General features: G+C 72.1%; 53 protein-coding genes (2 of these 53 running past the window's edge). 31 read left to right on the plus strand and 22 right to left on the minus strand.

All coding sequences use genetic code 11. From position 1 onward, the window contains the following. From uvrB to AWH51_RS09270, 11 genes are all read left to right on the plus strand, one after another. A protein-coding gene (uvrB, locus tag AWH51_RS09220) for an excinuclease ABC subunit UvrB (RefSeq protein ID WP_063071782.1) crosses the window boundary here: on the plus strand, positions 1-433 show its final stretch. The gene continues 1634 nt to the left of window position 1, outside the view; the window shows 433 of its 2067 coding nt (coding positions 1635-2067); the start codon falls outside the window, past its left edge; its stop codon occupies positions 431-433. A gap of 80 nt (positions 434-513) precedes the next feature. Next, the gene (gene uvrA, locus AWH51_RS09225; protein WP_063071783.1) at positions 514-3435 is read left to right on the plus strand and encodes an excinuclease ABC subunit UvrA; all 2922 of its coding nucleotides are present in this window, start codon (positions 514-516) and stop codon (positions 3433-3435) included. Beyond that, positions 3435-5363: an excinuclease ABC subunit UvrC gene (uvrC, locus tag AWH51_RS09230; protein ID WP_063071784.1), complete on the plus strand. Its 1929-nt coding sequence runs from the start codon at positions 3435-3437 to the stop codon at positions 5361-5363. The genes uvrA and uvrC overlap by 1 nt, the downstream gene beginning before the upstream one ends. Positions 5364-5437: 74 nt before the next feature. Continuing rightward, positions 5438-6313, plus strand: coding sequence for an RNase adapter RapZ (gene rapZ / locus AWH51_RS09235; RefSeq protein ID WP_063071785.1), 876 nt, complete (start codon positions 5438-5440; stop codon positions 6311-6313). 29 nt (positions 6314-6342) lie between these two features. Next, on the plus strand, positions 6343-7323 hold the full coding sequence (gene whiA / locus AWH51_RS09240; protein ID WP_063071786.1) for a DNA-binding protein WhiA: 981 nt from the start codon (positions 6343-6345) through the stop codon (positions 7321-7323). A gap of 188 nt (positions 7324-7511) precedes the next feature. Beyond that, positions 7512-8138, plus strand: coding sequence for a superoxide dismutase (locus AWH51_RS09245; protein WP_063071787.1), 627 nt, complete (start codon positions 7512-7514; stop codon positions 8136-8138). 124 nt (positions 8139-8262) lie between these two features. Continuing rightward, complete coding sequence (gap, locus tag AWH51_RS09250) at positions 8263-9270, plus strand: type I glyceraldehyde-3-phosphate dehydrogenase (protein WP_063071788.1); 1008 nt, start codon at positions 8263-8265, stop codon at positions 9268-9270. Positions 9271-9276: 6 nt separating this feature from the next. Further along, a complete protein-coding gene (locus AWH51_RS09255; protein ID WP_063071789.1) occupies positions 9277-10491 on the plus strand; it encodes a phosphoglycerate kinase in 1215 nt (404 codons plus the stop codon). Continuing rightward, positions 10482-11285, plus strand: a complete 804-nt coding sequence (tpiA, locus tag AWH51_RS09260) for a triose-phosphate isomerase (protein ID WP_063071790.1) — start codon at positions 10482-10484, stop codon at positions 11283-11285. The genes AWH51_RS09255 and tpiA overlap by 10 nt, the downstream gene beginning before the upstream one ends. A 139-nt stretch (positions 11286-11424) precedes the next feature. Then, complete coding sequence (secG, locus tag AWH51_RS09265; protein ID WP_012038429.1) at positions 11425-11676, plus strand: preprotein translocase subunit SecG; 252 nt, start codon at positions 11425-11427, stop codon at positions 11674-11676. An 11-nt stretch (positions 11677-11687) separates the two neighbouring features. Then, positions 11688-12056, plus strand: coding sequence for an RNA polymerase-binding protein RbpA (locus tag AWH51_RS09270; RefSeq protein WP_053774592.1), 369 nt, complete (start codon positions 11688-11690; stop codon positions 12054-12056). A 159-nt stretch (positions 12057-12215) separates the two neighbouring features. On the opposite strand, the gene pgl is transcribed toward AWH51_RS09270, so the two are convergent. From pgl to tkt, 6 genes are all read right to left on the minus strand, one after another. Further along, entirely contained in the window at positions 12216-12986 is a 771-nt protein-coding gene (gene pgl, locus AWH51_RS09275) for a 6-phosphogluconolactonase (protein WP_063071791.1), read from the minus strand. Next, a complete protein-coding gene (locus AWH51_RS09280; protein WP_063071792.1) occupies positions 12983-13981 on the minus strand; it encodes a glucose-6-phosphate dehydrogenase assembly protein OpcA in 999 nt (332 codons plus the stop codon). The genes pgl and AWH51_RS09280 overlap by 4 nt, the downstream gene beginning before the upstream one ends. Continuing rightward, the gene (gene zwf, locus AWH51_RS09285; protein WP_063071793.1) at positions 13978-15519 is read right to left on the minus strand and encodes a glucose-6-phosphate dehydrogenase; all 1542 of its coding nucleotides are present in this window, start codon (positions 15517-15519) and stop codon (positions 13978-13980) included. Before zwf ends, AWH51_RS09280 begins: the two co-directional genes overlap by 4 nt. A 38-nt stretch (positions 15520-15557) precedes the next feature. After that, entirely contained in the window at positions 15558-17153 is a 1596-nt protein-coding gene (locus AWH51_RS09290) for a hypothetical protein (protein ID WP_063071794.1), read from the minus strand. After that, complete coding sequence (tal, locus tag AWH51_RS09295) at positions 17150-18265, minus strand: transaldolase (protein WP_063071795.1); 1116 nt, start codon at positions 18263-18265, stop codon at positions 17150-17152. Before tal ends, AWH51_RS09290 begins: the two co-directional genes overlap by 4 nt. A gap of 152 nt (positions 18266-18417) precedes the next feature. Next, a complete protein-coding gene (gene tkt, locus AWH51_RS09300; protein ID WP_063071796.1) occupies positions 18418-20508 on the minus strand; it encodes a transketolase in 2091 nt (696 codons plus the stop codon). Between the two features lie 173 nt (positions 20509-20681). Between tkt and AWH51_RS09305 the strand changes: the two genes are divergently transcribed. Continuing rightward, a complete protein-coding gene (locus AWH51_RS09305; RefSeq protein ID WP_063071797.1) occupies positions 20682-21602 on the plus strand; it encodes a heme o synthase in 921 nt (306 codons plus the stop codon). A gap of 404 nt (positions 21603-22006) precedes the next feature. Here AWH51_RS09305 and AWH51_RS09310 read toward each other — a convergent pair whose 3' ends face one another. Continuing rightward, complete coding sequence (locus AWH51_RS09310) at positions 22007-23017, minus strand: COX15/CtaA family protein (RefSeq protein WP_063071798.1); 1011 nt, start codon at positions 23015-23017, stop codon at positions 22007-22009. Positions 23018-23281: 264 nt separating this feature from the next. Here AWH51_RS09310 and sufB point away from each other — a divergent pair, with 264 nt between their 5' ends. The 6 genes from sufB to AWH51_RS09340 all read left to right on the plus strand — a co-directional run bounded on the left by sufB (position 23282) and on the right by AWH51_RS09340 (position 29177). Beyond that, complete coding sequence (sufB, locus tag AWH51_RS09315) at positions 23282-24700, plus strand: Fe-S cluster assembly protein SufB (protein WP_012038419.1); 1419 nt, start codon at positions 23282-23284, stop codon at positions 24698-24700. Continuing rightward, a complete protein-coding gene (gene sufD, locus AWH51_RS09320; protein WP_175345501.1) occupies positions 24701-25912 on the plus strand; it encodes a Fe-S cluster assembly protein SufD in 1212 nt (403 codons plus the stop codon). Then, complete coding sequence (locus tag AWH51_RS09325) at positions 25909-26229, plus strand: non-heme iron oxygenase ferredoxin subunit (RefSeq protein ID WP_015490400.1); 321 nt, start codon at positions 25909-25911, stop codon at positions 26227-26229. The genes sufD and AWH51_RS09325 overlap by 4 nt, the downstream gene beginning before the upstream one ends. 13 nt (positions 26230-26242) lie before the next feature. Beyond that, positions 26243-27013: a Fe-S cluster assembly ATPase SufC gene (sufC, locus tag AWH51_RS09330; RefSeq protein ID WP_063071799.1), complete on the plus strand. Its 771-nt coding sequence runs from the start codon at positions 26243-26245 to the stop codon at positions 27011-27013. Then, on the plus strand, positions 27010-27345 hold the full coding sequence (locus tag AWH51_RS09335) for a metal-sulfur cluster assembly factor (RefSeq protein WP_043669540.1): 336 nt from the start codon (positions 27010-27012) through the stop codon (positions 27343-27345). Before sufC ends, AWH51_RS09335 begins: the two co-directional genes overlap by 4 nt. Before the next feature lie 233 nt (positions 27346-27578). Continuing rightward, entirely contained in the window at positions 27579-29177 is a 1599-nt protein-coding gene (locus AWH51_RS09340; protein ID WP_063071800.1) for an ABC-F family ATP-binding cassette domain-containing protein, read from the plus strand. Positions 29178-29231: 54 nt separating this feature from the next. Here AWH51_RS09340 and AWH51_RS09345 read toward each other — a convergent pair whose 3' ends face one another. Genes AWH51_RS09345 through AWH51_RS09355 form a run of 3 tightly spaced genes read right to left on the minus strand, consistent with a single transcriptional unit; the run spans position 29232 to position 30813 of the window. After that, positions 29232-30077, minus strand: coding sequence for an SURF1 family protein (locus tag AWH51_RS09345; protein WP_063071801.1), 846 nt, complete (start codon positions 30075-30077; stop codon positions 29232-29234). Continuing rightward, positions 30074-30328, minus strand: coding sequence for a hypothetical protein (locus tag AWH51_RS09350; protein WP_063071802.1), 255 nt, complete (start codon positions 30326-30328; stop codon positions 30074-30076). Before AWH51_RS09350 ends, AWH51_RS09345 begins: the two co-directional genes overlap by 4 nt. Next, positions 30325-30813 (minus strand): DUF3099 domain-containing protein, encoded by a 489-nt coding sequence (locus AWH51_RS09355; protein ID WP_063071803.1) that lies wholly within the window; start codon positions 30811-30813, stop codon positions 30325-30327. The genes AWH51_RS09350 and AWH51_RS09355 overlap by 4 nt, the downstream gene beginning before the upstream one ends. A 119-nt stretch (positions 30814-30932) precedes the next feature. Here AWH51_RS09355 and fabG point away from each other — a divergent pair, with 119 nt between their 5' ends. Both fabG and AWH51_RS09365 read left to right on the plus strand, forming a co-directional pair. After that, positions 30933-31643 carry a 3-oxoacyl-ACP reductase FabG gene (fabG, locus tag AWH51_RS09360; protein WP_063071804.1) on the plus strand — a complete coding sequence of 237 codons (711 nt, stop codon included), beginning with the start codon at positions 30933-30935 and terminating at the stop codon, positions 31641-31643. Between the two features lie 23 nt (positions 31644-31666). Further along, entirely contained in the window at positions 31667-32623 is a 957-nt protein-coding gene (locus tag AWH51_RS09365) for a phosphotransferase enzyme family protein (RefSeq protein WP_063071805.1), read from the plus strand. Between the two features lie 18 nt (positions 32624-32641). Here the strand turns inward: AWH51_RS09365 and serB are convergent, their stop codons facing one another. After that, the gene (gene serB / locus AWH51_RS09370) at positions 32642-33340 is read right to left on the minus strand and encodes a phosphoserine phosphatase SerB (RefSeq protein WP_414146352.1); all 699 of its coding nucleotides are present in this window, start codon (positions 33338-33340) and stop codon (positions 32642-32644) included. Continuing rightward, positions 33337-34578, minus strand: a complete 1242-nt coding sequence (locus tag AWH51_RS09375; RefSeq protein ID WP_063071806.1) for a glucose-1-phosphate adenylyltransferase — start codon at positions 34576-34578, stop codon at positions 33337-33339. The genes serB and AWH51_RS09375 overlap by 4 nt, the downstream gene beginning before the upstream one ends. A 46-nt stretch (positions 34579-34624) precedes the next feature. Between AWH51_RS09375 and glgA the strand changes: the two genes are divergently transcribed. The 3 genes from glgA (at position 34625) to AWH51_RS09390 (ending at position 37051) form a co-directional block, all read left to right on the plus strand. Beyond that, complete coding sequence (gene glgA / locus AWH51_RS09380) at positions 34625-35809, plus strand: glycogen synthase (protein WP_063071807.1); 1185 nt, start codon at positions 34625-34627, stop codon at positions 35807-35809. Positions 35810-35872: 63 nt separating this feature from the next. Next, positions 35873-36661, plus strand: a complete 789-nt coding sequence (locus AWH51_RS09385; RefSeq protein ID WP_063071808.1) for an ABC transporter ATP-binding protein — start codon at positions 35873-35875, stop codon at positions 36659-36661. Between the two features lie 132 nt (positions 36662-36793). After that, positions 36794-37051: a type B 50S ribosomal protein L31 gene (locus AWH51_RS09390; protein ID WP_063071809.1), complete on the plus strand. Its 258-nt coding sequence runs from the start codon at positions 36794-36796 to the stop codon at positions 37049-37051. Positions 37052-37157: 106 nt separating this feature from the next. On the opposite strand, the gene AWH51_RS09395 is transcribed toward AWH51_RS09390, so the two are convergent. Both AWH51_RS09395 and treS read right to left on the minus strand, forming a co-directional pair. Then, positions 37158-37859, minus strand: coding sequence for a 3'-5' exonuclease (locus tag AWH51_RS09395; RefSeq protein ID WP_063071810.1), 702 nt, complete (start codon positions 37857-37859; stop codon positions 37158-37160). Between the two features lie 10 nt (positions 37860-37869). After that, positions 37870-39591: a maltose alpha-D-glucosyltransferase gene (treS, locus tag AWH51_RS09400; RefSeq protein ID WP_012038402.1), complete on the minus strand. Its 1722-nt coding sequence runs from the start codon at positions 39589-39591 to the stop codon at positions 37870-37872. Positions 39592-39729: 138 nt separating this feature from the next. Between treS and AWH51_RS09405 the strand changes: the two genes are divergently transcribed. Both AWH51_RS09405 and AWH51_RS09410 read left to right on the plus strand, forming a co-directional pair. Next, positions 39730-40626, plus strand: a complete 897-nt coding sequence (locus tag AWH51_RS09405; protein ID WP_063071811.1) for an alpha/beta fold hydrolase — start codon at positions 39730-39732, stop codon at positions 40624-40626. After that, the gene (locus AWH51_RS09410; RefSeq protein ID WP_063071812.1) at positions 40623-41717 is read left to right on the plus strand and encodes a glycosyltransferase family 4 protein; all 1095 of its coding nucleotides are present in this window, start codon (positions 40623-40625) and stop codon (positions 41715-41717) included. Before AWH51_RS09405 ends, AWH51_RS09410 begins: the two co-directional genes overlap by 4 nt. A 22-nt stretch (positions 41718-41739) precedes the next feature. Here AWH51_RS09410 and AWH51_RS09415 read toward each other — a convergent pair whose 3' ends face one another. After that, complete coding sequence (locus tag AWH51_RS09415; protein WP_063071813.1) at positions 41740-42375, minus strand: histidine phosphatase family protein; 636 nt, start codon at positions 42373-42375, stop codon at positions 41740-41742. Further along, positions 42372-43226, minus strand: a complete 855-nt coding sequence (locus tag AWH51_RS09420; protein WP_063071814.1) for a Sir2 family NAD-dependent protein deacetylase — start codon at positions 43224-43226, stop codon at positions 42372-42374. Before AWH51_RS09420 ends, AWH51_RS09415 begins: the two co-directional genes overlap by 4 nt. 149 nt (positions 43227-43375) lie before the next feature. Between AWH51_RS09420 and AWH51_RS09425 the strand changes: the two genes are divergently transcribed. After that, on the plus strand, positions 43376-44185 hold the full coding sequence (locus tag AWH51_RS09425) for a TrmH family RNA methyltransferase (RefSeq protein ID WP_063071815.1): 810 nt from the start codon (positions 43376-43378) through the stop codon (positions 44183-44185). Further along, a complete protein-coding gene (locus tag AWH51_RS09430) occupies positions 44182-45396 on the plus strand; it encodes a D-alanyl-D-alanine carboxypeptidase family protein (protein WP_063071816.1) in 1215 nt (404 codons plus the stop codon). Before AWH51_RS09425 ends, AWH51_RS09430 begins: the two co-directional genes overlap by 4 nt. A gap of 60 nt (positions 45397-45456) precedes the next feature. Here AWH51_RS09430 and AWH51_RS09435 read toward each other — a convergent pair whose 3' ends face one another. Continuing rightward, a complete protein-coding gene (locus tag AWH51_RS09435) occupies positions 45457-46248 on the minus strand; it encodes an SGNH/GDSL hydrolase family protein (RefSeq protein WP_063071817.1) in 792 nt (263 codons plus the stop codon). Positions 46249-46389: 141 nt separating this feature from the next. On the opposite strand from AWH51_RS09435, the gene AWH51_RS09440 reads away from it, so the two are divergent. From AWH51_RS09440 to AWH51_RS09450, 3 genes are all read left to right on the plus strand, one after another. Continuing rightward, positions 46390-47241, plus strand: coding sequence for a VOC family protein (locus AWH51_RS09440; RefSeq protein ID WP_063071818.1), 852 nt, complete (start codon positions 46390-46392; stop codon positions 47239-47241). 52 nt (positions 47242-47293) lie between these two features. Further along, positions 47294-48475 (plus strand): acyl-CoA dehydrogenase family protein, encoded by a 1182-nt coding sequence (locus tag AWH51_RS09445; RefSeq protein WP_063071819.1) that lies wholly within the window; start codon positions 47294-47296, stop codon positions 48473-48475. A 199-nt stretch (positions 48476-48674) separates the two neighbouring features. After that, positions 48675-50483 carry a DEAD/DEAH box helicase gene (locus AWH51_RS09450; RefSeq protein ID WP_063071820.1) on the plus strand — a complete coding sequence of 603 codons (1809 nt, stop codon included), beginning with the start codon at positions 48675-48677 and terminating at the stop codon, positions 50481-50483. A gap of 181 nt (positions 50484-50664) precedes the next feature. Here the strand turns inward: AWH51_RS09450 and AWH51_RS09455 are convergent, their stop codons facing one another. The 4 genes from AWH51_RS09455 to AWH51_RS09470 are packed head-to-tail and all read right to left on the minus strand — an operon-like array spanning position 50665 to position 54356. Beyond that, positions 50665-51672 (minus strand): glycine betaine ABC transporter substrate-binding protein, encoded by a 1008-nt coding sequence (locus AWH51_RS09455; RefSeq protein WP_063071821.1) that lies wholly within the window; start codon positions 51670-51672, stop codon positions 50665-50667. A 2-nt stretch (positions 51673-51674) separates the two neighbouring features. After that, positions 51675-52439, minus strand: a complete 765-nt coding sequence (locus AWH51_RS09460) for an ABC transporter permease (RefSeq protein ID WP_063071822.1) — start codon at positions 52437-52439, stop codon at positions 51675-51677. Beyond that, positions 52436-53722 carry an ABC transporter ATP-binding protein gene (locus tag AWH51_RS09465; RefSeq protein ID WP_063071823.1) on the minus strand — a complete coding sequence of 429 codons (1287 nt, stop codon included), beginning with the start codon at positions 53720-53722 and terminating at the stop codon, positions 52436-52438. Before AWH51_RS09465 ends, AWH51_RS09460 begins: the two co-directional genes overlap by 4 nt. Further along, positions 53715-54356, minus strand: a complete 642-nt coding sequence (locus AWH51_RS09470) for an ABC transporter permease (RefSeq protein ID WP_063071824.1) — start codon at positions 54354-54356, stop codon at positions 53715-53717. Before AWH51_RS09470 ends, AWH51_RS09465 begins: the two co-directional genes overlap by 8 nt. A 247-nt stretch (positions 54357-54603) precedes the next feature. Between AWH51_RS09470 and AWH51_RS09475 the strand changes: the two genes are divergently transcribed. Then, positions 54604-55947 carry a J domain-containing protein gene (locus AWH51_RS09475; protein ID WP_063071825.1) on the plus strand — a complete coding sequence of 448 codons (1344 nt, stop codon included), beginning with the start codon at positions 54604-54606 and terminating at the stop codon, positions 55945-55947. A 54-nt stretch (positions 55948-56001) separates the two neighbouring features. On the opposite strand, the gene AWH51_RS09480 is transcribed toward AWH51_RS09475, so the two are convergent. Next, positions 56002-56835, minus strand: the 3' portion of a protein-coding gene (locus AWH51_RS09480) for an NAD-dependent epimerase/dehydratase family protein (protein ID WP_063071826.1). The gene runs 132 nt beyond the window's last position; 834 of the gene's 966 nt are visible here — the last part of the coding sequence; its start codon lies beyond the right edge, outside the window; its stop codon occupies positions 56002-56004.

The raw sequence follows: 56835 nt of genomic DNA on the forward strand, positions 1-56835 counted from the left end.
GGCGCGCAACGTCTCCGGCGAGGTGCACATGTACGCCGACGTCCTCACCGACAGCATGAAGCGCGCCATCGAGGAGACCGACCGGCGTCGCGAGAGGCAGGTCGCGTACAACACCGAGCACGGCATCGACCCCACCCCGCTGCGCAAGCGCATCGCCGACATCACGGAGATCCTGGCGCGCGAGGGCGAGGACACGAAGAAGATGCTCGAGGGGCGCGGCGGCGGCAAGCGCTCGCCCACGCCGAACCTCCGACGCGAGGGCAAGGCGGCAGCAGGGGCGAACGAGCTGGAGACGATCATCTCCGACCTCAACGACCAGATGCTGCAGGCCGCGGGCGAGCTCAAGTTCGAGCTCGCGGCACGCCTCCGCGACGAGCTGGGTGACCTCAAGCGGGAGCTCCGGCAGATGGAGAAGGCCGGGCACCTGTCCTGACGGGTCGGCGTGGGGGAGCGGCCATGGCCGCCGACCCCCGCGCCGTCGGAGGTGTCGGTGGCGACGCATACGATGGACGGGTGTCCATCTCCCCCGTCGAGTCCTCGTCCCTCCTGAGCGTCCGCGGCGCTCGCGTCCACAACCTCCGCGACGTCGACCTCGACATCCCGCGCGACTCGCTCGTCGTCTTCACGGGCCTGTCCGGGTCCGGCAAGTCGTCCCTCGCGTTCGACACGATCTTCGCCGAGGGGCAGCGCCGTTACGTCGAGTCGCTGTCGGCGTACGCGCGTCAGTTCCTCGGGCAGGTCGACCGCCCGGACGTCGACTTCATCGAGGGGCTGAGCCCCGCGGTCTCCATCGACCAGAAGTCCACGAACCGCAACCCGCGGTCCACGGTCGGCACCATCACCGAGATCTTCGACTACATGCGCCTCCTCTGGGCCCGCATCGGCGTCGCCCACTGCCCCGTGTGCGGGGAGCGCATCTCGCGGCAGACGGTGCAGCAGATCGCCGACCAGCTCATGGAGCTGGAGACCGGCACCAGGTACCAGATCGTCAGCCCCATCGTGTCGCAGAAGAAGGGGGAGTTCGTCGACCTCTTCGCCGAGCTCGCCTCGGGCGGCTACTCGCGCGCCATCGTCGACGGGGAGCTCATCCAGCTCAGCTCGCCGCCCAAGCTCAAGAAGCAGTACAAGCACGACATCTCGGTCGTGGTCGACCGGCTCGTCGCGAGCGACGACATCCTCGGGCGCCTCACCGACTCGCTCGAGACCGCGCTCCGCCTCACCGACGGCATCGTGATGATCGACTTCGTCGACGTCGAGGGCCCCGCCGGCCTCCAGACGTACTCGGAGAAGCTGTCCTGCCCGAACAACCACCCGATCCAGCTCACCGAGATCGAGCCGCGCACGTTCTCCTTCAACGCCCCGTTCGGCGCCTGCCCCGAGTGCTCGGGCCTCGGCACGCGCATGTCGGTCGACCAGGAGCTGCTCATCGGCGACGAGTCGCTGAGCATCGCCGACGGGGTCATCCTGCCGTGGACCACGCAGGGCAAGGGCCTCTTCCAGTACTACGAGAAGCTGCTCGCGGGCCTCGCGCGCGATCTGAAGTTCTCGCTCACCACGCCCTGGCGGAAGCTGTCGGAGGAGGTCCGCGAGGCGGTCCTCCGCGGCAACGACTTCGAGGTCCAGGTCAAGTGGAAGAACCGCTACGGCCGCGAGATGACCTACTCCTCCGGCTTCGAGGGCGTCATGCCCTACATCGAGCGCCAGTTCGCCCAGGCCGAGACCGACAACCAGCGCGCCCGCTGGGGCGAGTACCTGCGCGAGATCCCGTGCCCGGTGTGCGACGGCAAGCGCCTGAAGCCCGAGGTGCTCGCGGTGCTCGTGCACGGCGCGAACATCGCGGACGTCGCGGAGATGAGCCTCTCCGACGCGCAGACCTTCATGGCGCAGCTCGAGCTCACCGATCGCGAGGCGCACATCGCCGCGCAGGTGCTACGCGAGATCCGAGTGCGGCTCGACTTCCTCATCGAGGTGGGCCTCAACTACCTCAACCTGGCGCGCGCCGCGGCGTCGCTCTCGGGCGGCGAGGCGCAGCGCATCCGCCTGGCCACGCAGATCGGCTCCGGTCTCACGGGCGTGCTCTACGTGCTCGACGAGCCCTCCATCGGGCTGCACCAGCGCGACAACCGCCGGCTCATCGAGACGCTCGTGAAGCTCCGCGATCTCGGCAACACGCTCATCGTCGTCGAGCACGACGAGGACACCATCCGCACGGCCGACTGGATCGTCGACATCGGACCGGGCGCGGGCGTCAACGGCGGCAAGGTCGTCCACTCCGGCTCCTACGCGGGTCTCATCGAGAACCGCGAGTCGCTCACGGGCGACTACCTCGCGGGCCGTCGAGCCATCGCGACGCCGGCGAAGCGCCGCAAGATCGACAGGAAGAGGCAGATCCAGGTGGTGGGCGCCCGCGCCAACAACCTGCAGAACGTCACGGCGGCGTTCCCGCTCGGCACGCTCACGGCCGTCACGGGCGTCAGCGGATCGGGCAAGTCGTCGCTCGTGAACGACATCCTGTACCGCGTGCTCGCCAACGAGCTCAACGGCGCGCGCAAGGTCCCGGGCAAGCACGCCCGCGTCACGGGTCTCGAGAACCTCGACAAGGTCGTCCACGTCGACCAGAACCCCATCGGCCGCACCCCGCGCTCGAACCCGGCCACCTACACGGGCGTGTTCGACCGGATCCGCACCCTGTTCGCCGAGACCACCGAGGCCAAGGCGCGCGGCTACCTGCCCGGCCGCTTCAGCTTCAACGTCAAGGGCGGGCGCTGCGAGGCGTGCTCCGGCGACGGCACCATCAAGATCGAGATGAACTTCCTGCCCGACGTGTACGTGGCGTGCGAGGTGTGCGGGGGAGCGCGCTACAACCGCGACACCCTGAGCGTGCACTACAAGGGCAAGAGCATCGCGGAGGTGCTCGACATGTCCATCAGCGAGGCGGCGGAGTTCTTCGAGCCGATTCAGGCCATCCACCGCTTCATGAAGACGCTCGTCGACGTGGGCCTCGGCTACGTGCGTCTCGGGCAGAGCGCCACGACCCTCTCCGGCGGCGAGGCGCAGCGCGTCAAGCTGTCGACGGAGCTGCAGCGACGGTCGAACGGGCGCAGCGTCTACGTGCTCGACGAGCCGACCACGGGGCTCCACTTCGAGGACGTGCGCAAGCTCCTGCTCGTGCTCAACGGCCTGGTCGACAAGGGCAACACCGTCATCGTCATCGAGCACAACCTCGACGTCATCAAGTCCGCCGACTGGCTCATCGACATGGGCCCCGAGGGCGGCGCGGGCGGCGGCACTGTCCTGGCGACGGGGACCCCCGAGCACCTCGCCACGGTGCCGGAGAGCTACACCGGCGGGTTCCTCCGCGAGGTATTCGAGGCCGAGGCGGAGGCCTCCGCGGTCGCGTCGTCGCGTGCGCGCGAGGAGCGCGCGGCCGTCTGATGGCCCGCGCCGACACCGTCGGGTACCGTCCGGCGGCGGGGGAGATCCCCACGTCGCCGGGCGTGTACCGCTTCCGCGACGCCGCGGACCGCGTGCTCTACGTGGGCAAGGCGAACAACCTCCGGGCCCGCCTCGCCAACTACTTCGCGCCGCTCGAGAGCCTGCACGAGCGCACCCGTCGCATGGTCACGTCCGCGGCCGGGGTGGAGTGGACCGTGGTCGGCAGCGAGTTCGAGGCTCTGCAGCTCGAGTTCACGTGGATCAAGGAGTTCGACCCGCCCTTCAACGTCAAGTTCCGGGACGACAAGTCGTACCCGTACCTGGCGGTCACGCTGGGCGAGGAGTACCCGCGGGTCATGGTCACCCGCAACCGGAAGATCCGCGGCGCCAAGTACTTCGGGCCGTACACGAAGGTGTGGGCCATCCGCGAGACGGTCGACCACATGCTCAAGGTCTTCCCCGTGCGGTCCTGCTCCGAGAGCACCTTCAAGCGCGCCCGCCAGACCAACCGCCCGTGCCTGCTGGGCGACATCGGCCGCTGCGCCGCGCCCTGCGTCGGCCGCGTCTCGGAGGAGGAGCACCGCGAGATCGCGGACGACTTCGTGAGCTTCATGGCGGGCAACGACTCGAAGTACGTGGGCCAGCTCACCCAGCGGATGAAGGACGCCGCCGCGGAGATGGACTACGAGGCCGCCGCCCGCCACCGCGACGACATCGGCGCCCTCGAGGCCGCGCTCTCGAAGACCGCGGTCGTGTTCGACGACCGTGTCGACGCCGACGTGTTCGGCATCGCCGCGGACGAGCTCGCCGCGGCAGTGCAGCAGTTCATGGTCCGCGGCGGACGCATCCGGGGCACGCGCACGTGGGTGGTCGACAAGGAGCTCGACATCGGCATCGGCGAGCTCGTCGAGACGGTGCTCCACAACGCCTACGAGGACGAGGCGCATCCGCCGCGCGAGGTCCTCGTCCCGGAGCTGCCGGCCGACGCCGCCGAACTCGAGCTGTGGCTGAGCCAGCGACGGGCGGCGGGGGAGGACGACGGCACCGTCCGCCGGGGGCGACCGAGCTCGTGGCAGGTCGACCTGCGGGTCGCCCAGCGCGGGGACAAGGCCGCGCTCGCGCAGACGGCGGCGACCAACGCGCAGAACGCGCTCATGCTCTACAAGACGCGCCGCAGCTCCGACTTCACCACGCGCTCGAAGGCGCTGGCCGACATCCAGGAGGCGCTCGGCATGCCCGACGCGCCGCTGCGCATGGAGTGCTACGACGTCTCGCACCTGAGCGGCACGAACATCGTCGCGTCCATGGTGGTCTTCGAGGACGGCCTGCCGCGCAAGGACCAGTACCGCCGCTTCAACATCGCCGACTCCTCGGACGACACCGAGTCCATCCACCAGGTCATCACGCGCCGCCTCGCCTACCTCGGCAAGGAGGCGGAGGTGCCGGCGGATGCCGCTCCGCCTGAGCTCGGCGAGGCGCCCCCGGTCAACAAGTTCTCCTACAGCCCGAACCTGCTCATCGTCGACGGCGGGCAGCCGCAGGTCGCCGCCGCCCAGCGGGCGCTCGAAGAGTCGGGGGTCACGGGGATCCAGCTCGCGGGCATCGCGAAGCGCCTCGAGGAGATCTGGCTGCCGGACTCCGACTACCCCATCATCCTGCCGCGCAACAGCGACGCCCTCTTCCTCATCCAGCGCATCCGCGACGAGGCGCACCGGTTCGCGATCACGCACCAGCGCGCCCGGCGGAAGCGCGACATCACGTCGGTGCTCAACGAGATCCCGGGACTCGGGCCGTCGCGCGTGCAGCGCCTGCTCCAGCAGTTCGGCTCGGTCGCGAAGCTCAAGCAGGCCGAGGTGGAGGAGATCGCCGCGGTCCGCACCATCGGACCGACGCTCGCCCAGGCCGTCTACGAGCGCCTCCGCTCCTGACCGGGCCCGACCCGGGGTCGTGGGTCGCACCTAGACTGGATCCACCGACAGCGCGACGAGAGGTGCAAGCCCGCATGAGCGTGGAGAACCCCCAGCAGGACGTCATGATCGTCACGGGCATGTCCGGCGCGGGCCGCTCCACCGTCGGCAACGCGCTGGAGGACCTCGGCTGGTACGTGGTCGACAACCTCCCGCCGCAGATGCTCAAGCCGCTCGTCGAGCTCGCCGGCCGTGCGGGCACGTCCCTCCCCAAGATCGCCGCGGTGGTCGACGTCCGCGGGGGCGACTTCTTCTCGGAGCTCCGCGACATCCTCCAGACGTTCGGCACGGGTCCCCGGCTCCGGGTCCTCTTCCTCGAGGCGACCGACGCGGCGCTCGTGCGGCGCTTCGAGCAGGTGCGCCGACCGCATCCGCTCCAGGGCAACGGCACGCTGCTCGACGGCATCGCGGCCGAGCGCGCGCGCATGATCGAGATCCGCGAGGCCAGCGACCTCGTCATCGACACCTCCGAGCTCAACATCCACCAGTTGGCCACGGCCATCACCGAGCAGTTCAGCGGCGCGGACGACGCCGGCGTGCGCGTCACCGTCATGAGCTTCGGCTTCAAGTACGGGACCCCGGCGGACGCCGACATGGTGGCCGACATGCGATTCCTGCCGAACCCGTTCTGGACCCCGGAGCTCCGCCCGCTGACGGGTCGTGACAAGGCCGTCAGCGAGTACGTGCTGGGCCAGGAGGGGGCTGAGGAGTTCGTCCGGGCCTACGCCCGCGCGCTCTCCCCGGTGCTCGCGGGGTACCAGCGCGAGAACAAGAGACACGCTACGATCGCTATCGGCTGTACCGGCGGCAAGCACCGCTCGGTGGCCGTCGCCGAGGAGCTCTCCAGCCTCCTCCGCGCCCTTCCCGGCGTCGCTGTCAGCACGAAGCACCGCGACCTCGGCCGGGAGTAGGGCACCCATCTCATCAAGGGAGTAAGCATTTGCCTCTGACCTCGGACGTCAAGGAAGAACTGTCACGCGTCGAGGTCAGCAAGACCACGGTGAGGGCCGCCGAGCTGGCCACCATCCTGCGCTTCTCCGGCGGGCTCCACCTCATCTCCAACCGCATCGCGGTGGAGTCAGAGCTCGACACCCCCATGCTGGCCCGCCGCGTCCGCAAGGACCTCGCGGAGCTGTACGGAGTGCGCAGCGACATCTCGGTGGTCCCGGCCTCCGGCATGCGCCGCGCCACGCACTACCTGGTCCGCGTGATGGAGGGCGGCGAGACGCTCGCCCGCCAGACGGGCCTGCTCGACGCCCGCCGTCGCCCGATCCGCGGCCTCCCGAACCGCCTCACCACGGGCTCGCGCGAGGAGATCGCGGCCGTCTGGCGAGGCGCGTTCCTCGCCGCAGGCACCCTCACGGATCCGGGGCGATCGGCCGCCCTCGAGGTCACCTGCCCGGGCAACGAGGCCGCCATGGCGCTCGTCGGCGCCGCCGGCCGCCTCGACGTCAGCGCCAAGGCCCGCGAGGTCCGCGGCGTGCACCGCGTCGTGATCCGCGACGGCGACGCCATCGGGCAGATGCTGCGCGTCATGGGCGCCCAGGGCACCGTCCTCAACTGGGAGGAGATGCGCCAGCGCCGCGAGGTCCGCGCCACCGCGAACCGGCTCGTCAACTTCGACGACGCGAACCTCCGCCGCTCCGCCCAGGCCGCCGTCGCCGCGTGCGCGCGTGTCGAGCGGGCCATGGAGATCCTCGGCCCGGACATCCCGGAGCACCTCAAGTACGCGGGCGACCTCCGCCTCCGGTTCCGCGACTCCAGCCTCGACGAGCTCGGCCACCACGCCGACCCGCCCATGACGAAGGACGCCGTCGCGGGCCGCATCCGCCGCCTGCTCGCCATGGCCGACAAGAAGGCCGTCGACGAGGGCCTCCCGGGCACCGACGCGAACCTGCCGGCCGACCTCGACGACGTCTGAGCCGCTGCCGCGACCCCTCCGATCCGGGCATCTGCGCCGTGCCGAGCCCGCACCGGGCCGCGGTGACCCGCCGGACGCCGGACGTCATCCGGCCAGGTGGCGCGGAGGGCCGCCGGACTAGACTCGACCCGTCACCCACCCCCGGCCTGTGGCCGGGAGCCCCCGGGCAATGAAGAGGAGATACACCTATGGCTGACTACACTCTCGTCGACCTCCCGTACGACTACTCGGCCCTCGAGCCGAGCATCAGCGGCCGCATCATGGAGCTGCACCACGACAAGCACCACAAGACGTACGTCGACGGCGCGAACACCGCCCTCGTCAAGCTGCAGGAGGCGCGCGACGCCGGCGACCTGACCTTCGTCAACAAGCTGCAGAAGGACCTCGCGTTCAACCTCGCGGGCCACGTCAACCACACGGTCTTCTGGAACAACCTCAGCCCGGACGGCGGCGACAAGCCCACCGGCGAGCTGGCCGCCGCCATCGACGAGTTCTTCGGCTCGTACGAGAAGTTCCAGGCGCACTTCACCGCGTCGGCCCTCGGCATCCAGGGCTCGGGCTGGAGCATCCTCGCGTGGGACTCCCTCGGCGAGAAGCTCATCATCGAGCAGCTCTACGACCACCAGGGCAACCTCGCCGCGGCGACCGTCCCCATCCTGCTGCTGGACATGTGGGAGCACGCCTTCTACCTCGACTACGTCAACGTCAAGGCCGACTACGTCAAGGCGTTCTGGAACATCGTCAACTGGGCCGACGTGCAGGCGCGCTTCGAGGCGACCCGCACGAAGACGCAGGGCCTCTTCCTCCTCTCGTAGCCGCATCCGCGGGAGGCCGGCCGGGAGACCCCGGCCGCCCGCGGACATCGCACGCCGGGACTCCCGCCCCGGACCTCCACCACCCACCCGCCGCCTCCGCGCGCGCAGAACCCCAGGAGAACTCGTGACCGTCAAGATCGGCATCAACGGCTTCGGCCGCATCGGCCGCAACTACTTCCGCGCAGCGCTGGCCAAGGGCAGCGACATCGAGATCGTCGCGGTGAACGACCTCACCGACAACAAGGCGCTCGCGCACCTGCTCAAGTACGACTCCATCACCGGCCGCCTCGACGCCACGGTCGAGCTCGACGGCGACAACATCGTCGTCAACGGCAAGGCCATCCGCGTCCTCGAGGAGCGCGACCCCGCGAACCTCCCCTGGGGCGAGCTGGGCGTCGAGATCGTCATCGAGTCCACGGGCCGCTTCACCAAGGCGGAGGACGCGCGCAAGCACATCACCGCCGGCGCCAAGAAGGTCCTCGTCTCCGCGCCCGCCACGGGCGACAACGTCGCGACCCTGGTCCTCGGCGTCAACGAGGGCACCTACGACCCCGCCACCCACGACGTGATCTCCAACGCGTCCTGCACCACGAACTGCCTCGCGCCCCTCGCCAAGGTCTTCCTCGACGAGTTCGGCATCGAGCGCGGTCTCATGACGACGGTCCACGCCTACACGGCCGACCAGAACCTGCAGGACGGCCCGCACAGCGACCTGCGCCGCGCCCGCGCCGCCGCCGTCAACATCATCCCCACGTCGACGGGTGCCGCCAAGGCGCTCGGCCTCGTCATCCCGGAGCTCGTCGGCAAGCTCGACGGCTACGCGCTCCGCGTGCCCGTGCCCACCGGCTCGATCACCGACCTCACCATCGAGACCACGGCGAACGTCACGGTCGAGCAGGTCAACGCGGCGTACAAGGCCGCCGCCGAGGGCCCCCTCAAGGGCATCCTCAAGTACACCGAGGACCCGATCGTCTCGAGCGACATCGTCAACGACCCGCACTCCTCGATCTTCGACGCCGGCCTCACGAAGGTCATCGGCAACCAGGTCAAGGTCGCGTCGTGGTACGACAACGAGTGGGGCTACTCCAACCGCCTCGTCGACCTCACCGAGTACGTCGCCGACCGCCTGTAACCGGCCGTGGCACTCCGCACCATCGACTCCCTGGGGGATCTCCGGGGACGCCGCGTCATCGTGCGCTGCGACCTCAACGTCCCCCTGAAGGACGGCGTGATCGGTGACGACGGGCGCATCCGCGCCTCGCTGGGGACCCTCACGGGTCTCCGCGAGGCCGGGGCCCGCGTCGTCGTCATCTCGCACCTCGGCCGCCCCGACGGCACGCCCGACGAGAAGTACAGCCTCCGTCCCGTAGCGGCCCGCCTCGGCGAGCTGCTGGGCGCCGACGTGGCATTCGCGACCGACACCGTGGGCGACTCGGCCCGTGCGGCCGTCGACGCGCTCGGCGACGGCGACGTCGTCGTGCTCGAGAACCTCCGCTTCCACGCGGAGGAGACCAGCAAGGACGAGGCCGTGCGCCGCGGCTTCGCGGAGTCGATCGCCCAGCTCGGGGACGCGTTCGTGTCCGACGGCTTCGGCGTCGTGCACCGCAAGCAGGCCAGCGTGTTCGAGCTCGCCTCGGCGCTCCCCAGCGCCGCCGGCTCGCTCATCGCGAGCGAGCTCGAGGTCCTCGACCGCCTGACGGAGAACCCGGAGCGGCCCTACACGGTCGTCCTCGGCGGATCCAAGGTGTCCGACAAGCTCGGCGTGATCGGCCACCTGCTGCCGCGCGTCGACTCGCTGCTCATCGGCGGCGGGATGCTGTTCACGTTCCTCAAGGCGCAGGGCCACGAGGTGGGCGCGAGCCTCCTCGAGGAGGACCAGGTCGAGACCGTCAAGGGCTACCTGGCCGAAGCGGAGGAGCGCGGCGTGAAGATCGTGCTCCCCACCGACGTCGTCGTCGCCGACGGGTTCTCCGCCGATGCCGCCCACCAGGTCACGCGTGCCGACGCGATCGAGGAGACGCCCGCGGGAGCGAAGGGGCTGGGGCTCGACATCGGGCCCGAGACCGCCGACGCGTTCGCGGGCATCATCCGCGGTTCCACGACGGTGTTCTGGAACGGCCCCATGGGCGTCTTCGAGCTGGAGCCGTTCGCGGCCGGCACGAAGACGGTCGCCGACGCGCTCACTCGCGTCGAGGGGCTCTCCGTGGTCGGCGGCGGCGACAGCGCCGCAGCCGTCCGCGCGCTCGGATTCGATGATGACCGCTTCGGTCACATCTCGACCGGAGGCGGCGCGAGCCTCGAGTTCCTCGAGGGGAAGCGCCTGCCGGGACTGGAGGTCCTCGGATGGCAGTGACCGATCGCCCGCAGGGGCGCACGCCCCTCATCGCGGGCAACTGGAAGATGAACCTGGATCATCTCCAGGCCATCGCGTTCGTGCAGAAGCTCGCCTGGAGCCTCAAGGACGCCAAGCACGACTCGACGGACGCGGAGGTGGCGGTGTTCCCGCCCTTCACCGACATCCGCAGCGTGCAGACGCTGGTGACGGCGGACAAGCTCGAGATCGCCTACGGCGCGCAGGACGTGTCCGCGCGTGCGTCGGGCGCGTACACGGGTGAGATCTCCGCGTCGTTCCTGGCGCAGCTCGCCTGCCGGTACGTCATCGTCGGCCACTCCGAGCGGCGCACGCTGCACGGCGAGACCGACGAGCAGGTGGCCGCGAAGTCGGCGGCCGCCGTGCAGCACGGCATCGTCCCGGTGATCTGCGTGGGCGAGACCGCGGCGGACCTCGAGGAGCACGGCGCGAGCGCCGTCCCCGTGGCCCAGCTGCGCGTCGCGCTCCAGGGTCTCCCGAAGGGCGCCGACGTGGTCATCGCCTACGAGCCCGTCTGGGCCATCGGATCCGGCAAGGCGGCCACGCCCGAGCAGGCGCAGCAGGTGGCGGCGCCCCTCCGGGCCGTCGTCGCCGAGCTTCTCGGCGACGAGGCGGCCGCGGTGACGCGGATCCTCTACGGCGGCTCGGTCAAGTCCGGCAACATCGCGGGATTCCTCCGCGAGCCCGACGTCGACGGCGCGCTCGTCGGCGGCGCCAGCCTCGACGTCCAGGAGTTCTCCGCCATCGCGCGGTTCCGCTCCCACGTCGGGGTCTGATCCGCGGGTGTCCACGAGCCGTTCGCGTCCATCCGGGCGCGGGCGGCTCGCCGCATCCAGGCGCCCGCTATAATCGACAGCGGCCCATCGGCCGTTCACCGGTCGAATCGGCCACAGCACCGCACCCGAAAGGCCGCACGTGGAAATCCTCCAGGTAGTCCTGCAGGTGGTTCTGGGAATCACCAGCCTCCTGCTGACCATGCTCATCCTGCTGCACAAGGGGCGGGGCGGCGGTCTCTCCGACATGTTCGGGGGCGGCACCACGTCGAGCCTCGGCTCGTCGGGCGTGGCCGAGCGGAATCTGAACCGCATCACCGTCATCCTCGGCCTCGTCTGGGTCACGTGCATCGTGGTCCTCGGGCTGATCACCAAGTTCGACACCGGATTGTAGGGAGCAGCCACATGGCATCAGGAGGAAGCGCCATCCGCGGTTCGCGCGTCGGCGCGGGCCCCATGGGCGAGCAGGACCGCGGCTTCCACGCGGAGCGCATCTCGATCTCGTACTGGGACGCCCTCGGCAACGAGACCGTCCGCCACTTCGCGGCGAACCTGCCCGAGGAGGAGATCCCCGAGACCATCGACTCCCCGCAGTCGGGTCTGCCGGCCGGGCGCGACAAGGCCAACCCGCCGTCGGTCGCCAAGCTCGAGCCCTACAAGACGCACCTCGCCTACGTGAAGGAGCGTCGCAGCGAGGAGGAGGCGAGCCAGCTCCTCGAGGAGGCGCTGGAGCAGCTCCGCGCCCGCCGCGGCACCGTGAAGGCCACCAAGTAGCCCACCGCACCGCGTCATCACGACGAACGCCCCCGTCCATCGGACGGGGGCGTTCTCCGTTCCGCGTGTGCGGCGGGCGGCCGGGTGGACGACGACGGGCGGGCCTCACGAGGAGACCCGCCCGTCACGGCATCGTCCGGCTCGCACCGGCTGCCGTCGTCAGTAGGACGACAGCCGGAGGTTCTCCGGCACGTCCGCAGCGGCCTCGCGGTCGATGAAGAACACCGTCCGCTTGCGGCCCTTGATGCCGGCGACGGGCACCTCGGTGCGGTCGGCTCCCGCGAGGGCGAGACCCAGCGCGAACGCCTTGTCCGGACCCGCGAGCACCATCCAGATCCGGAGCGACGAGTTGAGCACCGGCAGCGTGAGGGAGATGCGCTCGGCCGGCGGCTTCGGGGAGTTGCGCACGCCGATGACCGCGGCGTCCATCGTGCGGATGCCCTCGCTGTCCGGGAACAGCGACGCGACGTGACCGTCCGGCCCGACACCCAGGAAGGTGATGTCGAAGCGGGGGAGGGTCGTCTCGCCGTTCGCGTGCTCGGCGAGCTCCTCCGTGTACGCCGCGACGGCCTCGTCCAGGCTCGAGCCCTGGTCGCTCGCGCCCATGGCGTGGACGTTCTCGGCGGGCAGGTCGATGTGGTCGAGCAGGGCCTCGCGCACCGTGGTGTCGTTGCGCTCGGGGTCGCCCTGCGGGAGCCAGCGCTCGTCGCCGAACCAGAAGTGGACGCGGGTCCAGTCGACGCTGTCGCGCGCCGCGGACTCGTTCACGGCCGCGAGGATGCTCGGGCCCACCGTCCCCCCGGTGAGGACGACGTTGGCCGTCTCCTCCTCATCCAGGATGTCGACGAGCTTCGTGAGGAAGCGCGCGGCGACGGAGCCGGTCATGGCCTTCTTGTCGGGGTGCACGAGCACCCTGCGGTCGTTCGTCATCGGTCGGCCGAGTCCTTCCGTGCGGTGGTGGACGCGGTGATGTACCCCTGGCCCGCGGTCGACCGCTCGAGGCCGTGACGGATCACGTCGCCGTAGAGCGAGTCGGGGTCGAGGCGCCGGAGCTCCTCGGCCAGGCAGTCCCGGAGGCTGCGGCGCGGGAGGCTCACATCGTGCGTCGGCTGGTTCGGCTGCTTGAGCGTCGCCACGTTCGCGATGGGCCGGTCGAGGTCGATCACGCCGGACGCGCGGTGGAGCCGCACGCCGTGGATCCCGCTCGAGCCCGTGGCCCGGGTCGTGACCTCGTGCAGCACCGGGACCTGCAGCTGCAGGCCCAGCCACGCGGCCAGCAGCACGGTGGAGGGGGAGTCGGCGGCGCCGGACACCTCCACCTGCGTGACGGGCTCGTACGGCGGCTGGTCGAGAACCGCGGCGAGCAGCGCCCGCCACAGGGTGAGACGCGTCCAGGCGAAGTCCGTGTCGCCCGGCGCGTACGTCTCGGCCAGGTGCTGCAGGGCCACGCGCGGGTTGCTGCTCGTGGACGAGTCCGTGATGCGGCGCTGCGCGATGCGGCCGAGCGGCGACTGGCTGACGACCGCGGGCGCGTCGTGCGGCCACCACGCCACGACGGGCGCGTCGGGGAGGAGGAGACCGGTGACCAGGCTCTCCTCGTCCTCGGCGGCCGCGCCGTACACGCGGAGCACGACGACCTCGCTCGCGCCGGCGTCGCCGCCCACGCGGATCTCCGCGTCGACGCGAGCCGACTCGGCCGTCGTCGCCGTCTGCGTGCCGCGCTCGGTGGAGATCACGATGACGCGCATCGGGTGCTCGCGCGACGCGTCGTTGGCCGCCTCGATGGCCTCCTCCTCGCTGCCGTGCGACGTCGAGATGACGAGCGTCAGGACGCGGCCGAGGGCGACCGCGCCGCCCTCCTCGCGGATCTTGACGAGCGCCTTCGAGATCTTGGCGGTGGTGGTGTTCGGCAGATCGACTCTCATGGCCGCCTCCAGGTCCGTCCGTCGCGGGCGAGGAGCTCGTCGGCCGAGGCCGGCCCCCAGGTGCCCGGACGGTACTGCTCGGGCTGGCCCTGCGTGCGCCAGAATTCTTCGATGGGGTCCAGGATCTTCCAGCTCAGCTCGACCTCCTGGTGGCGGGGGAAGAGCGGCGGGTCGCCGAGCAGCACATCGAGGATGAGCCTCTCGTACGCCTCCGGGCTCGCCTCCGTGAAGGCGTGGCCGTAGCCGAAGTCCATGGTGACGTCGCGCACCTGCATCCCCGCGCCCGGCACCTTGGAGCCGAAGCGGATGGTGACTCCCTCGTCGGGCTGCACCCGGATGACGAGGGCGTTCTGCCCGAGCGCCGAGGTCTGGTCCTCCGCGAAGAGGTTCTGCGGCGCGCGCTTGAACACGACCGCGATCTCCGTCACGCGGCGGCCGAGGCGCTTGCCCGCCCGAAGGTAGAACGGCACGCCGGCCCAGCGTCGGGTGTTGATGTCGAGCCGCATGGCCGCGTAGGTCTCGGTCAGGGACTCGGGGTCCATGCCGTCCTCGTCGAGGAAGCCCACGACCTCCTCGCCGCCCTGCCATCCGCCGGCGTACTGCCCGCGGGCGGTGGCGGTGGAGAGGTCCTTCGGCAGGCGCACCGCCGACAGCACCTTCTCCTTCTCGTCCCGGAGGCTCGACGCGTCGAACGCGACGGGCTCCTCCATGGCCGTGAGGGCGAGGAGCTGCAGGAGGTGGTTCTGGATCACGTCGCGCGCCGCGCCGATGCCGTCGTAGTACCCGGCACGACCGCCCACGCCGATGTCCTCGGCCATGGTGATCTGCACGTGGTCGACGTAGTTCGCGTTCCACAGGGGCTCGTAGAGCTGGTTGGCGAAGCGCAGCGCCAGGATGTTCTGGACCGTCTCCTTGCCCAGGTAGTGGTCGATGCGGAACACCGAGTCCGGCGGGAAGACCGTCTCGACGACCGCGTTGAGCTCGCGGGCCGTCTTGAGGTCGCTGCCGAAGGGCTTCTCGATGACGACGCGGCGCCAGTGGCCCTCCTTCTGCTCCGCGAGTCCCGAGCGGCGGAGCTGCTCGGTGACCAGCGGGAAGGACTTCGGCGGGATCGACAGGTAGAACGCGTGGTTCCCCATCGTGCCCCGCTCGCGGTCGAGCTCCTCCGTGATGTCCTTCAGCGTCTGGAACGCCTCGTCGTCGTCGAAGGTGCCCTGCACGAATCGGATGCCCTGGGCCAGCTGGCGCCAGACGTCCTCGTCGAACTTGGTGCGCGAGTACTGCTTGACGGCCTCGTACACGACCTGCTCGAAGTCCTGGTCCTCCCAGTCCCTCCGGGCGAAGCCGATGAGCGCGAAGCCGGGGGGCAGGAGCCCCCGGTTGGCGAGGTCGTAGACGGCCGGCATCAGCTTCTTGCGCGACAGGTCACCCGTCACGCCGAAGATGATGAGGCTGCTGGGCCCCGCGATGCGGTTCAGCCGTCGGTCTGACGGGATCCGCAGGGGATTGAATTCCGGGGTGATATCCACCGGCGACATGTAACTCCTCGATCTGCCGGACGGATCCGGCGATGCGGTCATTCGAGCGTCGAGAGCAGAGCCCGGGCGTCCGTGGTGGGGTCGGTCAGGTTCAGTCGCAGGACGGGACGGCCGTGCTCGGCGAGCACGGTGGCGTCGCCGGCGGCCTGCGCCTGGATGAGCTCGCCGAAGGTGAAGGGGCGGTCCGGGATCTCCAGGTCCGACGCCGCGTCCGCGGTGATCTGCAGGAACACGCCGACGGGGGTGCCGCCCTTGTGGAACTGCCCCGTGGAGTGGAGGAACCGCGGTCCCCAGCCGAACGTGACCGGACGGCCGGCCTTGCGGGCCACGGCGTCGCGGAGGCGCTCGAGCTCGGGGAGCGCGAGGCGGTCGACGAACGCCTGGACCGCCACGTAGCCCGTGGGGCCGACGTGCGCGAGGAGGGCGTCGATCGCCGAGGAGACGTCGGTCGCGCCGTCGGTGACGTCGCTCGTGCCGCGGACTTCGATGCCGTCCGTCGTGACGACGGGAGCCTCGGGCGCTGGGCGGTCGTCGAGCAGTCCGCGCGCGGCGACCTTGGCGGCCTCCACGTCGGGCTGGTCGAACGGGTTGATCTCGAGCAGGCGTCCCGCGACGGCGACGGCGTACTCCCACGTGAGGATCTGCGCGCCGAGCGTGCCGCTGATGACGATCTCGCCCTCGGCGGCGTCGTGCGCGTCGACGTCGGCGACGAGCCGCGCGATCTGCAGGTCGGCCAGGCCGAGCGAGAGCTCGGGGGCGTCGGTCGGCAGGACGACGGGCAACAGGCCCGTGCCGAGCTTGCCGGTCGACTCCGCGATGAGCTGCTCGACCCAGTCGCCGAAGCCCACGATGTGCGTGCCGTCGGAGACGATGCCGAGCTTGTCCTTCAGCGGCGAGGTGCCGGCGATGGCGGCGCCGAGCACGAGGCCCGGGTTCGACACGTCGTCGACGGCGAGCTGCGCGGACGCGGCCTCCGCCTCGTCGAGCAGGCCGGAGATGTCGGCGCCGGCGAGGCCGGACGGCACGAGGCCGAACGCGGTCAGGGCGCTGTAGCGGCCGCCGACGTCGGGGTCCGCGTTGAACACGCGGTAGCCGTCGGCGCGTGCCGACTCGTCGAGCGGCGAGCCGGGGTCGGTCACGATGACGATGCGGCGGGTCGGGTCGATGCCCGCGTCACGGAACGACTTCTCGTAGACGCGCTTCTGACTGTCGGTCTCGAGCGTGGAGCCCGACTTCGACGAGATGACCACGACCGTGGTGGCGAGGCGGTCGCCGAGGGCGGCGAGGACCTGACCGGGGTCGGTCGAGTCGAGGACGGTGAGCTCGACGCCCGCGGTGCGGGTGATGACCTCGGGCGCGAGCGAGGATCCGCCCATGCCGCCGAGGACGACATGGTCGACGCCCTCGCCGCGGAGCTCCTCGCGGAGCGCCGTGATCTCGGCGACGAGCGGACGCGAGACGGAGACCGCCTGCGTCCAGCCGAGGCGCTTGGTGGCCTCGGACTCGGCGTCGGGCCCCCAGAGGGTGCCGTCGAGGCCCGTGATGCCGGACGCGACGTGCGCCTCGACCAGCGCGGGCACGTGGGTCTCGACGGCCGTGGCCGCCGCGCCGCTCAGCGCGATGCGGACGCTCACTTGGCGCCGTCCAGGGCGTTGGTGACGGTCTCGATGAGCTCGCTCCACGACACCTTGAACTTCTCGACGCCCTCCTTCTCGAGGAGCTCGGTGACCTCCTTGTAGGAGATGCCGAGCGAGTCGACCTCGTTGAGGACCGCGTTCGCGGCGTCGTAGGAGCCGGTGATCGTGTCGCCCTCGATGACGCCGTGGTCGGCGGTCGCGTCGAGCGTCTTCTCCGGCATCGTGTTGACGACGTCCGCGGCGACGAGCTGCGTGACGTAGAGCGTGTCGGGCAGGTCGGGGCTCTTCACGCCCGTCGAGGCCCAGAGGGGACGCTGCTTGTTGGCGCCGGCGCCGAGGAGGCCCTGGGCGCGCTCGGACGCGAAGGACTGCTCGAACGCCTGGTAGGCGAGCTGCGCGTTGGCGACGCCGGCCTTGCTCTTCAGCGCGGTGGCCTGCTCGGTGCCGAGCGCGTCGAGGCGCTTGTCGATCTCGGTGTCGACGCGCGACACGAAGAAGGACGCGACGGAGTGGATGGTCGACAGGTCGATGCCCGCCGCCTTCGCCTTCTCGAGGCCGGTGAGGTACGCGTTGATGACCTCGCGGTAGCGCTCGAGGCTGAAGATGAGCGTGACGTTGACGCTGATGCCGGCGCCGATGACCTCGGTGATCGCCTCGAGGCCCTCGCGGGTCGCGGGGATCTTGATCATGACGTTGGGCTCGGCGATCTTGTCCCACAGCTTGTGGGCCTCGTCGATGGTCGCCTGCGTGTCGTTCGCGAAGTCGGGGGAGACCTCGATGGAGACGCGGCCGTCGAATCCGGCGGTGCGGTCGTAGACGGGGCGGAAGATCCGGGCCGCCTCGCCGACGTCGCGGGTCGTGATCTCGAAGACCGCGCGGTCGACGTCGGCGCCGTCGGCCGCGAGCTCGCGGACCTGGGCGTCGTACGCCTCGCCCTTGGCGAGGGCGGAGGCGAAGATGGTGGGGTTGGTCGTGATGCCGACGACGTCGCGGTCGGCGATCACCTTCTCGATGCCCTTGGCGTCGATGCGCTCGCGGGACAGGTCGTCGAGCCAGATGCTGACGCCGGCGGCGGAGAGCTGCGCGGTGGGGGATGTGGTGTCGGTCATTGTGCCTTCTTCATGCTGGTTGTGAGGATCTCGGGGGAGGGGCGCACGCGTGCGCCCCTCCCGGGTACCCGATCGACGCGCCGGTGGGGGCGCCGATCCGGGCGGGCCGGCGGGGAGCGGAGCAGCTCTGCCGCCCCGCTCCTCGTCAGCTTCTAGAGGGAGGCGATGGACTCCTTTGCCGCCTTCACGACGGCCTCGGTGGTGATGCCGAACTCGCGGTAGAGGACCTCGTACTCGGCGCTGGCGCCGAAGTGCTCGATCGAGATGCTGCGGCCGTGGTGCCCGACGTACTGCTTCCAGGAGAGCGAGATGCCCGCCTCGACGGAGACGCGCGCGGCGACCGCCTCGGGGAGGACGTGCTCCTTGTACGCCGCGTCCTGCTCCTCGAACCACTCGAGGCTCGGGGCGCTGACCACGCGAGCCTGCACGCCGTCCGCGGCGAGGGCCTCGCGGGCCTCGAGCGCGAACTGCACCTCGGAGCCCGTGGCGATGAGGATCACGTCGGGCGTGCCCTCGGTGTCGGCGAGGACGTAGGCGCCCTTCGCGACGCCGGCCGCCGAGGCGTACTCGGTGGCCGTGGCGTCGCCCGTGCCGCGCTCGACGACGGGGAGGTTCTGGCGCGACAGCGCGAGACCCGCGGGGCCCATGCGACGCGTCAGGATCGTCTTCCACGCCTGGGCGGTCTCGTTGGCGTCCGCGGGGCGGATGACGTCGAGGCCCGGGATGGCGCGGAGGCTGGCGAGCTGCTCCACCGGCTGGTGCGTCGGCCCGTCGCCGCCGAGGGCGACGGAGTCGTGCGTCCAGACGAAGATCGACGGCGCCTTCATGAGCGCGGCGAGACGGACCGCCGGGCGCATGTAGTCGCTGAAGATGAGGAACGTGCCGCCGAAGGGGCGCGTGTTGCCGTGGAGGACGATGCCGTTGAGGATCGCGCCCATGGCGTGCTCGCGGATGCCGAAGTGGAGGACGCGGCCGTAGGGGTCGCCCTTCCACATGTCGGTGGAGCGCTCGGCGGGGACGAAGGACGGCGCGGACTCGATGGTCGTGTTGTTCGACTCGGCGAGGTCGGCGGAGCCGCCCCACAGCTCGGGCATGACCTCGGCGATGGCGTTGATGACCTTGCCGGACGCGGCGCGCGTGGAGACGTCCTTGCCCGCGGGGAACACGGGGAGCGCCTCGTCGAGGCCCTCGGGGGCGTCGCCGGCGAGGACGCGGTCGAGCAGCGTCTTGCGCTCGGGGTTCGCCTCGGCCCACGCGGCGAGCTTCTCGTCCCACTCGCGGTGCTGCTGCTGTCCGCGCTCGATCGCCTGGCGGGTGTGCTCGAGGACGCCGTCCGGCACCTCGAAGCTCTTCTCGGGGTCGAATCCGACGATCTGCTTGACGGCCGCGAGCTCCTCGGCGCCGAGGGCGGAGCCGTGGATCTTGCCCGAGTTCTGCTTCTTCGGGGAGGGCCAGCCGATGATCGTCTTGAGGATGATGAGCGAGGGCTTGCGCGTCTCGGCCTTGGCGGCCTCGACGGCGTCGAACAGCTCCTGGACGTCCTCGACGTACTCGCCCGTCTTCTTCCAGTCGACGTGCTGCACGTGCCAGCCGTAGGACTCGTAGCGCGCGGCCACGTCCTCGGTGAAGGCGATGTCGGTGTCGTCCTCGATGGAGATCTGGTTGCTGTCGTAGATGGCGATGAGGTTGCCGAGCTCCTGGTGCCCCGCGAGGGAGGACGCCTCGGAGGTGATGCCCTCCTGCATGTCGCCGTCGCCGGCGATGACGTACACGAAGTGGTCGAAGGGGCTCTCGCCCGCCGGCGTCTCCGGATCGAACAGGCCGCGCTCGTAGCGGGCTGCGTAGGCGAAGCCGACGGAGGAGGCGAGGCCCTGGCCGAGGGGGCCCGTGGTGATCTCGACGCCGTCGGTGTGGCCGTACTCGGGGTGACCCGGGGTCTTGGATTCCCAGGTGCGGAGGGCCTGGAGGTCCTCGATCTCGAGGCCGTAGCCGCCGAGGAAGAACTGCGTGTACTGCGTCAGCGAGCTGTGGCCCACCGAGAGGATGAACCGGTCGCGGCCGATCCAGGTGCTGTCCGACGGGTCGCGTCGCATGACCTTCTGGAACAGGAGGTAGGCCGCCGGGGCCAGGCTCATGGCGGTGCCGGGGTGACCGTTTCCGACCTTCTCGACCGCGTCCGCGGCGAGGATCCGCGCGGTGTCGACCGCCTTGCTGTCGATGGGGTCCCATTGCAATTCTGCCACTTGGTTCTAGCCCTTCTGAAGATGGGGGGAGGCCCAGCCGGACCGCCTATCAGTATAGGGAACACCCACTCGGCCCTCGGTGTTCCGAGCCCGTCCCGGAGGCCGCCCGCGGCTCGGCTCGCAGGTGCCGTGGCCTACGATGGGGAGGGAATTTCCGGCGAGTTAGAGGTGCGATGAACGTTGCGGTGCAGAGCCGGGTCGATCGGGAGACGATCGGCGTGGCGAGGAAGACCAAGGCGTACGTCGCACTGACGAAGCCGCGCGTCATCGAGCTCCTGCTCGTGACCACCGCGCCCGTCATGATCCTCGCCCAGGGCGGGTGGCCGAACCCGTGGCTGATCCTCGGCGTCCTCGTCGGCGGCACGCTCAGCGCCGGCAGCGCCAACGCGTTCAACTGCTACATCGACCGTGACATCGATCGCGTGATGAAGCGCACGCAGCGCCGGCCCCTCGTCACCGGCGAGCTGTCGGACCGCGAGGCCCTGGTCTTCGCCTGGATCATCGGCGTCGCGAGCATCGTGTGGCTCGGCGTCATCTCGAACTGGCTCGCCGCCGCGCTCTCGCTGGCCGCGATCCTCTTCTACGTCTTCGTCTACACGCTCTGGCTCAAGCGCCGCACGCCGCAGAACATCGTGTGGGGCGGGGCCGCCGGGTGCATGCCCGTCCTCATCGGCTGGGCCGCGGTCACGGGCGACATCTCGTGGGCGCCCGTCATCCTCTTCATGATCGTGTTCCTCTGGACGCCGCCGCACTACTGGCCGCTGTCGATGAAGTACCGCGACGACTACGCCTCGGTGAACGTGCCGATGCTCGCGGTCGTCCGCGGACGCGCGGCCGTGGGCCTCCAGACCATCCTGTACGCGTGGGCCACGCTCGCCTGCTCGCTGCTGCTGATCCCGGTCGCCGGCATGGGCCTCGTCTACACGCTCGCGGCCCTCGCGGGCGGCGGCTGGTTCGTCTACGAGACCCACCGCCTGTACGACCTCGCGGTGCGCCACGAGCCGATCAAGCCGATGCGCGTGTTCCACGCCTCCATCTCGTACCTGTCGCTCCTGTTCCTCGCGGTGGGCATCGACCCCCTCCTGCCCTTCTGATCCGCACGGTCTCGACGGGGTCGCCCGCGGTGAGCGTGGGCGGCACCCGCGGGTCCGCCGTCTGACGCCTCGTCGGCCCCGACCGCGGAGCCCGCGCCCCGGACCGCATCCGCCGAGGGCAGGCGGATCGGACCGGGCGCCGTGCGTGCCGAGGAGCGGGGTGTCGCCCTGGGGCTCCCGCGGCCGCATGCGGTCCGCACATGGTCACCGGTGTCGCCCCGTGATGCCCGCGCCCGGCACGCGCCCCGGGCGCGGTCGGCGGCGCCTCATGCTCCCGCCCGGCTCTCCGACCGGTCCGCGCCGGTCCGGCTCGCGGCATCGGCCTGCGCCCGTCGCCCGACATGACGACGCCCGCCCGAGCGGTGCTCGGACGGGCGTCGACAGGAGGGCGGGATGCGCCGGGATCAGCCCACGTGGGCCGCGCGGCGCACCTCGGCGGGCGTGAGGCGCAGCGTGTCCGCGCGCCGCGTCGTGCTCAGCAGCGTCGCCGTCATCGCGGAGGCCAGCAGGCAGGCGAGCACCATGTGCAGGCCCACCAGGAACTCCGGGAGTCCCGTGCGCGCCTGGATCAGGCCCACGGCGATCTGCACCAGCTCGACGGCGAGCAGCACGCGCGTCCAGCGGGAGACCGCCGGCCAGCGGTGACGCGCCGCGATGACGACGAGCGCGACCGTGAGGCCGAAGGTCGTGTACGCCGGCCAGCTGTGCACGTGCTGCAGCAGCTCCGGGTCGAGCCCGTTGCGCGCGGCGCCGCGGTCGCCGGCGTGGGGACCGGATCCGGTGACGACGATGCCGACGAGGATCGTGACGCCCACCACGGCGGCGGTCACCCGGGCGAGCGCGAGGAAGGAGGCGGGGACCGAGCGCTCCGCCTCGTCGAGCGGGTGGTACGTGCGCCACACCAGCACGGTGGAGAGCACCACGAGCACCACCGAGACGACGAAGTGCAGGCCCACGATGTACGGGTTGAGGCCGGTGAGCACCGTGATGCCGCCGATGACGCCCTGCGCCGGGATGCCGAGCCCGATGGCGAGCGCGAGGGAGAAGAGCCCCCGGCCGCGGTTCCGCAGCCGCAGGACCGCCAGGAACGTGGCGATCGCGACGATCACGAGCACGAAGGTGAGCAGGCGGTTGCCGAACTCGATGATCCCGTGCACGCCCATCTCGGGCGTGGAGACGAAGGAGTCGGCGGTGCATCGCGGCCAGGTCGGGCAGCCGAGCCCCGACCCGGTGAGCCGGACGAGCCCTCCCGTGCCGACGACGAGCGTCTGCACGACGAGGGTCGTCCAGACGAGGATCCGCGTCGCGCGGGTGATCCCGTCCGGGAGCCTCTCGCGCAGCCTCCTCGCCACCATGGTGGTCTGACCTAGCACGCTCCCACTGGGAGACTGCCCCGCATCGGTGCCGTGAGTCACTGCCTGCCTTCCGCGCCCGCTGGATTGCCCGTAGAGTCGGGTGGTTCATGGAACACGTCGGGCCTTTCGGCGTCCGGCACGTCAGCGAGGACGGCGGGAACAAGTCCACCCGCGTTCGTGTTCATCCTAAGAGGGGTGCGAGGCGTGAAGCCGCGGCATCCCTGAGACCCACAGTCTTCCCCTCGTCACCGAAGCGGCCCCGCCGTGCGAGGGGGTTGCCGATACGGCGCTGATACGCCCAGATCGTCAGGAAAGCAGGTAGCCATGTCAGATGTGCTCATCGACCGACCCGAGCTCGAGAGCCTCGGGCAGTACGAGTTCGGCTGGTCCGACTCCGACGTCGCCGGGGCGTCCGCCAAGCGCGGCATCTCGCCCCAGGTCGTCGCCGACATCTCGCGGCGCAAGAGCGAGCCCGAGTGGATGCTCGCCAACCGCATGAAGGGTTACGAGCTCTTCGGCAAGAAGCCCATGCCCACCTGGGGCGCCGACCTGTCGGGCATCGACTTCGACAACATCAAGTACTTCGTGCGGTCCACGGAGAAGCAGGCCCAGACGTGGGAGGACCTGCCCGACGACATCAAGAACACGTACGAGCGGCTCGGCATCCCCGAGGCGGAGCGTCAGCGCCTCGTCTCCGGCGTGGCCGCCCAGTACGAGTCCGAGGTCGTCTTCCACTCCATCCAGAAGGAGCTCGAGGACCAGGGCGTCATCTTCATGGACACCGACACCGCGCTCCGCGAGCACCCCGAGCTGTTCAAGGAGTACTTCGGCACCGTCATCCCGGCGGGCGACAACAAGTTCGCCGCGCTGAACACGGCGGTGTGGTCCGGCGGCTCGTTCGTGTACGTGCCCAAGGGCGTCCATGTCGAGATCCCGCTGCAGGCGTACTTCCGCATCAACACCGAGAACATGGGCCAGTTCGAGCGGACGCTGATCATCGCGGACGAGGGCAGCTACGTCCACTACATCGAGGGCTGCACCGCCCCGATCTACAAGTCCGACTCGCTGCACTCCGCGGTCGTCGAGATCATCGTGAAGAAGGACGCCCGCGTCCGCTACACGACCATCCAGAACTGGTCGAACAACGTCTACAACCTCGTCACCAAGCGCGCGACGGCGGCCGAGGGCGCCACCATGGAGTGGATCGACGGCAACATCGGGTCCAAGGTCACGATGAAGTACCCCTCCATCTACCTCATGGGCGAGCGCGCCAAGGGCGAGACCCTGTCCGTCGCCTTCGCGGGCCCCGGCCAGCACCAGGACGCCGGCGCGAAGATGGTGCACATGGCGCCGTACACGCAGTCGTCGATCGTCTCCAAGTCGATCGCGCGCGGCGGCGGCCGGGCCGGCTACCGCGGCGAGATCCGCGTGGACGCGGCCGCCCACCACTCCGCCAACACCGTCCGCTGCGACGCGCTGCTGGTCGACACCATCTCACGCTCCGACACGTACCCCGCGATCGACATCCGGGTGGACGACGTGCAGCTCGGCCACGAGGCCACGGTCTCGCGCGTCAGCGAGGAGCAGCTGTTCTACCTGATGAGCCGGGGCATGCCCGAGGACGAGGCCATGGCCATGATCGTCCGCGGCTTCATCGAGCCCATCGCCCGAGAGCTGCCCATGGAGTACGCGCTCGAACTCAACAAGCTCATCGAGATGGGCATGGAAGGATCCGTCGGCTAGATGACGACCCCACTCGCCACCACAGAAGCCCCCGTCCCCGCCGACCAGCACGGCAGCCGGGCGCACACCGACGGAGGGTGGGGCGTCATCCCCATCCAGACCCGCTCCGAGCGCTTCACGTCCACGGACGTCGAGGCGTTCGACGCGGTCACCGGCCGCGAGGCCGTCTGGAAGCTGACGCCCGTCCGCCGGCTCGACGACCTCATCTCGGGTGAGCTCGACGGCACGCGCTACCCGTTCGCCACCACAGGGGGTGAGGGCACGTCCGTCTCCTGGATCGCGCGGGACGACGCCCGCGTCGGCACCGCCGGCGCCCCCGAGGACCGCGCCCAGGCCAACGCCTGGTCGTCCTTCGGGGAGGCGCTCGCCATCGAGGTGTCGGGCGAGCAGCCCGTCACCGTCACGGTCGGCCGCTCCGAGCTCGGCTCGGCGCCCCGCGCGGCGCACACCGTCATCACGGCGGCGCCCTTCAGCCGCGGCGTCGTCATCCTCGACAACGCCGGGTCGGCCTCGCTGGTCGAGAACGTCGAGATCGTCGTCGGCGACCAGGCCGAGCTCACCGTCGTCACGGTGCAGCAGTGGGACGACGAGGCGCGCCACCTCGCCGCGCACCAGGCCGTCGTCGGCCGGGACGCGAAGCTCAAGCACGTGGTGGTGACGCTCGGCGGCTCCATCGTCCGGGTCAATCCCTCCACGCACCTCTCGAACGAGGGCGCCGACGGCGAGCTCCTCGGCGTGTACTTCGCCGACGCGGGCCAGCACCTCGAGCAGCAGGTCTACGTCGACCACGACGCCCCGAACACCCGCAGCCGCGTCACCTACAAGGGCGCGCTGCAGGGGAAGGGCGCCCGCACCGTGTGGATCGGAGACGTGCTCATCCGTCGTTCCGCACCCGGCACCGACAGCTACGAGCAGAACCGCAACCTCGTCCTCACGGACGGCACGCGCGCCGACTCGGTCCCGAACCTCGAGATCGAGACCGGCGACATCGCCGGCGCCGGTCACGCGAGCGCCACGGGCCGCTTCGACGACGAGCAGCTGTTCTACCTCCAGGCCCGCGGGATCACGGAGGAGGAGGCGCGTCGCCTCGTCGTCCGCGGCTTCCTCAGCGAGATCGTGCAGCAGATCGGCGTCCCCGACCTCGAGGAGCGGCTGCAGGCCGCCATCGAGGCCGAGCTGGCCGGGACGAGCACCGGGGCGGTCGTCCGATGACCGCCGTCCGCATCTGCGCCGTCGACGAGCTGGGCGAGAACGAGGCGCTCCGCATCGAGATCGAGGGCCTCGCCATCGCGCTCGTCAAGGACTCCTCGGGCACCGTGCACGCCATCGGCGACACCTGCACGCACGGCGACATCTCGCTGGCCGAGGGCTTCGTCGAGGGCGACACCCTGGAGTGCTGGGCCCACGGCTCGAAGTTCTCCCTCGAGACGGGCAAGCCGCGCACGCTGCCGGCGTACGAGCCCGTCCCCGTCTACCCCGTGACGATCGTGGACGGCGACATCCACATCGACACCACCCCGAAGAGCTAGAGGAACCGCACGCATGTCAACTCTCACCATCACCGACCTGCACGTCAGCGTCGACACCGAGCAGGGTCGCAAGCAGATCCTCAAGGGCGTCGACCTCACGATCAACGAGGGCGAGATCCACGCGATCATGGGCCCGAACGGCTCGGGCAAGTCCACGTTGGCGTACTCCATCGCGGGCCACCCCAAGTACCACGTCGACTCCGGCTCGGTCACGCTCGACGGCGTCGAGGTGCTCGACATGAGCGTCGACGAGCGCGCGCGTGCCGGCCTGTTCCTCGCCATGCAGTACCCGGTCGAGATCCCCGGCGTCACCACCACGAACTTCCTCCGCACCGCGAAGACCGCGATCGACGGCGAGGCCCCGGCCATCCGCGGCTGGATCAAGGACGTCCGCACCTCCATGGCGGCGCTCAAGATGGATCCCGCGTTCGCCGAGCGCAACGTCAACGAGGGCTTCTCCGGCGGCGAGAAGAAGCGCAACGAGGTGCTGCAGCTCGAGCTGCTGAAGCCGAAGTTCGCGGTGCTCGACGAGACCGACTCCGGCCTCGACGTCGACGCGCTCAAGATCGTCTCCGAGGGCGTCAACCGCGCGAAGGCGAACACGGGCCTCGGGCTCCTGCTCATCACGCACTACACGCGCATCCTCCGCTACATCCAGCCCGACTTCGTGCACGTCTTCGTCGCCGGTCGCGTCGCCGAGCAGGGCGGGCGCGAGCTGGCCGACCGCCTCGAGGACGAGGGCTACGACCGCTTCCTGACGCCCTCGACCACGGTGGACGCGTGAGCACGCAGAGCACGCTGACCCCGCAGAAGTTCGACGAGGTCGAGGAGGCGCTCAAGGACGTCATGGATCCCGAGCTCGGGATCAACGTGGTCGACCTGGGTCTCATCTACGACCTCGCGTGGGACGACGAGAACGACGCCCTCATCATCCACATGACGCTGACATCGGCGGGCTGCCCGCTGACCGACGTGCTCGAGGAGCAGACCGCGGAGGCGCTCGACGGCGTCGTGGCCGCGTTCCGCATCAACTGGGTGTGGATGCCGCCGTGGGGTCCGGAGCGGATCACCGACGACGGCCGCGACATGATGCGGGCCCTCGGCTTCTCCATCTGATCCGCGCCCGCGCCGCGCGACCTCGACGGCCCCTCCCGCACCGGGTGGGGCCGTCGTCGCGTCGGGGCCCGCCTCTCGGCCGCCGTCGGGAGGGGCGGGACGCCGCCGTCTCGTACACTGGACCGGTCGGGTCCGATGGACGCCCTCGACCGACCGGGCTCGACCCCCTCTGCTGCGGGTCGCCCCTCTCCCACGGACCGTGGGACATCCGCTGATCAGAAGGACCTCTCACCGTGCTCGCTGTACACGAACTGGAGCTGCGCGTCGGCGCCCGCGTCCTCATGGAGGATGTCTCGTTCCGGGTGAGCCCGGGGGACAAGATCGGCCTCGTCGGCCGCAACGGCGCCGGCAAGACCACGCTCACCAAGATCCTCGCGGGGGAGGGCCAGCCCACCGGCGGCCGCATCGACCGTTCTGGCGAGATCGGCTACCTCCCACAGGACCCGCGCTCCGGGAACCCTGAGGACCTGGCGCGCACGCGCATCCTCGACGCCCGCGGGCTCGGCACGCTGTCGCTCGACATGCAGCGCGCGATGCTCGACATGGCGTCCGCCGACGACAAGGTCTCGTCGAAGGCCATGAAGGACTACGGCCGGCTCGAGGAGCGCTTCGTCGCGCTCGGCGGGTACGCGGCCGAGGCGGAGGCCGCGTCCATCGCGAGCAACCTGAGCCTGCCGGACCGGATCCTCGACCAGCCGCTCAGCACCCTCTCCGGCGGTCAACGCCGGCGCATCGAGCTCGCGCGCATCCTCTTCTCCGGCGCCGACACGATGCTCCTCGACGAGCCCACCAACCACCTCGACGCCGACTCCGTCACCTGGCTCCGCGAGTTCCTCAAGGGCTACCAGGGCGGCCTCATCGTGATCAGCCACGACGTGGAGCTCGTCGGCGACACCGTGAACCGCGTCTTCTACCTCGACGCGAACCGCATGGTCATCGACATCTACAACATGGGCTGGAAGCACTACCAGCGCCAGCGCGCCGCCGACGAGGAGCGCCGCAAGAAGGAGCGCGCCAACGTCGAGAAGAAGGCCGGCGTCCTCCAGCTGCAGGCCGCGAAGTTCGGCGCCAAGGCATCGAAGGCGGCGGCCGCCCACCAGATGGTGCGGCGCGCGGAGAAGATGCTGTCCGGCCTGGAGGAGGTGCGCGCCGTCGACCGCGTCGCCAAGCTGCGCTTCCCCGAGCCCGTCGCCTGCGGGCGCACACCGCTCATGGCGAGCGACCTCAGCAAGAACTACGGCTCGCTCGAGATCTTCACGGCCGTCGACCTCGCCATCGACCGCGGCAGCAAGGTCGTCATCCTCGGCCTCAACGGCGCGGGCAAGACCACGCTGCTGCGGATCCTCGCGGGCGTCGACGAACCCGACACCGGGCGCCTCGAGCCCGGTCACGGCCTGCGCATCGGCTACTACGCGCAGGAGCACGAGACGATCGACGTCAAGCGGAGCGTGCTGGAGAACATGGTCTCCTCCTCGCCGGACATCTCCGAGATGGAGGCGCGACGCGTCCTCGGCTCGTTCCTGTTCACGGGCGACGACTCGGCGAAGCCCGCGGGCGTCCTCTCCGGCGGCGAGAAGACGCGCCTCGCGCTGGCGATGATCGTCGTGTCGGGCGCCAACGTGCTGCTCCTCGACGAGCCCACCAACAACCTCGACCCCGCGAGCCGTGAGGAGATCCTCGGCGCGCTCAACACGTACTCCGGCGCGGTCGTGCTCGTGAGCCACGACTCCGGCGCGGTCGAGGCGCTCAACCCGGAGCGCGTCCTCATCATGCCGGAGGGCACCGAGGACCACTGGAGCCCCGACTACATGGACCTCATCGAGCTCGCCTGATCCGACTGGGCGCAGCCCGCGGCCTCCCGACGGGAGCGCCGGGGCGGGGTGCGCTCAGCGCGCGTCGTCGAGGATCCGGTCCTCGACGTCGGCGTCCGAGGGCTGCTTCCGCGCCCGCTTCGCCTGGCGGGCACGCTCGCGGTCCTGCTCCTCGGGGTCGTCCTGGTTGATGATGCGGTACTCGTTGCGGATCGCGACGCCCAGCCCCACGAAGGCGATGATCGCGAACAAGAGCCACTGGAAGGCGTAGGAGAGGTGCGGGCCCTCGTCCTCCTCCGGACGCGGCGTGGCGAACGGCGCCGCGGCCGCGGGGGCCGGGTCCTCGGACATCAGCAGGCCGTACGCGCCGGTGAACGTGGGCGCCTGGATGCGGTCGGCGATGTCGGGCAGGTTCACGGTGGCGATCTGCCCTTCGGGGGCGGTGCGTCCCGGCAGCTCCGGTTCGCCCGCCTTCAGCCGCGCCGTGACGGTGACCTCGCCCGCGGGCGGCGCCGGCACGGAGTCAGGGGAGTCCTGCGAGTTGCCGATGGGCACCCACCCGCGGTCGACGACGAAGACGCGTCCGTCCTCGAGGCGCAGCGGCGTGAGGACCTCGAAGCCGGGCTGCCCGTTGAAGGGGCGGTTGCGCGCGAGGATCTGCTGGTCGACGAGGTACGTGCCGGTCATGGTGACCGGGGTCCACTTCTGCGTGTCGACGTACGCGGACGTGTCGGCGAGCACCTGGTCGACCGGCTGCGCCGCGCGATCCCAGTTGTCCTCCACCTTGGCGATCTCGGCGAGGGCCTCGTCGCGACGGGCGAACTGCCAGTGGCTGAGCAGCACGCAGGCGATGGAGAAGACCACGGCGACGAGCAGGTAGCCGGCCCAGCGGCGGTTGAGGACGAAGCGCCAGCGGTTCACGCGATCGCCCCCTCGACGGGCGCGTCGACGGCGGCGACCCGCACGGGGAAGTCGCGGCCGGCGAGGAAGTCGCGGAGGAAGCCGACGTGCTCGTCGCACGCCGTCCACGTCTTCACGCGGTCGGCGGTGTGGATCCGCGGGTTCCGCCACTCGACCCGCCAGGCGGCGTCCACCCGGCAGCCGGCGCGCGAGCACTGGACGACGTCGGGGGACGGACCGGAGCCGAGCCCCCAGGAGGCGAGCCCGCTCACGCGTCGGTCGGGGAGTCGGGCACGCCCGGCTCGGCGGCCGATGCGGGGCGGGAGGCGTGCGGACGCGGTTCCGGAGCGCGGCCGGTCTCGTACGTGGTGAAGGGCTCGGGGGTCGTGAAGGCCTCGGAGGAGCGGGACGGCTCGGACGGCGCGTGCGGCTCCGACATCGTGAACGGCTCGGAGGGGACGTACGGCGCGGCCGGCGGAGGGAAGCCCGAGTGCCGCGCGGACACGGCGACGACGCCGCCCGGGCGCTCCACGGCCGTGCCCTGGTTGCCGCCCACGTTCGCGAGGATGACCGCGAAGTAGGGGAGCACGACGGCGCCGACGGCCGCGACGGCCAGCCACCAGCCCTGGAGGAACAGGCAGGACAGGATGCAGACCATCCTGATGCTCATGGCGATGGTGTACTTCACCATGCGCGCGTGACGGTCCTCCTGCGGGGACCGGGGGAGGCTGGTGACCGATTGCTGCGGGGCTGGCATGCGTGGTTGGCGTCCTTCGAGGGCACGTCGCGCGCCCCATCGGGACAAGGGTACGCCGCACCACCGATAGGATCTCCCGAGTCCGCATGCCCCCGCCGAGCCGTAAGGGAAGGTCCCCCATGAGCGCCGCACGCACCGTCCTCGTCACCGGAGGCAACAGGGGGATCGGGTACGCGATCGCGGAGGAGATGCTCCGCCAGGGCCACCGCGTCGCCGTCACCGCCCGCTCGGGCGAGGGTCCCGCGGGCAGCCTCACGGTCCGCGCCGACGTCACCGACGCCGCGTCCGTCGACGCGGCGTTCACCGAGGTCGAGGCCGCGTACGGCCCGGTCGAGGTCGTGGTCGCCAACGCCGGCATCACCCGCGACACCCTGATGATGCGCATGAGCGACGCCGACTTCACCGAGGTGGTCGACACCAACCTGGGCGGCGCCTTCCGCGTGGTCAAGCGCGCGTCCAAGGGCATGCTCAAGGCCCGCTTCGGCCGCATCGTCCTCATCTCGAGCGTCGTCGGCCTCTACGGCTCCGGCGGCCAGGTCAACTACGCGGCGTCCAAGAGCGGGCTCGTCGGCCTCGCCCGCTCGGTCACGCGCGAGCTCGGCGGTCGCGGCATCACGGCCAACGTCGTGGCCCCGGGCTTCATCGAGACCGACATGACCGCCGAGCTGCCCGAGGCGACCGCGGCCGAGTACCGGAAGTCCATCCCGGCCGGCCGCTACGGCACCGCCGCCGAGGTCGCCGGCGTCGTCGCGTGGATCTCCTCCGACGAGGCCGCGTACATCTCGGGCGCCGTCATCCCCGTCGACGGCGGCCTCGGCATGGGCCACTGACGCCGCTCGTCGGGGAGAGGGCCGTGTCCGACCTCCTGGCCGCGTGGGACATCGGTCCCGCCGAGCTCACCGAGCTCGGAGCCACGCACAACCACGCGTACCGCGTGGACGTCGAGGGGGGATCGCGCTATCTGCTCCGCCTGCACGTCGCGCGGCGGAAGCCCCACGAGATCGACCTCGAGCTCGACTGGCTGGCCATGCTGGCCGCGCGCGGCGGGGCCTCGGTGCCCGTGCCGCAGCGCACGCGCGACGCGAACTGGACCGCGACCGTCGAGGCCGCCGTGCCGGACGACGACGAGGTCGGCCTCCGTCGGGCGGTGACGGGCGCGTCGGGGGAGCGGGTCGAGCTGCGGCTCGCGAGCCTCCTCACCTGGCACGACGGCGAGATGCTGAGCAGCCTCCCGGCCACGGCCGACGCCGGGCCGTTCGCGGAGGCGCTCGCGGCGCTGCACGCCGCGGGCGCGGACCCGGCCGCGGTCGCCCTAGCCTCGCGCCGTCGCCGGTACGACGCCGACTACGCCGCCCTGCGGCTGGAGAGGCTGGCGGACGGCTACCCCGGCATCATGGCCGACGGGTCCACCGCCGCCGCGCTCGCGGGCGCCGTCGAGGAGCTGCGGGCCACGCTCGCGGAGGCGGGGCCCCCGATCATGGTGCACGGCGACTACCACCCGGGCAACCTCATCCAGGGGCCCGACAGCGCCTCGGTCATCGACTTCGACCGTTGCGGCCTCGGCCCGGCGGGACTCGACGTCGCCGCCGCGATCATGTACCTCGCGCCCCGGCAGCGCGCGCAGTTCCACCGCGCCTACACCGCGGCGGGCGGAAGCACGGGCGTCCCCGACGAGCGCTTCGGCGCGTTCATCTTCCTGGCGTACCTCGACAACGTCACGCACCTCGCGAGCCTGCCGTCCGAGCGCGAGCGGATGCCCGCGAACATCGCGCAGCTCGTCGCCATCGCCCGGGCGGTCGTCGGCGGCTGAGACGGCGGTGACGCCGCGTCAGCGGGGGAGGCCGAGGAGCGCGAGCACCTGCGCGAGGTCGCGGCGGTCGACGCAGACGTCGGCGCGCTCCCGGACGGCGGGCTTCGCGTCGAAGGCGACGGAGAGGCCGGCGACCGACATCATCTCGAGGTCGTTGGCACCGTCGCCCACCGCGACGACGCGCGACAGCGGGATGCCCAGCTCCGCGCTCCACTCCTCGACGGCCGCGCGCTTCGCCGCGGCGTCGACGACGGGGCCGGCGACCCGTCCCGTGAGGCACCCGTCGACGGTCTCCAGCCGGTTCGCGCGCCACCGGTCGAGCCCGAGGCGCTCGGCGAGCGGATCCAGCAGCTCGTGGAACCCGCCGGAGACGACGGCGACCACGTGGCCGGCGTCGTGCAGGCCCGCGACGAGCCGCTCGGCGCCCGGGGTGACGCGGATGCGGCGGCCGACGACCGCGTGCACGGAATCCGGCAGGCCGACCAGCGTGAGCACGCGGGAGCGCAGGCTCTCGGCGAAGTCGAGCTCGCCGCGCATGGCCCGCTCGGTGACGGCGGCGACCTCGTGGAGCGAGCCCGCCTCCGCGGCCAGCAGCTCGATCGCCTCGTCCTCGATCAGGGTGGAGTCGACGTCGAGCACGACGAGCATGCGCGGACCCGCGACTCGCGTGTCCGGCGCCGGCACCGCGGGACGCGTCAGGGGGAGGACGGCGCTCACGGGGTGACGCGCACGCCCTTGCCCACGACGGTGATCCCGCCGTCGGTGACCGTGAAGCCGCGCGCGCGGTCGCGGTCGTGGTCGACGCCGACGGTGGCGCCGGGCTCCACCTCGACGTCCTTGTCGAGGATGGCGCGGCTGACGACCGCGCCCGCCCCGATGTGCACCTTGTCGAAGACGATGGAGTCGACGATCCGCGCGCCCGACTCCGCGATGACCCACGGGCCGAGCACGCTGCGCTCGACGTGGGCGCCGCTGATGACGCCGCCGAGCGAGGTGATCGAGTCGATCATCGTTCCCGTGTTGCCCTGCGCGTCGCGGACGAACTTCGCGGGCGGGCTGTTGAGCTGCTGGCTGAAGATCGGCCAGTCCTTGTTGTAGAGGTTGAACACCGGCAGCGCCGAGATGAGGTCCTGGTGCGCGTCGAAGAACGACTCGATGGTGCCGACGTCGCGCCAGTAGTAGCGGTCGCGGTCGTTGGCACCGGGGACCTCGTTGCGGTTGAGGTCGTAGACACCGGCGTTCCCCTGCTCCACGAACCACGGCACGATGTCGCCGCCCATGTCGTGCGCGGACTCGGCGTTCTCGCCGTCGCGGCGCACGGCGTCGATGAGCTGGTCGGTGTCGAAGACGTAGTTGCCCATGGACGCGAGCACCTCGCCGGGGGAGTCGTCGAGGCCCTGCGGGTCCTTCGGCTTCTCGAGGAACGCGCGGATGGCGTAGGGGTTCGCGGGGTCCACGTCGATCACGCCGAACTGGTCGGCCAGCTCGATGGGCTGGCGGATGGCCGCGACCGTCGCGCCGTGGCCGGACGCGATGTGCGCGTCGATCATCTGGCTGAAGTCCATGCGGTACACGTGGTCGGCGCCCACCACCACGACGATGTCGGGCTTCTCGTCGTTGATGAGGTTGAGGCTCTGCAGGATGGCGTCGGCCGACCCGCTGAACCACCGCTTGCCGAGGCGCTGCTGCGCGGGCACGGACGCGATGTAGGAGTTGAGCATCTGGTTGAGGCGCCAGGTCTGCGACACGTGGCGGTCGAGCGAGTGCGACTTGTACTGCGTCAGCACGACGATCTGCGTCAGCCCCGAGTTGATGAGGTTGGAGAGCGCGAAGTCGATGAGCCGGTACTGGCCGCCGAACGGGACGGCGGGCTTGGCGCGGTCCGCGGTGAGCGGCATGAGCCTCTTGCCCTCGCCGCCGGCGAGCACGATTCCAAAGATCTTCTTCGATGCCATTGCACCAGCGTAGATGCACGTCAGGGCATGTACTAGCGTTCGACGAATGCGAGCAGACGTCATCACGAAGGAGTACCCGCCCGAGGTCTACGGGGGTGCGGGCGTGCATGTCACGGAGCTCGTGAAGGCCATGCGGCAGCAGACGGAGGTCGTGGTCCGCGCCTTCGGGGCGCCGCGTGACGAGCCCGGCGTCTTCTCCTACCCCGTCCCCTCGGAGCTCGCCGGCGCCAACGCCACGCTGCAGACGATGGCCGTCGACCTCGCCATCGCGCGCGACGTCGCCGGCGCCGACGTCGTGCACTCCCACACCTGGTACGCCAACCACGCGGGCCACGTCGCGTCGCTGCTGCACGGCATCCCGCACGTGGTCACCGCGCACAGCCTCGAGCCGCTCCGACCCTGGAAGGCCGAGCAGCTGGGCGGCGGCTACCGCGTCTCCAGCTGGATCGAGCGCACGGCGTACGAGGCGGCCGACGCGGTCATCGCGGTGAGCGACGGCATGAAGCGCGACATCCTCCGCTCGTATCCCGCGCTCGACGAGGCGCGCGTGCACACCGTCTACAACGGCATCGACCTCGAGGCGTGGGCGCCCGTGCACGACGAGGACCTCGTGCGCTCCCTCGGCATCGATCCGTCGCGCCCCTCGGTCGTCTTCGTCGGCCGCATCACGCGCCAGAAGGGCCTGCCGTACCTGCTGCGCGCGGCCGCGCTCCTGCCCGCCGACGTGCAGATGGTGCTGTGCGCGGGCGCGCCCGACACCCCGCAGATCATGGAGGAGGTGACGGCCCTCGTGCGCGGCCTCCAGGAGGAGCGCTCCGGCGTCGTCTGGATCGACCGTCTCCTGCCGCGTCGCGAGCTCTCCGCGGTGCTCACCGCCGGCACGGTCTTCGTGTGCCCGTCGGTCTACGAGCCGCTCGGCATCGTGAACCTCGAGGCCATGGCGTGCGGCGCGCCCGTCGTGGGCACCGCCACGGGCGGGATCCCCGAGGTCGTCGACGACGGCGTCACCGGCCGCCTCGTCCCCATCGACCAGGCGACGGACGGCACGGGCACGCCCACCGACCCGGAGCGGTTCGTCCGCGACCTCGCCGCCGCGCTCACCGAGGTCGTGGCGGATCCCGCGGCCGCGCGCCGCATGGGCGAGGCCGGCCGGGTGCGTGCCGAGCGGGAGTTCGGCTGGGACCGCATCGCCCGGCAGACCGAGGCGATCTACGCGTCGATCCTCCGCTGACCGGCCTTGCGGCCCGGGTGGCGGCGGGCCGCGCCCGGGGCCTGGGCGGATAGACTGACGGGCATGAGCCACGTCCTCTCCCTGTCCGGAGTGTCCTTCGTCCGGAACGGGACGACCATCCTCGACCACGTGGACTGGACGGTCGACGGCGACGAGCGCTGGGTCGTGCTCGGCCCCAACGGCGCGGGCAAGACGAGCCTCCTCCAGATCGCCTCGGCGATGGCGCACCCGTCCTCCGGCACCGCCACGGTGCTCGACCACGAGCTCGGCAGGGTCGACGTCTTCGAGCTGCGCTCGCGCATCGGCTTCGCGTCCACCGCCATGGCCCGCCGCATCCCCGCCGACGAGACCGTGCTCGACGTGGTGCTCACGGCGGCGTACTCGGTCACCGGCCGCTGGAACGAGGACTACGAGGACATCGACGTGCGCCGCGCCCAGCGCGTGCTCGCCGAGTGGCGCCTCGACCACCTCGAGCAGCGGAAGTTCGGCACCCTCAGCGACGGCGAGCAGAAGCGCGCGCAGATCGCCCGCTCGATCATGACGGACCCCGAGCTCCTGCTCCTCGACGAGCCCGCCGCGAGCCTCGACCTCGGTGCCCGCGAGGAGCTGCTGCAGCTGCTCGGCGGCTACGCGTCCGCGCCCGAGGCGCCCGGCATCGTCATGGTCACCCACCACGTCGAGGAGATCCCCCGCGGATTCACGCACGGGCTGCTCCTGCGCCAGGGCGCCGTGGTGGCGGCGGGGCCGCTCGCGGACGTCATCACCGCCGACAACCTGGGCCGCGCCTTCGGCCTCGAGCTCGAGGTCACGCAGGACGACGGCCGCTTCACGGCCCGCGCCGTCCGCCGCTGATCCGTCCGCGCCGCTCCTCGGCGCGCCGACCCGATCCGGGCACCCGTCTGGTAGGCTCGTCCACTGGTCCGGTGATCATCCCGGACACCCACGCTTCCCACGCAGACACCAGAAACGACGAAGGACACCCCGATGAAGACCGACATCCACCCCAAGTACGCCCCCGTCGTCTTCCGCGACCTCGCCTCCGGCGCGACCTTCCTCACCCGCTCCACCGTGAGCAGCTCGAAGACCATCGTCTGGGAGGACGGCAAGGAGTACGCCGTCATCGACGTCGAGATCTCGAGCGAGTCGCACCCGTTCTACACGGGCAAGCAGCGCATCATGGACTCCGCCGGCCGCGTCGAGAAGTTCAACTCGCGCTACGCGAACTTCGGCACCAAGAAGTAGCAGCCTCCTGCTGCACCACGAAGGGCGCCCGGCTCCGGCCGGGCGCCCTTCGTCGTCCCCGCACCGCGGCGGCCCGAGGAGCGCGGCGCCGGGGGAGCGGGCCGGATCAGCTGTCGGCGTGGCGCTCGGGCCAGGCGCCCGACGTCGTGAACGCGGGGTCGCGCGTGCGGCGCATGTAGTCCTGGAAGCTCTCCGCCTGCACGCGGGACCAGTCGACCTGGCGGTCGTGCAGATCGAGCACGGGGATGTCGAGCTGGTCCGCGTACCGGCCGGCGATGGCCTGCGCGACCCGCCCGGCGGCGATGGCGTCCGCGCCCGCGTCGTGCGCGTCGTCGAGCCGCACGCCGTAGTGCTCGGCGGCGACGGAGAGCGTGCGCTTGCCGCGGCGGTAGGTGTCCACCGCCTTGTCGATGACGAGGGGGTCGATGACGGGACCGGTGTCGCGGAGCGGCTCGACGCCGTGGCGCACGGCCTCCCGGTTGAGGAGCGTGAGGTCGTAGGGCGCGTTGTAGACCACGAGGGCGAGCCCGCGCGCGAACACCTCGCGGATGGTCGTGACGATCTCGAGCACGACCGCGGCCGCATCGCGTCCCTCGGCGCGGGCGCGCTCCGTGGTGACGCCGTGGATGGCGGCGGCGGCCGCAGGGATCTCGACGCCGGGATCCGCCAGCCAGTCGTGCCGTTCGGTGACCTTCCCGTCGGCGTCGAGCACGACGATGCACGCCGTGACGATGCGCGCGGTCTCGACGTCCACCCCCGTCGTCTCGAGGTCGAAGGAGGCGAGGGAGTGGTGCCAGCGGGAGCTCATCCTGTAGATGCTACGGGCGACCGCCGATGGCGGGCGCACCCATGTGGAGCCAGTAGAAGCTCTGCGTCGCGAGCGTGAGGGTCAGCCGGCCGTCGTCGCCGACCGTCGGGAAGACGCCGCCGCCGAAGAGGTCGTAGAGCTGCGAGCCCGCGAAGTCGGACGCGTCGATCGTGACCGACACCGGGTTGTGCGCGAAGGAGAACACGCAGAGCACGTCCTCGGCGCGGTCGCCGAAGTGGGTGCCGCTGCCCTCGTACGAGCGCACGAACGCGAGGACGCTCTCGTGGTCGGTCGGCAGCACGCGGATGGTGCCCTGGCCGAAGACCGGGTGGGCCTTCCGCACGTGGATGACGTTCCGCACCCAGTGCAGGAGCGACCGCGACTGCGCGAGCTGCGACTCGACGTTGATCTGGGCGTAGTTGTACACGAGGGACTGCACGACCGGGAGGTAGAGCTTGCCCGGGTCGGCCGTGGAGAAGCCGGCGTTGCGGTCGGGCGTCCACTGCATGGGCGTGCGGGACGCGTCGCGGTCCGGCAGCCAGATGTTGTCGCCCATGCCGATCTCGTCGCCGTAGTAGAGGAACGGGCTGCCGGGCAGCGAGAACAGGAGCGCGTGCACGAGCTCGAGCTCGGCGCGCGAGTTGTCGAGCAGCGGCGCGAGGCGGCGGCGGATGCCGATGTTGACGCGCATGCGCGGGTCGTAGGCGTACCAGCCGTACATCGCCTGCCGGTACTCCTCGCTCACCATCTCGAGCGTGAGCTCGTCGTGGTTGCGGAGGAACACGCCCCACGCGGCGGCCTCCGGGATCTCGAACGTCTCGCTCATGATCCGCTTCAGCTCGTCGGCGGTCTGCGAGCGGAGCGAGTAGAAGATGCGCGGCATGATCGGGAAGTCGAACGCCATGTGGCACTCGGGCTCCTCCTCGGTGCCGAGGAACGCGGACACCTCGCGGGGCCACTGGTTGGCCTCGGCGATGAGGATGCGGCCCGGGTACTCCTCGTCGACCATCGCGCGCAGGCGCTTGAGGAACTCGTGCGTGGCCGGCTCGCCCTCGCCGTTGCCCTCCTCGGTCTCGTAGAGGTACGGGATGGCGTCGAGGCGCAGGCCGTCGACGCCCATGTCGAGCCAGTGGCGGATGACGCCGTAGATGGCCTCGTGCACCTTGGGGTTGTCGAAGTTGAGGTCGGGCTGGTGCGAGAAGAAGCGGTGGAAGAAGAACTGGCGGCGCACCGGGTCGAAGGTCCAGTTGGACTCCTCGGTGTCGACGAAGATGACGCGGATGTCCTCGTACTTCTCGTCGGTGTCGCTCCAGACGTAGAAGTCGCCGTAGGGGCCGTCGGGGTCGGACCGGGACTGCTGGAACCACTCGTGCTGGTCGGACGTGTGGTTCATCACGAGGTCGATGACGATGCGCATGTTGCGCTCGTGCGACTTGGTGACGAGCTCCTTGAAGTCGTCGAGCGTGCCGAACTCGGGCAGCACCGACATGTAGTCGCTGATGTCGTAGCCGCCGTCGCGGAGCGGGGACTGGAAGAACGGCGGGATCCAGAGGCCGTCGATGCCGAGCCACTGCAGGTAGTCGAGCTTGGAGATGAGGCCCTGGATGTCGCCCGTGCCGTCGCCGTTCGAGTCGACGAACGACCGGATCATCACCTCGTAGAAGACCGAGCGCTTGTACCACTGCTTGTCGAGGGTGAGGCCGGGCAGGGTGATGGGGGCGGTGAAGCTCACGGTTCTCCTCAGGGGCGCGACGGGTCGTCGACGGCGGGGCGGGAAGGCTCGGGGGCAACTCTAGGCGCGCGCGGCTCGCGGCACGGCCCCCGGCGCGCCCGGGACCGGGGGCGCCCGCCGCTCGTAGACTCGACCCCGATGAACGTCCCCTCGCCCTACGCCGCCCAGCTCGACCGGATCCCCGTCGTCCGGCGCACCGCCGACGTCCTCGGCAGCCCCACCGCGTGGTGGGAGTACGGTCCCGCCGACGCGCGCGAGGTCCTCGTCGTGGTCCACGGGTTCCGCGGCGACCACCACGGGCTGGAGCCGGTGGTGGCGCAGCTGCCCGGCGTGCGCATCATCTCGCCCGACCTGCCGGGGTTCGGCGACTCCGCGCCGCTGGCGGGCGCCGCGCACGACATCCCCGGGTACGCGGCATGGCTCCGCGCGTTCGTCGACGCCACGGGCACGCGCGACGCGACCGTGCTCGGCCATTCGTTCGGATCGATCGTCGTCACGGCCGCGCTCGCGGGCGGCCTCCCGAACCCGCGGGCGATCCTCGTCAACCCGATCGCCGCCCCCGCCCTCGAGGGACCGCGCGGGATCCTCACGCGCCTCGCCGTGCTGTACTACCGCTCCGCCGCCGTCCTCCCCGAGCGCGCGGGCTTCGGCCTGCTGCGCAACCGCGCCATCGTCCGGGTGATGAGCGAGGCCATGGCGAAGACACGCGACCGCGGGCTGCGCCGGTGGATCAACGACCAGCACGACCGCTTCTTCAGCGCGTTCGGCGACCGCCGCGTCGTGCTCGAGGCCTTCCGGGCGTCCGTGTCCTCGGACGTGAGCACCTACGCGCCCCGGGTGCGCGTGCCCGTGCTGCTCGTCGCGGCCGAGCGCGACGACATCACGCCCGTGGCCGCCCAGCACCGGCTGCGCACCCTGTTCGCGGACGCCCGCCTCGAGGTCATCCCGCGCGTCGGGCACCTCATCCACTACGAGACGCCCCGGGAGGCCGCCGGCTTCATCCGCGCGTTCCTCGACCAGGGGAGCGCCTCATGAGGCTCGTGTTCGACTGCCGGTACACGCGCGTCGGCCGCCACGACGGGATCAGCCGCTACGGCGCCGAGCTCGTCGCCCGGCTGGGCGAGCGCTTCGACGTGACCATGCTCATCAGCGACCACCGCCAGCTCGCCCTCCTGCCCGACCTGCCGTGGCAGCTGGTGAGCGCGCCGACCGGCGCCCGGGAGCCGTGGATCGCCCGGCGCATCGCCCGGCTGCGCCCCGACGTGGTCTACAGCCCCATGCAGACGATGGGATCCCGCGGACGCGACTACCCGCTCGTGCTCACGCTGCACGACCTCATCTACTACCGCCACCGGCGTCCACCGCGCGACCTGCCGGCCGGGGTGCGCGCCCTGTGGCGCGCGTTCCACCTCGCCTGGTGGCCGCAGCGGCTGCTGCTCGACCGGGCCGATGCGATCGTGACGGTCAGCGAGACGACGCGCGGGCTGATCCGCCGCCACAAGCTCACCTCCCGTCCCGTGGTCGTCGTGCCCAACGCCGCCGAGCTGGAGCCCGCGCCCGACGGCGCGCCCGACGGCCCCCGTGACGCCCCCGCCGAGCGCACCCTCGTGTACATGGGCTCCTACATGCCGTACAAGAACGTCGACACCCTCGTGCGCGCCGCCGACGACCTGCCCGACCACGAGCTGCACCTGATGAGCCACGTCTCCGCACCCGAGCGCGCGCGCCTGGAGGCGCTCGCCGACGGCGCGCGCCTCGTGTTCCGCGAGGGTCCGAGCGACGAGGAGTACGCCCGGACGCTGCGCCGCGGCACGGCGCTGCTCACGGCATCGCGCGACGAGGGCTTCGGCATCCCCGTCATCGAGGCGATGAGCGTCGGGCTCCCCGTCGTCGTCAGCGACATCCCGATCTTCCGCGAGATCTGCGGGGACGCCGCCGTCTACGTCGACCCGGACGATCCCGAGGGCTTCGCCGCGGCGGTCCGCGCCCTCGAGGACCCCGCGGAGTGGCGCCGTCGGTCCGCCGCGTGCGTCGCCCGGGCCGCCGCCTACGACTGGGACCGCTCCGCCTCCGCGCTCGGGGACCTGCTCGTGCAGGTCGCCCGGCCGAGGACTCCCTCGGCCTGATCCCCCGCGGGGATCCGACGGCTCAGGCGGGCCGGGCCTCCGATGACGGGGCGACGGCGGCGAGCTCCGCGACGCCGCCGAAGCGCAGCAGCGACAGCGTCCCGTCGATCACGCCGAAGGTGTGCGCCGAGCCGTTCTCGATCATGGGGCCCGGCCGACCGAGGAGCGAGGGGTCGAGGCTCCGGGCGAGCGCCGCGATCACGCCGCCGTGCGACACCACGATGAGCGATCCGCCCGGGTGCTCCTCCGCGAGGCGCAGCAACGCTCCGCCGGCCCGCTCGGTGACGGACTCCACGGTCTCGCGGCCGGGGACGTCGCCGTCCGGGAAGCGCGCCTCGATCTCGGAGTGGGTGAGCCCCTCCGCGAGGCCGTAGCGGCGCTCGGCCAGCGCCGGCTCCGGCAGGGGACCGGCGGTGGGGGAGCCGCCGAGCGCGAGGTGCTCGACGATGATCGACGCGGTCTCGAACGCGCGCCCGAGCGGGCTGGCGTGCACGGCATCCCAGCCGGCGCCGCCGTGCGCCGCCTCGGCGAGCAGCGCCCCCGCGGTGGCGGCCTGGGCGCGGCCGGTGTCGTCGAGCGGGATGTCGCTCGATCCCTGCACGCGCCGCTCCACGTTCCACGCGGTGCGGCCGTGGCGGACGAGCACGATGCGCGTCACGACGCGAGCTCCGTCGCGATGGCGCGGAGGGTCTCGCTGGTGCCGCCCTCGAGGCGCACGGTGGCACGCGTGTCGCCCTTGGTGATGCCGCGGTTGAGGATCACGATCGGCATGCGGCTCCTCCGGGCGATCTCGAGCAGTCGGATGCCGGAGTTCACGGCGAGCGAGGAGCCGGCGATGAGGAGCACGTCCGCGTCGGAGACGATGGCGCTCGCCTCCTGGAAGCGCTCGGTGGGCACCAGCTCGCCGAAGAACACCACGTCGGGCTTCAGCATGCCGCCGCAGACGCTGCACACCGGGATCCGGAAGCGGTCGACGTCGTGCACCTGGGCGTCGCCGTCGGGGTTCAGCTCCACCGCGTCGGGCTGGTCGAGCCACGGGTTCTCCGCGCTGATGCGGTCGGCGATCGCCGACCGCGCGTACGCCTGGCCGCAGTCCAGGCAGAGGACCCGGTCGAGCGACCCGTGCAGGTCCACCACGCGGCGCGACCCGGCGCGCTCGTGCAGGCCGTCGACGTTCTGCGTGACGAGGCCCGACACGACGCCGGCGCCCTCGAGGTCGGCGAGCGCGGCGTGCCCGTCGTTGGGGCGCGCGGAGCTGAACGCCTTCCAGCCGAGGTGCCCGCCCGCCCAGTAGCGGCGGCGGAAGTCGTCGCCCTCGCTGCGGAACTGCTGGAACGTCATCGGATTCCGCTTGGGGGCGCCCTCGCCGCGGTAGTCCGGGATGCCCGAGTCGGTGCTGAGGCCCGCGCCCGTGAGGACCGCCGTGCGGCGGCCGCGCATCAGCTCGACGGCCTCGGCCACGGTGGATCCCGCGGGGGGCCGGGGATCGTCGCGGAGAGCGGTGCTCATGGGGCCTCCCGGTGGCGCACGGACACCCCATCCTGTCGGCGGGCGACGACGGGGCAGGGCATCATTGTCCTGCCGAGTCTAGACAGCGCACCCCCGCGATGGCTCCGCGCGAGCAGCACCGCCCCGCCCGGCGGACGGAGAGGATCGGCGTGCACATCCACCGCATCGAGGACCTCGACGCCCCGGGGCTCGAGGACTACTCCCGGCTCACCGACGTGGCGCTCCGCCGCGTGAGCGAGCCGGCGGGAGGCCTCTACATCGCCGAGTCGACCAAGGTCATGGGACGCGCGCTCGCCGCGGGCCACGTGCCCCGCTCCGTGCTGCTGCAGGAGCAGTGGCTCGACGACGTCACGCCGCTCCTCGCGGACTTCCCCGACGTGCCCGTCTTCGTGGGGGAGGCCGCGGTGCTGGAGCGGCTCACCGGGTACAACCTGCATCGGGGAGCGCTCGCCGCCATGCACCGACCGGCGCTCCCCGCGGTCGCCGACGTGCTGCGCGACGCCCGACGGGTGGTGGTGCTCGAGGACGTCGTCGACCACACCAACGTGGGCGCCATCTTCCGCGCCGTCGCCGGCATCGGGGCCGATGCCGTGCTCATCACCCCGCGCTGCGCCGACCCGCTCTACCGCCGGAGCGTCAGGGTCAGCATGGGCACGGTGCTGCAGGTGCCGTGGACCCGGCTGCCCGAGTGGCCCGAGGCCGTCACGCTCCTGCACGAGGCCGGCTTCCACCTCGCCGCGCTCGCGCTGGAGGACGACGCCGTGACGCTCGACGCCTTCGCGGCGGATCCACCCGAGCGCATCGCGCTCGTGCTCGGCACCGAGGGCGACGGCCTCAGCCGCGCCGCGCTCCGCCACGCGGACTCGACGGTCGTCATCCCGATGCTGCACGGCGTGGACTCCCTCAACGTCGCCGCGGCGAGCGCCGTGGCGCTGTACGCGCTGCGGGTGCCCGCGTGAGCCGCGCCCGCCTCCTCGTCCTCACCGGGGTCGCGGCCGCGCTCCTCGTCTCCGGCGGCGTCTACGTCCCGGTCAGCCTGACGGCGGATCCGCCGGCCGCGGTCGCGCAGGTCGAGGCACCCGATCCGATCGTCAACGTCCTCACGCCCGAGGCCTGGCCGGGCGCGGGCGTCTCCGCGGTCGGCGCCGTCGGCTTCGACGGGGTCCTCGCGACCGACGACCCGGCGCCCGTGTCGCACCCCATGGCGAGCATCACCAAGATCGTGACCGCGCTGGTGGTGCTGCAGGCGAAGCCGCTCGCCCCCGGCGAGGACGGTCCGCAGGTGACCTTCACGGCCGAGGACGAGGCCCTGCGCGCCGAGATCCTCAAGCAGGACGGCACCGTCGAGCCGGCCGTGCCGGGCACGAGCCTCGCGCAGCGACACCTCCTCGAGGGCGCGCTGCTCGCGAGCGCGAACAACTACGCGGCGTCGCTGGGCGTCTGGGCGTACGGGTCCAACGACGCGTTCGTCGCCGCGGCGAACGCGTGGCTCGCCGAGCACGGGCTGACCGGCACGCACGTCGCCGACGCCATGGGCCTGTCACCCGAGACGGTGAGCACGACCCCCGACCTCGTGCGCATCGGCGAGATGGCGCTCGCCGACCCCGTGCTCTCCGGGATCGTCAACCAGAGGAGCGCAGACCTCCCGGGCGTGGGCACCATCCAGAACCGCAACATGCTCGCGTCGGTGCCGGGCTTCCGCGGGATCAAGACCGGCACGCTCGAGCAGGCGGGCAAGTGCCTGCTCTGGGCGGTGGACACGCAGGTGGGCGACCGCGACGTGACGTTCGTCGGGGTCACGCTCGGTGCCCGCGACCACGCGGAGCTCGCCCGGCAGGTGCTCGCGCTCCTGCCCACCGTGACCGCGAACATGCACGTGGTCCAGGTCGCCACCGCCGGGGAGCCGTTCGCCGACTACGCGACCCCCTGGGGCGCCACGGCGCAGGCCGTCGCCACCGAGGACGAGACGCTGCTGGTGTGGGGCGACACGCCTGTGACCACGACCGTGGCCGCGCGCGGCGCGAGCGAGGGCGACGCGGGGGACCCGGTGGGCACCGCGACCGTCACCGCCGGCGCGCAGAGCGTGCAGGTGCCGCTGGCGCTGGACCGCGCGATCGCCGGACCCGACGGCTGGTGGCGCCTGGGCAACCCGGGGGAGATGCTCGGCTGACGCCGGGCGCCCGCGGCCCGGTCGGCCCGGTCGGCCCTGTCGCGCCCGCGGCTGCCGCGGTCAGCCGTCCGCGTCGACGCGCGTCCACGGCGAGGCGTCCGGCCGCTTGGCCGTGCGCCCGTCGCCGGAGGACTGGTGGCGGAGCCGCCGCAGCACCCACGGCACGAAGTAGGACCGCGCCCAGTCGATGTCGCCCGCGCGCGCCTGCCGCCACGTGCGCGCCGGGAGCGGCTCGGGCTTCCGGGGCTCGAGGTCGTTCTCCACGGCGAGCGCGGCGAGCACCATGCGCGCCACCGTGTGGTGGCCGAGCGGCGCGAGGTGCAGCCGGTCGACGTCCCACATGCGCGGGTCCTGGATCTCGGTGAGCGACCACTGGTCGGCGACGATGCAGTCGTGCCGGGCGGCGATCGCGCGGATGTCCTCGTTGTAGATCGCGACCTTGCCGCGGAGGCGCCCGAACACGGGGGAGAACTTGACGTCGGTGCCCGTGAAGAGCACCACGGTCGCGCCCTCGGAGGAGAGGCGGGCGACCATGCCGTCGAGGCGGTCCGCGAGCCGGTCCGGATCCGCTCCCGGCCGGAGGATGTCGTTGCCGCCCGCGGAGAGGGACACGAGGTCGGGGTGCAGGGCCAGGGCCGGCTCGACCTGCTCGTCGGCGATCTGCGCGAGGAGCCGTCCGCGGATGGCGAGGTTCGCGTAGGAGAAGCCCTCGACCTGATCCGCGAGCACCTCGGCCACGCGGTCCGCCCAGCCCCGGTGCCCGCCCGGGCTGCCCGGCTCGGGATCGCCGATGCCCTCCGTGAAGGAGTCGCCGAGGGCGACGTAGCGGCGCCAGGGGTGGGGCTCGGTCATGCGGTTCCTTCCGGGTGGGGCGCCTCCCATCATAGGAACGGCCTCCCGCCGGGGGTCGCGTCCGCGGCGCGGGAATGACCGCGGCGACGAGTTGGTTGAGCCCTCAAGCAACTGTTCCACACCGAGCGAACCCGAGGACCCATGCCCGACCTGCTCTCCGCCGACACGACCATGGGGCCCGTGACCCTCCTGGTCCGCGACCTCGACGCCATGACCGCCTACTACCGCGACGCCGTCGGCCTCGACCTCGTCGCCGAGGGCCGGGGGTCCGTGATGCTCGGCCGGGGGAGCGCCCCCGCCGTGATCCTGGAGACCGGGCACGGCCTCGACCTGCCGAGCCCCGGGGACGCCGGCCTCTTCCACACGGCCGTGCTCTTCGACACCCCCGCGGCCCTGGCGCGCTCGGTCGCCTCCGTGGCCCGCCGAGCACCGGGCACGTACGCGGGCAGCGCCGACCACCTGGTGAGCCGGGCCTTCTACTTCACCGACCCCGAGGGCAATGGCGTCGAGCTCTACACCGACCGCCCGCGGGACGAGTGGACGTGGGAGGACGGGCACCTCGTCATGGGCACGCTGCACCTCGACCCGAACGCCTACCTGCAGCAGGAGCTCGCGCCCGTCGCGTCGGCCGCCGACGACGCGGCCGGCATCGGGCACGTGCACCTGCAGGTCGGCGACACCGGGACGGCGCACGCGTTCTACGTCGACGCGCTCGGCTTCGAGCTGGTCGCCGGGGCGCACGGCTCCGCGATCTTCGTCTCGGCCGGCGGGTACCACCACCACATGGCCATGAACACCTGGAACAGCCGGGGCGCGGGTCGGCGTCCGGCGACGCTCGGGCTCGGCACCGTCCGCATCGAGGTGCCCACGCGCGACGAGGTCGAGGCCGTCGACGCGCGGCTCCGCCACGCGGGCGTGGCCACGCGGGACGACGGGCGCGCGCTCGCGTTCGAGGACCCGTGGGGCAACGCGCTGGTCCTGTCGGCCGGCTGAGCGGCGGGATCCGGGCCCCCGGGCTCCCGTCCGCGCGGGGGAGGATGGGCGCATGACGCCGGCCGACCCGCTCGATCCGCACGCGCTCCTCGACGACGCCCTGCTCGAGCGGATCCGCTCCCGGGCCGCCGGCTACGACGAGCGCGCCGCCTTCTTCACGGAGGACCTGGCGGAGCTGCGGGAGGCGGGGTACCTGCGCCTCCTCGTGCCGCGCGACCTCGGCGGATCCGGCGCCTCGCTCGCGGACGCCGTGCGCTGCCAGTCGCTCCTCGCGGAGGCCGCTCCCGCGACGGCCCTCGGTGTCGGCATGCACCTCGTCTGGACGGCCGTCGCGCGGATCCTCGCCGACCGCGGCGACGACTCCCTCCGCGGCGTGCTCGAGGACGCCGCCCGCGGCGAGGTGCTCGCCTTCGCCATCAGCGAGCCCGGCAACGACGCCGGCCTCGGCGACGCCCGCACGCGCGCCGTGCCCGACGGCACGGGCGGCTACAACTTCACGGGCACGAAGGCGTCCGCGAGCATGTCTCCCGCGTGGACCCGGCTCGGGCTCTTCGGCCGGGACGACCTCGATCCCGAGCGGCCGCTCCTCGTGCACGCGTTCGTGCGCCGCGACGCGCCCGGCCTCGAGATCGTCCAGGACTGGGACACCCTCGGCATGCGCGCGACGCGCAGCGACAGCGTCGAGCTGCGCGACGTGCACGCGCCCGCCGCCGACGTCGTCCGCCGCCGCGAGCCGGGACGCCGCGACGACCCCTTCGCGCTCGCGGTCCTCCAGGCCTTCGAGCTGCTGATCGCGTCCGTGTACGCGGGGCTCGGCCGGCGCGCGCTCGACCTCGCGGTCGCGTCCGCACGGAGCAGGACCTCCCACGCCGCGGGCGGGGCGTCGCTCGCCGTCGACCCCGCCGTGCGCGCGCTCGTCGCCGAGGCGGCCCTCCAGCAGGACGCCCTGGCCCCGCAGCTGCGGGCGCTCGCCGAGGACGTGGACCGCGGCGTCGACCACGGCGACCGGTGGCCGTCGCTCCTCGTGGGCGCCAAGGCCCGCGCCACGCGCACCGCGGCGGACGTCGTGCGCGCGGCCGTCGGCGTCGTCGGCGGATCGGCGTTCCGCACAGGCGACGAGCTCGGCCGCCTGCACCGCGACGCGCTGGCCGGCGGCTTCCACCCGCCGAGCGACCGGCAGGCCGCCGAGACGCTCGCGACGGCGCTCCTCGGGCCCGCCGCGCGCCCGGTCTGAGCGCCCACCGGGCAGCCGCTCGACGTGCGCCGAGGGGCGGGGGAGGCGACGCGCCCGGCTGTCGGCCGGGCGCCGGATCCGCCGGACGGCGAGCGTCGGGACGCGTCGCCGACGGCCGTGCGGATCCGCTCCCGCCGTCCTGCCCGACGGGGGCGCGAGCCGTCGGGTCGATCGCCTCGGGCGGGTATCGTGAGGTCGAGTGAGCACCCTGCCGTCCCCTCCTCCGCACGTCGGATCCGCCGCGGCCGAGCACCTCTCGCCGGCCTTCCCGGAGCGGGCCGCCTGGGGCACCGTCAGCAAGCTGCGCGCGTGGCAGGAGGAGGCCCTCACCGCCTACTTCGAGAACGAGCCGCGCGACTTCCTCGCCAACGCGACGCCGGGCGCCGGCAAGACCACGTTCGCGCTCCGCCTCGCCTCCGAGCTGCTGCACCGCAAGACGATCGACCGGATCACCGTCGTCGCCCCCACCGAGCACCTCAAGAAGCAGTGGGCCGACGCCGCCGCCCGCGCAGGCGTCCGCCTCGACCCGATGTACAGCAACTCCTCCGGCGCCCTCGGCCGGCACTACCACGGGGCCGCCGTCACGTACGCGCAGGTCGCCGCCAACCCGTACCTGCACAAGACCATGACCGAGTCGAGCCGCACGCTCGTGATCCTCGACGAGGTCCACCACGGCGGCGACGCGCTCAGCTGGGGCGACGCGATCCGCGAGGCCTTCGAGCGCGCGACCCGCCGCCTCTCGCTCACGGGGACGCCCTTCCGCTCCGACACGGCGCCCATCCCGTTCGTCAGCTACCTGCGCGACCACCGCGGCGTCCGCCTCTCGCAGACCGACTACGACTACGGCTACGGGCGTGCGCTCGCCGACGGCGTCGTCCGGCCCGTCATCTTCCTCGCGTACGCGGGCAGCATGCGCTGGCGGAACAAGATGGGCGACGAGATGGAGGCGCAGCTCGCCGAGGGCAACACCAAGGACATCACCTCCCAGGCGTGGCGCACGGCCCTCGCACCGGACGGCGAGTGGATCCCGCAGGTGCTCGCGGCCGCCGACCGCCGCCTCACCGAGGTGCGGCAGTCGATCCCCGACGCGGGCGGCCTCGTCATCGCGACCGACCACACCACCGCGCGCGCCTATGCCGCGATCCTGCAGCGGATCAGCGGACAGCCCGTGACCCTCGTCCTCTCCGACGACGTCGAGGCGAGCGCCAACATCGACCGGTTCTCCGCGGGCACCTCCCGGTGGATGGTCGCGGTGCGCATGGTGTCCGAGGGCGTCGACGTGCCGCGGCTCGCCGTCGGCGTGTACGCCACCAGCGCGTCCACCCCGCTGTTCTTCGCGCAGGCCATCGGCCGCTTCGTGCGCGCCCGACGCCGGGGCGAGACGGCGTCGATCTTCCTGCCCAGCGTCCCCAACCTCCTCGTGCTCGCCAACGAGCTCGAGCGCCAGCGCGACCACGCCCTCGACCGCGACTCCTCGAAGGAGGGCGACCTCTACAACCCCGAGGACGCCATGATGGGCGAGGCCAACCGCAGCGAGAAGGGGTCCGACTCGCTCCTCAGCGAGTTCTCCTTCGAGGCGATGGGGTCCGAGGCCACCTTCGACAAGGTCCTCTTCGACGGCGCCGAGTTCGGGCAGATGGCCGACGTCGGCAGCCTCGAGGAGGAGGAGTTCATCGGCCTCCCCGGGATCCTCGAACCCGAGCAGGTGCGCGAGCTCCTCGCCCAGCGGCAGCACCGGCAGTCGAAGCACGCCAGCGAGCGCGAGCGCAAGCAGGCCGAGAGCGGCGCGCCCAAGGACCCGGACGACATCCCGCTGTACCGCACGCTCAAGGAGCAGCGGCAGCTCCTCAACAGCCTCGTCGGGATGCGCGCCAAGCTCCACGGCGAACCGCACGGGCTCGTGCACGCCGAGCTCCGCCGCGTGTGCGGCGGGCCGGCCGTCGGCCAGTGCAGCGTGACGCAGCTGCAGCAGCGCATCGACCAGCTCCGCCGGTGGATGCGCAGCTGACGCGCCCGATCCGTCGGGGGCAGCTCCGCCGGTGGATGCGCAGCTGACGCGCCCGATCCGTCGGGGGCAGCTCCGCCGGTGGATGCGCAGCTGACGCGCCCGATCGGTCGGGGGCAGCTCCGCGGGTGGATGCGCAGCTGACGCGCCCGATCGGTCGGGGGCAGCTCCGCCGGACGCGCGGCTAGGGCTCCGTCACGAAGCCGTGGTCGACCATGAAGCGGTACGCGACGTCCGCGGGCTCCTCGCCCTGGTCGTCCACCTCGAGGTTCATCTCGCGGAGCGCGTCGTCGGTGATCTCGGGGGAGATCCGGTCGAACACGTCCTGCAGGCCCGGGTACTCCGCGAGCGTCGCGCTGTCGAGGACGGGCGCCACGTTGTACGCGGGGAAGAAGCCGAGGTCGTCCTGCAGGATGCGCAGGCCGAGCTTGTCGATGCGCCCGTCCGTCGTGTACACCTCGCCGAACTGGCACGTGCCCCGGTCCGCCGCCGTGTACACCGCGCCGGTGTCGAAGATCGAGACGTTGCCGTCCGGGACGCCGTCCGCGGATCCGCGCGGGATGCCGTACGCATCCAGGAGCGGCGAGAGGCCGTCGCTGCGGGAGTTGAACTCCGCCTCCACGCAGAACGTCCGCTTGTCGACGGGCAGGTCCCGGATCTGCGACAGCTTCGTGATCCCGAGGCGTTCCGCCTCCTCGTCGCGCATGGCGAGCGCGTAGGTGTTGTTGAGCGGCGCGGGCGTCAGCCAGGTGAGGCCGTTCGCGGCGTCGGCGTCACGCACGGCCTCGTACTGGGCGCGCTGGTCGGCGATGCCGGACTTCTGGCCGAGGTAGCTGAGCCACGCCGTGCCCGTGTACTCCCACGTCATGTCGGCGCCGTGGCTCGTCATGAGCTCGCGCGCCGGCACGCTCCCCGGGACGTTCGTCTCGTCCGTCACCCGGAAGCCCGCGGCCCGCGCGGCGATGACCGCGATCTTGCCGAGGATGAGCTGCTCGGTGAAGTTCTTGGACGTGACGGTGAGCGAGGCGCCCGGCGGCAGGTCGAGCGGGCGGATGGAGCCGGGCGCCGCATCCGGCGCGTAGGCGGTGGCGGGCTGCAGGCCGCACCCCGTCAGGGTCGCGAGCGCGGCGACGACGAGCGCGGGGGCGGCAAGCGCCCGGCGACCGCGGGCGGAGCGGGGGAGGAGCGGCACGGTCAGAGTCCCTTCGGGCGGGCGACGTGCTCGACGATGCGGCCGAGCCAGTCGATGGCGAGCGCGAGGAGCGCGATGAGGAGGGCCCCGGAGACGAGGACGGGATACAGATAGAGGCTCACGCCCGTGATGATGAGGACGCCGAGGCCCCCGCCGTTCACGAACGCCGCGAGGGCCGCGGTGCCGACGAGGAGGATGAGCGCCGTGCGGATCCCGGCGAGCATCACGGGCACGGCCAGCGGCAGCTCGATGCGGAACAGCACGGCGACGCGGCTCATGCCCATCCCGCGACCGGCCTCGACGAGCCGCGCGTCGACGCCCCGGATGCCGAGCATGGTGTTCCGGAGCACCGGCAGCGCCGCGTAGAGCACGAGGGCGATGAGGCTCGCCGTGAAGCCGTCGGGCACGGCCATGGCGAGGAGCACCACGAGCCCGATCGCCGGTGCCGCCTGCCCGAGGTTCGCGACCGCGAGCACGGGCGCGGAGAACCGCCGGAAACGGGGACGGGTGAGGAGGACGCCGAGCGGGATGGCGATCACGAGCACGATCGCGGCCGCGGTGAACGTCAGGACGAGGTGCTCGAGGGTCGCCTTCCCCAGCGCGGCGGGGGCGAGGGTCGTGCGCTCCACCGCGGTGAGCGGTGCCGTCAGCAGCCACGCGACGTAGACGGCGAGGACCGCGGCGATGGCGACGGGCTGCGCGATGAGCCCGCGCCAGGTGCGCGCGCCGCCCGCGGTGCCGGTGCTCGCGTCGAGGGCGATGCTCATGCGTCGCGTCCGTCCGCGGCGTCGGACGCGGCGTCGTCGGGCCGGCCCGCGCGCTCGGCGTCGGCGCCGACCGTGCCGATGGTGCCGGTGTTCGTGCCGACGGGCGCGTCGTCCTGCACGCCGGCGGCCGACGCCCGGGCGCTCGTGATCGCGTCCATCACGGTCTCGACGTCGATCACGCCGAGGAACGCGCCGCCGCGTCCGGTGACGAGCGCCGCGCCGGCGCTCGAGACGAGCATCGTGTCGAGCGCGTCGTTCAGGGTCGCGCGGGCGCCGACGACGGGGAGCTGCGGGTCGGCGTCCGGGCCCACGACGTCGATGCGGCCGAGGGCGCGGCGGGACGGCCAGCGGAGCGGGCGGTCGCGCCCGTTGAGCACGACGGCGTGCTGGTGGCCGACCTCGTCCATGCGGGCGAGCACGTCGCGCGCGGCGTCGCCGGGCCGGGCGATCACGGCGTCGGCGAGCGGCACCTCGTCCACGCGCCGGAGCGTCAGCTGCTTGAGGCCGGCGCCCGAGCCGATGAACTCCTCGACGAACGCGTCGGCGGGCTCCGCGAGGATGCGCTCCGGGGTGTCGTACTGGACGATGCGGGCGCCCTCGGCGAAGACGACGATCCAGTCGCCGAGCTTCACGGCCTCGTCGAAGTCGTGCGTGACGATGACGATCGTCTTCTGCAGCTCGGCCTGGATGCGCAGGAGCTCGTCCTGCAGCCGCTGGCGGGTGATCGGGTCCACGGCGCCGAACGGCTCGTCCATGAGGAGCACGGGCGGGTCGGCGGCGAGCGCGCGGGCCACGCCCACGCGCTGCTGCTGCCCGCCGGACAGCTCCTTCGGGTACCGGTCGCGGTACTGGTCGGGGTCGAGCGAGACGAGCTCGAGCAGCTCGTCGACGCGGGCGCGGATCCGGGCGGCGTCCCAGCCGAGCATCTTCGGCACCACGGCGATGTTCGCGGCCACGGTCATGTGCGGGAAGAGGCCGCCCGCCTGGATCACGTAGCCGATGCGGCGTCGCAGCTCGTCGCCGTCGATGCCCGTGACGTCCTCGTCGCCGAGCACCACGCGGCCCTCGGTGGGCTCGATGAGCCGGTTGATCATCTTGAGCGTCGTGGTCTTGCCGCAGCCGGACGGGCCGACGAGCATCACGATCTTCCCCGCGGGGATCTCGAGCGTGATGCCGTCGACGGCCGGCTTCGCCTGGCCCGGGTAGCGCTTGGTGACGCGGTCGAGCAGGATCGACCGCCCGCTGACGTCGGCGGTCGGGGGAGTGGTGGGGGTCTCAGACACGGATGCCTCTCGGGGTGGTGAGCCGGCCGAGGCCGACGAGGACGAGGTCGAGCAGGAGGGCGAGCAGGACGACGCCGACGACGCCGGTGAGGACGGACTCGGTCGAGTTCGCGCCGCCGAGGCGCGAGAGCCCGGAGAAGATGAATCCGCCGAGCCCCGGCCCCAGCACGTACGCGGCGACCGCGGCGATCCCCATGACCATCTGCGCGGACACGCGGATCCCGCCGAGGATGACGGGCCACGCGAGCGGCAGCTCGACGCGGAGGAGCGTGCGCATCCGTCCCATGCCGATCCCGCGAGCCGACTCGACCACGGCCGGGTCGATGCCCGCGAGCCCCACCACGGCGTTCCGCAGGATCGGGAGCGTCGCGAAGAAGGTGACGACCGCGACCGCGGGGGCCACGCCGAAGCCGAGGGGCGCGATGAGCAGCCCCACCAGCGCGAAGGCGGGGATCGTGAGGCCGATGGCGGACACGCTGTTGGCGAGGGACGTGAGCGGGCGGCTGCGGTACACGGCGGCCGCGATGCCCACGGCGATCAGGGTGGCGAGCGCCAGGCACTGCACCACGAGGCTGAGGTGCTGCCAGGCGGAGAAGGCGATCTGGTCGGCTCGGGCGGACAGGAAGTCCCACATGTCGGTCTCCTCTGCGTCGGTCGGTCACCGGGAGGGGCGTCGGCGGGGGACACCCTACGCAGGCAGGCTGACGGCGAGAAGTTCGCGGGCACAGGGGTCGAGCTGGTATCACGCGCGCGGCGCGGGCGGGCGCGCCCGTGGCAGAGAGGTGCGACGGGGGCGGATGCCGCGCTCGGGCGTCGCCCAGGCGACCTCGCCTACGCTCGTCATCCTGGGAGCCGCCCGACCGGCGCCCGCGAGGAGTCCCATGCCCGTCCCGTCGCGCGACGTCGACGCGTACGCCGTGCTCGGCGTGGATCCCGCCGCGTCCCAGGAGGAGATCCGCCGGGCCTACCGTCGCCGCGTCCGCGCCGCCCACCCGGACATGGGCGGGAGCGCGGACGCGTTCCAGGCGGTGCGCGCCGCGTTCGAGGCCGTCGGCGACCCCGAGAGCCGCGCTCGCTACGAACGCGGCCTCCGCGACGCGCCCGCGGCGAAGGAGGACGGCACCGCGGGACGCGCGCACCCCGCGCACCCGGAGTCGACCGCGGGATCCGGTTGGGATCCCGCCTCGCGCCGCGGTCGCCCGGGAGCGCCCCGGGAGAGACCCGCCGCCCGCACCCGCAGCTTCGGCCACCCCGGCGGCTTCGCCCGCCTCCGCTACCTGTCGCTCGTGCGCGAGTGGCTCGCCGATCCGGCCGAGCCCGTCGTGCCCGCGTCGCCCGTCCCGCCCCGGGGCGGCCCGGCGCTCTCGGGCGAGCCCGGTCCGTACGTGCGGCGGACGCGCGTCATCGCCCCGCCCGTGCTGGCCGCGCTCCTCGCCGTCGTGCTCCTCGTCTCGGGACTCGGCGCGACGGGCGCGCTCGGGGGCGCGGTGCTCGGCGCCGCCGCGGGGCTCGCCCTGGCCGGACCCGTGGGCCGCGCGTGGTTCCGCTCCGAGGAGCCGCGCCGCGTCGCCGCCCGCCGGCTCCAGGAGGACGTGCTCGGGCACGAGCGGGCCCTCCGCGCCTACCCCGACCTGATGGCGGCCTACAGCGACCGCCTGACGCGCCTCGCGGGGCTCCGCCGCCGCTTCGAGGCCGACGCCTACGCGCCCGACCTCGTCGCGGAGGTCCCCGAGGAGGCCGCGGCCGCCCTCCGCGCCGCCGTCGCCCAGGAGGAGACCGCGCGCGAGCTCATGGAGCTCGGGCCCTCCTACGCGTTCTGGAACGGGGTCTCCGTGCCCCGCTCAGGCGATGCCGTCGACCACCTGGTGCTCGGGCCGCAGGGCCTCGTGGCGGTCGAGTCGGTGCCCGCCGGATCCGCGGCGGCGACGGACCCGGCGGCGCGCGCCGACGTCCTCCGGGGGCTGGATGCGCGCGCCCGCGCGCTGGCGCGGGAGATGGACGTGCCCGTCGTCGGACTCGTGCTGTCGCTGCCCTCCGGCGTGCTCGGCGCGGCGCCCGTCGTGCTGCACGGCGCCGACGACCCGCACGCGCTCCCGGCCTATGCGGTCGCACGCACGCTCCTGGCCGACCACGTGGCCGCGGGCCTGCCGGGCCTCACGCCCATGGCGCCGGAGCGTCTGCTCGCGGTCCGCACCCGGCTCGTGCTCGACGCCCGCTTCGTCTGACGCGGCCCGGCGGCGCGGGCGCGGGGACGACCGCGCGAGCACGCCGCGAACCGGTCAGCGGGGGAGCGGCACGTCCAGCTGGCCCGCCCGCACCATCCACTCGACGGCCTCGCGGGCCGCTTCCTCGCTCGTGTACCGCGGCGCGTAGCCGAGCACGTCGCGGGCCTTCTCGATGCTGGCGACGTGGCTGCGGCTGAGGTGCTCCCAGCTCACGTCCGCGTGCTCGGGTGCCGTGCGCGCGCGGAACGCGTCCCAGTCGAGGTGCTCCAGCTCGGCTTCGCGGCCGAACCAGGCCGCGGCGGCGCGCGCGAACCCGCGGACGGACATGGCGCGCTCGGAGACGGCGTGGAAGCTCTCGCCCACGGCGGTCTCCCGGTTCACGACGGCCAGCTGCACGACCTGCGCGACGTCGTCGGCGTGCACGTGGTGCATGGTCTCGCTTCCCGAGCCCGGGACGGCGAGGGGCGCGCCCGTGGCCAGCGCGGTCCAGACGGCGGGGTCGAGGTTGCCGACGGGTGTGATGACCGGCCAGCCGCCGCCGCTGATGTGGCCGGGGTGGACGACCGTCGCCGGCACGCCGCCGGACCGGGACTCGTGGATCAGGTAGCGCTCGATCTCCGCCTTCCGCACCCCGTACTCGCCGAACGGCTCCTTGACGTCGTCCTCGCGGAGCGGGAGCGAGGAGCTCAGCCCGTGCGTCCAGATGCTGCCGACGTGCACGAGGTGGCGGATCCGCCCGCGCAGCCCCTCGACGAGGTGGCGCGCCGACTCCGGCGTGAAGCACACCAGGTCGATGACCACCTCGGGCGCCAGCTGGGCGATGCGCTCCGCGAAGGTGCCCGCCGCGTCCTCGGCCTCGCGGTCCACGGCGACGCGCTCGACGCGGTC

The sequence above is a fragment of the Clavibacter tessellarius genome, from assembly GCF_001618005.1.
Classification (GTDB): Bacteria; Actinomycetota; Actinomycetes; order Actinomycetales; family Microbacteriaceae; genus Clavibacter; species Clavibacter tessellarius_A.

Bases quoted from the DNA above. Each gene is read 5' to 3' on its own strand.
- AWH51_RS09470 (WP_063071824.1), bottom strand. From the start codon at position 54,356: ATGTGGGACTTCCTGTCCGCCCGAGCCGACCAGATCGCCTTCTCCGCC.
- glgA (WP_063071807.1), top strand. From the start codon at position 34,625: ATGCGAGCAGACGTCATCACGAAGGAGTACCCGCCCGAGGTCTACGGG.
- AWH51_RS09460 (WP_063071822.1), bottom strand. From the start codon at position 52,439: ATGAGCATCGCCCTCGACGCGAGCACCGGCACCGCGGGCGGCGCGCGC.
- AWH51_RS09475 (WP_063071825.1), top strand. From the start codon at position 54,604: ATGCCCGTCCCGTCGCGCGACGTCGACGCGTACGCCGTGCTCGGCGTG.
- AWH51_RS09245 (WP_063071787.1), top strand. From the start codon at position 7,512: ATGGCTGACTACACTCTCGTCGACCTCCCGTACGACTACTCGGCCCTC.
- AWH51_RS09445 (WP_063071819.1), top strand. From the start codon at position 47,294: ATGACGCCGGCCGACCCGCTCGATCCGCACGCGCTCCTCGACGACGCC.
- tal (WP_063071795.1), bottom strand. From the start codon at position 18,265: ATGACCGACACCACATCCCCCACCGCGCAGCTCTCCGCCGCCGGCGTC.
- AWH51_RS09325 (WP_015490400.1), top strand. From the start codon at position 25,909: ATGACCGCCGTCCGCATCTGCGCCGTCGACGAGCTGGGCGAGAACGAG.
- AWH51_RS09375 (WP_063071806.1), bottom strand. From the start codon at position 34,578: ATGGCATCGAAGAAGATCTTTGGAATCGTGCTCGCCGGCGGCGAGGGC.
- AWH51_RS09440 (WP_063071818.1), top strand. From the start codon at position 46,390: ATGCCCGACCTGCTCTCCGCCGACACGACCATGGGGCCCGTGACCCTC.
- AWH51_RS09420 (WP_063071814.1), bottom strand. From the start codon at position 43,226: ATGAGCACCGCTCTCCGCGACGATCCCCGGCCCCCCGCGGGATCCACC.
- AWH51_RS09410 (WP_063071812.1), top strand. From the start codon at position 40,623: ATGAGGCTCGTGTTCGACTGCCGGTACACGCGCGTCGGCCGCCACGAC.
- sufD (WP_175345501.1), top strand. From the start codon at position 24,701: ATGACGACCCCACTCGCCACCACAGAAGCCCCCGTCCCCGCCGACCAG.
- rapZ (WP_063071785.1), top strand. From the start codon at position 5,438: ATGAGCGTGGAGAACCCCCAGCAGGACGTCATGATCGTCACGGGCATG.
- sufC (WP_063071799.1), top strand. From the start codon at position 26,243: ATGTCAACTCTCACCATCACCGACCTGCACGTCAGCGTCGACACCGAG.
- AWH51_RS09405 (WP_063071811.1), top strand. From the start codon at position 39,730: ATGAACGTCCCCTCGCCCTACGCCGCCCAGCTCGACCGGATCCCCGTC.
- fabG (WP_063071804.1), top strand. From the start codon at position 30,933: ATGAGCGCCGCACGCACCGTCCTCGTCACCGGAGGCAACAGGGGGATC.
- AWH51_RS09305 (WP_063071797.1), top strand. From the start codon at position 20,682: ATGAACGTTGCGGTGCAGAGCCGGGTCGATCGGGAGACGATCGGCGTG.
- uvrC (WP_063071784.1), top strand. From the start codon at position 3,435: ATGGCCCGCGCCGACACCGTCGGGTACCGTCCGGCGGCGGGGGAGATC.
- sufB (WP_012038419.1), top strand. From the start codon at position 23,282: ATGTCAGATGTGCTCATCGACCGACCCGAGCTCGAGAGCCTCGGGCAG.
- AWH51_RS09355 (WP_063071803.1), bottom strand. From the start codon at position 30,813: ATGCCAGCCCCGCAGCAATCGGTCACCAGCCTCCCCCGGTCCCCGCAG.
- tpiA (WP_063071790.1), top strand. From the start codon at position 10,482: ATGGCAGTGACCGATCGCCCGCAGGGGCGCACGCCCCTCATCGCGGGC.
- zwf (WP_063071793.1), bottom strand. From the start codon at position 15,519: ATGTCGCCGGTGGATATCACCCCGGAATTCAATCCCCTGCGGATCCCG.
- AWH51_RS09280 (WP_063071792.1), bottom strand. From the start codon at position 13,981: ATGAGAGTCGATCTGCCGAACACCACCACCGCCAAGATCTCGAAGGCG.
- AWH51_RS09270 (WP_053774592.1), top strand. From the start codon at position 11,688: ATGGCATCAGGAGGAAGCGCCATCCGCGGTTCGCGCGTCGGCGCGGGC.
- AWH51_RS09395 (WP_063071810.1), bottom strand. From the start codon at position 37,859: ATGAGCTCCCGCTGGCACCACTCCCTCGCCTCCTTCGACCTCGAGACG.
- AWH51_RS09390 (WP_063071809.1), top strand. From the start codon at position 36,794: ATGAAGACCGACATCCACCCCAAGTACGCCCCCGTCGTCTTCCGCGAC.
- AWH51_RS09385 (WP_063071808.1), top strand. From the start codon at position 35,873: ATGAGCCACGTCCTCTCCCTGTCCGGAGTGTCCTTCGTCCGGAACGGG.
- AWH51_RS09435 (WP_063071817.1), bottom strand. From the start codon at position 46,248: ATGACCGAGCCCCACCCCTGGCGCCGCTACGTCGCCCTCGGCGACTCC.
- pgl (WP_063071791.1), bottom strand. From the start codon at position 12,986: ATGACGAACGACCGCAGGGTGCTCGTGCACCCCGACAAGAAGGCCATG.